General features: G+C 56.7%; 52 protein-coding genes and 3 tRNA genes (1 of these 55 only partly in view). 15 read left to right on the forward strand and 40 right to left on the reverse strand.

Annotated elements, in window-relative coordinates; genetic code table 11:
- Window positions 1-28: 28 nt before the first annotated feature.
- From B3041_RS16455 to pmbA, 7 genes are all read right to left on the reverse strand, one after another.
- Window positions 29-676 carry a DUF4310 family protein gene (locus B3041_RS16455; RefSeq protein WP_065648119.1) on the reverse strand — a complete coding sequence of 216 codons (648 nt, stop codon included), beginning with the start codon at window positions 674-676 and terminating at the stop codon, window positions 29-31.
- Window positions 677-686: 10 nt separating this feature from the next.
- Window positions 687-1,463 (reverse strand): DUF4311 domain-containing protein, encoded by a 777-nt coding sequence (locus B3041_RS16460; protein WP_292977290.1) that lies wholly within the window; start codon window positions 1,461-1,463, stop codon window positions 687-689.
- Between the two features lie 77 nt (window positions 1,464-1,540).
- Window positions 1,541-1,840: a DUF4312 family protein gene (locus tag B3041_RS16465; protein ID WP_065648117.1), complete on the reverse strand. Its 300-nt coding sequence runs from the start codon at window positions 1,838-1,840 to the stop codon at window positions 1,541-1,543.
- A 3-nt stretch (window positions 1,841-1,843) separates the two neighbouring features.
- Window positions 1,844-2,200, reverse strand: a complete 357-nt coding sequence (locus tag B3041_RS16470; RefSeq protein WP_039380562.1) for an SFCGS family glycine-rich protein — start codon at window positions 2,198-2,200, stop codon at window positions 1,844-1,846.
- A gap of 17 nt (window positions 2,201-2,217) precedes the next feature.
- Window positions 2,218-2,547 (reverse strand): glycine dehydrogenase, encoded by a 330-nt coding sequence (locus B3041_RS16475; RefSeq protein ID WP_065648116.1) that lies wholly within the window; start codon window positions 2,545-2,547, stop codon window positions 2,218-2,220.
- 254 nt (window positions 2,548-2,801) lie between these two features.
- Window positions 2,802-3,188, reverse strand: a complete 387-nt coding sequence (gene cybC, locus B3041_RS16480) for a cytochrome b562 (protein WP_065648115.1) — start codon at window positions 3,186-3,188, stop codon at window positions 2,802-2,804.
- Window positions 3,189-3,259: 71 nt separating this feature from the next.
- Window positions 3,260-4,600: a metalloprotease PmbA gene (pmbA, locus tag B3041_RS16485; RefSeq protein WP_292977295.1), complete on the reverse strand. Its 1,341-nt coding sequence runs from the start codon at window positions 4,598-4,600 to the stop codon at window positions 3,260-3,262.
- Between the two features lie 115 nt (window positions 4,601-4,715).
- On the opposite strand from pmbA, the gene yjgA reads away from it, so the two are divergent.
- Complete coding sequence (yjgA, locus tag B3041_RS16490; RefSeq protein ID WP_065648113.1) at window positions 4,716-5,258, forward strand: ribosome biogenesis factor YjgA; 543 nt, start codon at window positions 4,716-4,718, stop codon at window positions 5,256-5,258.
- 55 nt (window positions 5,259-5,313) lie between these two features.
- Here the strand turns inward: yjgA and mpl are convergent, their stop codons facing one another.
- Complete coding sequence (gene mpl / locus B3041_RS16495) at window positions 5,314-6,669, reverse strand: UDP-N-acetylmuramate:L-alanyl-gamma-D-glutamyl-meso-diaminopimelate ligase (protein ID WP_292977298.1); 1,356 nt, start codon at window positions 6,667-6,669, stop codon at window positions 5,314-5,316.
- A 168-nt stretch (window positions 6,670-6,837) separates the two neighbouring features.
- On the opposite strand from mpl, the gene fbp reads away from it, so the two are divergent.
- Complete coding sequence (gene fbp, locus B3041_RS16500) at window positions 6,838-7,845, forward strand: class 1 fructose-bisphosphatase (RefSeq protein ID WP_292977300.1); 1,008 nt, start codon at window positions 6,838-6,840, stop codon at window positions 7,843-7,845.
- Window positions 7,846-7,901: 56 nt separating this feature from the next.
- On the opposite strand, the gene B3041_RS16505 is transcribed toward fbp, so the two are convergent.
- A complete protein-coding gene (locus B3041_RS16505) occupies window positions 7,902-9,461 on the reverse strand; it encodes a methyl-accepting chemotaxis protein (RefSeq protein WP_292977490.1) in 1,560 nt (519 codons plus the stop codon).
- Window positions 9,462-9,720: 259 nt separating this feature from the next.
- Here B3041_RS16505 and B3041_RS16510 point away from each other — a divergent pair, with 259 nt between their 5' ends.
- Window positions 9,721-10,170, forward strand: coding sequence for a DUF441 domain-containing protein (locus tag B3041_RS16510; protein WP_292977302.1), 450 nt, complete (start codon window positions 9,721-9,723; stop codon window positions 10,168-10,170).
- Window positions 10,171-10,271: 101 nt separating this feature from the next.
- Entirely contained in the window at window positions 10,272-10,802 is a 531-nt protein-coding gene (gene ppa / locus B3041_RS16515; protein WP_065648110.1) for an inorganic diphosphatase, read from the forward strand.
- A 72-nt stretch (window positions 10,803-10,874) separates the two neighbouring features.
- Here the strand turns inward: ppa and B3041_RS16520 are convergent, their stop codons facing one another.
- From B3041_RS16520 to tamA, 3 genes are read right to left on the reverse strand one after another with little or no spacing between them, the layout of a single operon-like run.
- Entirely contained in the window at window positions 10,875-11,228 is a 354-nt protein-coding gene (locus B3041_RS16520; RefSeq protein WP_065648109.1) for a gamma-glutamylcyclotransferase family protein, read from the reverse strand.
- A 2-nt stretch (window positions 11,229-11,230) separates the two neighbouring features.
- On the reverse strand, window positions 11,231-14,998 hold the full coding sequence (tamB, locus tag B3041_RS16525) for an autotransporter assembly complex protein TamB (RefSeq protein ID WP_292977305.1): 3,768 nt from the start codon (window positions 14,996-14,998) through the stop codon (window positions 11,231-11,233).
- Window positions 14,995-16,734, reverse strand: coding sequence for an autotransporter assembly complex protein TamA (gene tamA, locus B3041_RS16530; protein ID WP_065648107.1), 1,740 nt, complete (start codon window positions 16,732-16,734; stop codon window positions 14,995-14,997). Before tamA ends, tamB begins: the two co-directional genes overlap by 4 nt.
- 451 nt (window positions 16,735-17,185) lie before the next feature.
- Between tamA and B3041_RS16535 the strand changes: the two genes are divergently transcribed.
- Complete coding sequence (locus tag B3041_RS16535) at window positions 17,186-18,526, forward strand: hemolysin family protein (RefSeq protein WP_065648105.1); 1,341 nt, start codon at window positions 17,186-17,188, stop codon at window positions 18,524-18,526.
- 96 nt (window positions 18,527-18,622) lie between these two features.
- On the opposite strand, the gene B3041_RS16540 is transcribed toward B3041_RS16535, so the two are convergent.
- Window positions 18,623-18,829: a DUF1107 domain-containing protein gene (locus tag B3041_RS16540; RefSeq protein ID WP_039380586.1), complete on the reverse strand. Its 207-nt coding sequence runs from the start codon at window positions 18,827-18,829 to the stop codon at window positions 18,623-18,625.
- 313 nt (window positions 18,830-19,142) lie between these two features.
- Here B3041_RS16540 and B3041_RS16545 point away from each other — a divergent pair, with 313 nt between their 5' ends.
- Window positions 19,143-19,700 (forward strand): YtfJ family protein, encoded by a 558-nt coding sequence (locus tag B3041_RS16545; RefSeq protein ID WP_292977308.1) that lies wholly within the window; start codon window positions 19,143-19,145, stop codon window positions 19,698-19,700.
- 29 nt (window positions 19,701-19,729) lie between these two features.
- Here the strand turns inward: B3041_RS16545 and cysQ are convergent, their stop codons facing one another.
- Window positions 19,730-20,476: a 3'(2'),5'-bisphosphate nucleotidase CysQ gene (gene cysQ / locus B3041_RS16550; RefSeq protein WP_065648103.1), complete on the reverse strand. Its 747-nt coding sequence runs from the start codon at window positions 20,474-20,476 to the stop codon at window positions 19,730-19,732.
- 294 nt (window positions 20,477-20,770) lie between these two features.
- Here cysQ and B3041_RS16555 point away from each other — a divergent pair, with 294 nt between their 5' ends.
- Entirely contained in the window at window positions 20,771-22,702 is a 1,932-nt protein-coding gene (locus B3041_RS16555; protein ID WP_412159099.1) for a bifunctional 2',3'-cyclic-nucleotide 2'-phosphodiesterase/3'-nucleotidase, read from the forward strand.
- Window positions 22,703-23,015: 313 nt separating this feature from the next.
- On the opposite strand, the gene fklB is transcribed toward B3041_RS16555, so the two are convergent.
- Window positions 23,016-23,636: an FKBP-type peptidyl-prolyl cis-trans isomerase gene (fklB, locus tag B3041_RS16560; protein ID WP_039380595.1), complete on the reverse strand. Its 621-nt coding sequence runs from the start codon at window positions 23,634-23,636 to the stop codon at window positions 23,016-23,018.
- Between the two features lie 185 nt (window positions 23,637-23,821).
- Here fklB and B3041_RS16565 point away from each other — a divergent pair, with 185 nt between their 5' ends.
- A complete protein-coding gene (locus B3041_RS16565; RefSeq protein WP_167350661.1) occupies window positions 23,822-24,487 on the forward strand; it encodes an OapA family protein in 666 nt (221 codons plus the stop codon).
- 56 nt (window positions 24,488-24,543) lie between these two features.
- Here B3041_RS16565 and rplI read toward each other — a convergent pair whose 3' ends face one another.
- From rplI to yjfP, 5 genes are all read right to left on the reverse strand, one after another.
- Window positions 24,544-24,993, reverse strand: a complete 450-nt coding sequence (gene rplI / locus B3041_RS16570) for a 50S ribosomal protein L9 (RefSeq protein WP_065648101.1) — start codon at window positions 24,991-24,993, stop codon at window positions 24,544-24,546.
- Between the two features lie 39 nt (window positions 24,994-25,032).
- Window positions 25,033-25,260, reverse strand: coding sequence for a 30S ribosomal protein S18 (rpsR, locus tag B3041_RS16575; protein ID WP_000135199.1), 228 nt, complete (start codon window positions 25,258-25,260; stop codon window positions 25,033-25,035).
- Between the two features lie 4 nt (window positions 25,261-25,264).
- Window positions 25,265-25,582, reverse strand: coding sequence for a primosomal replication protein N (gene priB, locus B3041_RS16580; protein ID WP_292977330.1), 318 nt, complete (start codon window positions 25,580-25,582; stop codon window positions 25,265-25,267).
- Window positions 25,583-25,588: 6 nt separating this feature from the next.
- A complete protein-coding gene (rpsF, locus tag B3041_RS16585; protein WP_039380603.1) occupies window positions 25,589-25,984 on the reverse strand; it encodes a 30S ribosomal protein S6 in 396 nt (131 codons plus the stop codon).
- Between the two features lie 282 nt (window positions 25,985-26,266).
- Entirely contained in the window at window positions 26,267-27,016 is a 750-nt protein-coding gene (yjfP, locus tag B3041_RS16590; RefSeq protein WP_292977333.1) for an esterase, read from the reverse strand.
- A 149-nt stretch (window positions 27,017-27,165) separates the two neighbouring features.
- Between yjfP and B3041_RS16595 the strand changes: the two genes are divergently transcribed.
- Window positions 27,166-29,097 (forward strand): methyl-accepting chemotaxis protein, encoded by a 1,932-nt coding sequence (locus B3041_RS16595; protein WP_292977335.1) that lies wholly within the window; start codon window positions 27,166-27,168, stop codon window positions 29,095-29,097.
- A 57-nt stretch (window positions 29,098-29,154) separates the two neighbouring features.
- The gene (bsmA, locus tag B3041_RS16600) at window positions 29,155-29,478 is read left to right on the forward strand and encodes a biofilm peroxide resistance protein BsmA (protein WP_414692387.1); all 324 of its coding nucleotides are present in this window, start codon (window positions 29,155-29,157) and stop codon (window positions 29,476-29,478) included.
- Here the strand turns inward: bsmA and B3041_RS16605 are convergent.
- The 15 genes from B3041_RS16605 to nnr all read right to left on the reverse strand — a co-directional run bounded on the left by B3041_RS16605 (window position 29,455) and on the right by nnr (window position 47,673).
- Window positions 29,455-31,083 carry an isovaleryl-CoA dehydrogenase gene (locus B3041_RS16605; protein WP_292977337.1) on the reverse strand — a complete coding sequence of 543 codons (1,629 nt, stop codon included), beginning with the start codon at window positions 31,081-31,083 and terminating at the stop codon, window positions 29,455-29,457. The two genes, bsmA and B3041_RS16605, sit on opposite strands and share 24 nt — an antisense overlap.
- Before the next feature lie 135 nt (window positions 31,084-31,218).
- Entirely contained in the window at window positions 31,219-31,953 is a 735-nt protein-coding gene (gene rlmB, locus B3041_RS16610; RefSeq protein ID WP_065648096.1) for a 23S rRNA (guanosine(2251)-2'-O)-methyltransferase RlmB, read from the reverse strand.
- A gap of 140 nt (window positions 31,954-32,093) precedes the next feature.
- Window positions 32,094-34,517: a ribonuclease R gene (gene rnr, locus B3041_RS16615; protein WP_292977340.1), complete on the reverse strand. Its 2,424-nt coding sequence runs from the start codon at window positions 34,515-34,517 to the stop codon at window positions 32,094-32,096.
- A gap of 15 nt (window positions 34,518-34,532) precedes the next feature.
- Complete coding sequence (gene nsrR, locus B3041_RS16620; RefSeq protein WP_292977342.1) at window positions 34,533-34,976, reverse strand: nitric oxide-sensing transcriptional repressor NsrR; 444 nt, start codon at window positions 34,974-34,976, stop codon at window positions 34,533-34,535.
- A gap of 194 nt (window positions 34,977-35,170) precedes the next feature.
- Window positions 35,171-36,469 carry an adenylosuccinate synthase gene (locus tag B3041_RS16625; protein WP_065648093.1) on the reverse strand — a complete coding sequence of 433 codons (1,299 nt, stop codon included), beginning with the start codon at window positions 36,467-36,469 and terminating at the stop codon, window positions 35,171-35,173.
- A 165-nt stretch (window positions 36,470-36,634) separates the two neighbouring features.
- Window positions 36,635-36,835 (reverse strand): DUF2065 domain-containing protein, encoded by a 201-nt coding sequence (locus B3041_RS16630; protein ID WP_065648092.1) that lies wholly within the window; start codon window positions 36,833-36,835, stop codon window positions 36,635-36,637.
- A 56-nt stretch (window positions 36,836-36,891) separates the two neighbouring features.
- Window positions 36,892-37,896: a protease modulator HflC gene (gene hflC / locus B3041_RS16635; RefSeq protein ID WP_039380630.1), complete on the reverse strand. Its 1,005-nt coding sequence runs from the start codon at window positions 37,894-37,896 to the stop codon at window positions 36,892-36,894.
- 3 nt (window positions 37,897-37,899) lie between these two features.
- Window positions 37,900-39,135: an FtsH protease activity modulator HflK gene (gene hflK / locus B3041_RS16640; protein WP_065648091.1), complete on the reverse strand. Its 1,236-nt coding sequence runs from the start codon at window positions 39,133-39,135 to the stop codon at window positions 37,900-37,902.
- A gap of 217 nt (window positions 39,136-39,352) precedes the next feature.
- The gene (gene hflX / locus B3041_RS16645; protein ID WP_065648090.1) at window positions 39,353-40,633 is read right to left on the reverse strand and encodes a ribosome rescue GTPase HflX; all 1,281 of its coding nucleotides are present in this window, start codon (window positions 40,631-40,633) and stop codon (window positions 39,353-39,355) included.
- Window positions 40,634-40,713: 80 nt separating this feature from the next.
- Complete coding sequence (hfq, locus tag B3041_RS16650) at window positions 40,714-41,028, reverse strand: RNA chaperone Hfq (RefSeq protein ID WP_039380637.1); 315 nt, start codon at window positions 41,026-41,028, stop codon at window positions 40,714-40,716.
- Window positions 41,029-41,128: 100 nt separating this feature from the next.
- Window positions 41,129-42,079: a tRNA (adenosine(37)-N6)-dimethylallyltransferase MiaA gene (miaA, locus tag B3041_RS16655; protein ID WP_292977347.1), complete on the reverse strand. Its 951-nt coding sequence runs from the start codon at window positions 42,077-42,079 to the stop codon at window positions 41,129-41,131.
- Window positions 42,072-43,976 carry a DNA mismatch repair endonuclease MutL gene (gene mutL, locus B3041_RS16660; RefSeq protein ID WP_292977349.1) on the reverse strand — a complete coding sequence of 635 codons (1,905 nt, stop codon included), beginning with the start codon at window positions 43,974-43,976 and terminating at the stop codon, window positions 42,072-42,074. Before mutL ends, miaA begins: the two co-directional genes overlap by 8 nt.
- A 44-nt stretch (window positions 43,977-44,020) precedes the next feature.
- Window positions 44,021-45,682 (reverse strand): N-acetylmuramoyl-L-alanine amidase AmiB, encoded by a 1,662-nt coding sequence (amiB, locus tag B3041_RS16665; RefSeq protein ID WP_292977351.1) that lies wholly within the window; start codon window positions 45,680-45,682, stop codon window positions 44,021-44,023.
- On the reverse strand, window positions 45,679-46,152 hold the full coding sequence (tsaE, locus tag B3041_RS16670) for a tRNA (adenosine(37)-N6)-threonylcarbamoyltransferase complex ATPase subunit type 1 TsaE (RefSeq protein WP_292977353.1): 474 nt from the start codon (window positions 46,150-46,152) through the stop codon (window positions 45,679-45,681). The genes amiB and tsaE overlap by 4 nt, the downstream gene beginning before the upstream one ends.
- 3 nt (window positions 46,153-46,155) lie before the next feature.
- On the reverse strand, window positions 46,156-47,673 hold the full coding sequence (nnr, locus tag B3041_RS16675; protein WP_292977355.1) for a bifunctional ADP-dependent NAD(P)H-hydrate dehydratase/NAD(P)H-hydrate epimerase: 1,518 nt from the start codon (window positions 47,671-47,673) through the stop codon (window positions 46,156-46,158).
- Between nnr and queG the strand changes: the two genes are divergently transcribed.
- Window positions 47,672-48,811 carry a tRNA epoxyqueuosine(34) reductase QueG gene (gene queG / locus B3041_RS16680; RefSeq protein WP_292977357.1) on the forward strand — a complete coding sequence of 380 codons (1,140 nt, stop codon included), beginning with the start codon at window positions 47,672-47,674 and terminating at the stop codon, window positions 48,809-48,811. The genes nnr and queG overlap by 2 nt on opposite strands.
- Before the next feature lie 425 nt (window positions 48,812-49,236).
- Here the strand turns inward: queG and B3041_RS16685 are convergent.
- From B3041_RS16685 to orn, 4 genes are all read right to left on the reverse strand, one after another.
- Window positions 49,237-49,312 (reverse strand) — tRNA-Gly (locus tag B3041_RS16685).
- 25 nt (window positions 49,313-49,337) lie between these two features.
- A tRNA-Gly gene (locus tag B3041_RS16690) sits at window positions 49,338-49,413 on the reverse strand.
- A gap of 78 nt (window positions 49,414-49,491) precedes the next feature.
- Window positions 49,492-49,567 (reverse strand) — tRNA-Gly (locus tag B3041_RS16695).
- A 217-nt stretch (window positions 49,568-49,784) separates the two neighbouring features.
- Window positions 49,785-50,333, reverse strand: coding sequence for an oligoribonuclease (gene orn, locus B3041_RS16700; RefSeq protein WP_065648084.1), 549 nt, complete (start codon window positions 50,331-50,333; stop codon window positions 49,785-49,787).
- Window positions 50,334-50,435: 102 nt separating this feature from the next.
- Between orn and rsgA the strand changes: the two genes are divergently transcribed.
- The 3 genes from rsgA (at window position 50,436) to mscM (ending at window position 55,835) form a co-directional block, all read left to right on the forward strand.
- Window positions 50,436-51,485: a small ribosomal subunit biogenesis GTPase RsgA gene (rsgA, locus tag B3041_RS16705; RefSeq protein ID WP_292977359.1), complete on the forward strand. Its 1,050-nt coding sequence runs from the start codon at window positions 50,436-50,438 to the stop codon at window positions 51,483-51,485.
- Between the two features lie 95 nt (window positions 51,486-51,580).
- Window positions 51,581-52,477 carry an archaetidylserine decarboxylase gene (asd, locus tag B3041_RS16710; RefSeq protein ID WP_292977361.1) on the forward strand — a complete coding sequence of 299 codons (897 nt, stop codon included), beginning with the start codon at window positions 51,581-51,583 and terminating at the stop codon, window positions 52,475-52,477.
- Between the two features lie 16 nt (window positions 52,478-52,493).
- Window positions 52,494-55,835, forward strand: a complete 3,342-nt coding sequence (gene mscM / locus B3041_RS16715; protein ID WP_292977363.1) for a miniconductance mechanosensitive channel MscM — start codon at window positions 52,494-52,496, stop codon at window positions 55,833-55,835.
- Between the two features lie 47 nt (window positions 55,836-55,882).
- On the opposite strand, the gene mdh is transcribed toward mscM, so the two are convergent.
- Window positions 55,883-56,821, reverse strand: a complete 939-nt coding sequence (gene mdh, locus B3041_RS16720; RefSeq protein ID WP_065648080.1) for a malate dehydrogenase — start codon at window positions 56,819-56,821, stop codon at window positions 55,883-55,885.
- Between the two features lie 419 nt (window positions 56,822-57,240).
- Here mdh and argR point away from each other — a divergent pair, with 419 nt between their 5' ends.
- Window positions 57,241-57,671, forward strand: partial view of a transcriptional regulator ArgR gene (argR, locus tag B3041_RS16725; protein WP_039380667.1) — the 5' portion only. 40 nt of this gene lie beyond the right edge of the window; only the first 431 of its 471 coding nucleotides appear in the window; its start codon is at window positions 57,241-57,243; its stop codon lies off the right edge, out of view.

Raw genomic sequence — 57,671 nt, forward strand, 5'->3', positions numbered from 1 at the left:
AGGGGCGCCATTCATGGCGCCCGCCCTGTTACAGCGAAATCGGGAACATTGCGCCCAGTATCATGGCGCCAAGGATCGCGCCGCCGGTAATCGGCTTGTTCCACAGATAGAACAGCAGAGCACCCGCCAGCGAACCCAGGCCAATCGGAATGGAAGCGGCCATCGCTGACAGGATAATCAGCGGACCAAGAAAGCGCCCGGAGGCGTTGCCTGCACCCATCATGACATCGGCGCCGTAGGTGGAGTCGCTCTGGTTGATGGTGAATTTACGCGCCAGAATAATGACGTAACCAATCGCCACCCCAATCACCAGACCCGTTACCAGCGAAGCTGCAAAGTTCGCCACTGGAAACACAATACCGGCACCCAGCAGCAGTGCCGGTACACCCAGCCCGACGCCGGTCTGAATCGCCCCGCCGATGTCCAGAATACCAACCAGCGAGCCTTCAATGATGCGGGCAAACAGAAAGCTGGCACCAAACGCGGCGACCGCACCATACACGCCGGTTTCCATGCCGGCCCGCAACATCGAGACAAATGCCACTTCGTTAAAGGCGCCGATACCGTAGAGGTAGTACATATGCGTACCGGCAAATACGCCGGATGAGAGCAGACCAACAAAAATCGGGAAGGACCAGTCGGCATACCAGAAGCCGCGGTTTTCATGTTCGTTCATGGATGGCTCCTTATTTGCCGCTCAGGCTGTTGTGGATCATGTCAAGCCAGCCTGGAACGCCGAGCTGGAACGATTGCAGCAGTTTCATATCAAACCCGCGGAAGAAACCGCTCAGCACAAACAGCAGTACAATGGCCGCCATCATGACTTTCGTCACCCGGTTCCAGCCGCTCTCCTCTACCCCTTTCCCGATCAGGATCCCCAGCACCAGCCCCGGCACGGCGTTACCCATAATCAGCTGCGCCAGGCCGCCAAAGATCGTGGCCCAGAAGCCCGACTTCCTGCCGGCATCGATGGCTGCCAGCCAGAAAATCACCGGCATGACGGTGTTAACCAGCAGGTTAGCTGCCGGTACCAGCACTTTAACTGCCGTCACCTGCAATGCAGCCGGTACGGCTGAGGCGGTGCTGTTCAGAAAGGACACGACGATCATGCCGATGATGCCGCAGGCTATCGCCATGCGTTTCGGGTTATGCAGCGTCTCTGCTACGTTGCGGTTTTTTACCATCAGCGCCGCAGCGCCCCAGTTCGGCAGAATGCGGTGATCCACATCCTGCGTGAAGGAGCCAGCGGCCACCGAAGAGGCCCAGGCGTTGAAAAAGAAGCCGAGACCAAAAGAGAAGTGGGAAGCGGGATCGCCTTCGCACGAGTTAAGCTCGCCCAGGGTACGAAACGCGCCCATGCCCTGCGTGACCGGCGCGTGGAACATGCGCGCCGCGCCGGCTCCCACGCCGACGCCGACCAGCCCGCCGATAATTAACGACTTAAACAAAATGATGAGAAACATAGTGTTGTACCCTTTATTGTCATTGTTGCACCGGGCCAGCCTGCTTCCCTGGCGGGATAACGCTCAGACCCGTGCGGTCAGGGTGTCGCCGTAAATGTCACGCTGTCCATATCGATAACGGTGACGCTGACGCTGATTTCCAGTTCAACGCTGTAGTGATGCCGCTCGCGCGCCAGGAAAAAAAACAGAAATTTTTCCCGCCGGGTGCGCACCCTGGCATGCAGCACCCGCACATCCAGCGGCTCAATGCGCAGCAGCAGTTTCTGGCTGTTGCGCAATACCTGCTGCTGCACGCTGCTGAGCGCATCGGCAAAGGCTTTTGCTTTGGTATCGCCTTTTCCCTGCACGATAACCTGCGTCTCATAGTGCTGTTTCATACGTCAGCTGCCGTGCTTCTTGTTCCAGGCCTGTACCAGCCGTTCGCCCAGCTCCTCTTTGTCCATAAAACCAAAGCCCAGCACGGTCGCCCCTTCATTGATTGCCGTTACGCCCTCATCCACCGAGCGCATACCATGTTTTGCCCGATAGCCATATTTGTTCTGCGCGGTAATGGCACCGGCGCCACCGCTGCCGCAGAAAGAGATGCCGAAGTCAGCGTTTTCCGCTTTCATCACATCACCCAGCTTCATATCGGCTGCCACGCCCGGCACCACCACCGCACGTCCGCCCGCTTTTTCAATTCCGGCAGCCACTTTCTGACCTTTACCCAGACGATCGCCAATCACTACTGTCACCATGTTCACTTCCTCTCTGTTTATGCGTCGTTACTTTTCGCGACTTCAATATGCACCGACAGCAGCCAGGCTTCTTCCACCGGCAGGTTGCCGAACAGATCGACAATCTGTTGCGCCAGCTGCAGGCTGTCAGGCGGAATATCATCAAACAGCTCCGCTTCTACCTCCGGCAGCGCCTCGCCGCTTAGCGAACGGCTGGCCATCGCCTGAACGTGCGAATTCAGCATCTGCTGCTGCACCGGTGTGGGACTAATCTGGTGCGCGGTATAGAGGATCGCGATTTGACCTAATATGCGATCCGCCAGCGCCTGAACGGTTTCCGCGTTCAGCGGGACAGCATCACTCCTCACCCTTCTACTCCTGTTTACGGCAGATAATTCGCGTTGAAAAACAAACTACGCGTTCCGCCCGGCCGTGTGGAGACGCACTTTTTCCACCCTGAAGCGGAAATGCGGCAACGCGCGGTGCGTGAGATCGCAGACAGCACATATCGCGCATGTCAGCGAGCGGTGTGCATCAGGCGTGAGGAAAAAGCGGCTGTTTACGGAGAAATGTGTACGTGAAAGGCAGCGAAGCGGGCCAGCACAGGGTCTGGCCCGGCGTATTAGCGGAATTTCTTATGGTTGGCGTTGCGGATCTCTTCCAGTTTTTTCGCTTCGGCTTTTGCCTCATCCAGCTTGCTGGCCTGAGCGAGCTTGTCGATCACATCAATCTGCGCAATCAGTGTGTCGAGACCGGCATGATAATCTTTGATCTGTGCACTGTCCGCTGGCTGCCCTTCCAGCTTATCTGGCGTGGACTTTTTGGCGTCCTGCGCAGCCTGGCGCATTTTCCCGAGCGCAGTATGCATCTCCTGCGCATCATCCGTTTTCTTCACTACGCTCAGGTTCGCTTTCAGCGTATCCATATCCTGCTCAAGATCTGCCGCCAGCACGCTGGCAGAGGAGAACAGTAACGACAGAGACAACATTGCAATCAAATGCTTACGCATGATGTGTTCCTTTTAATTATTCTCAGGCAAAAAAAAGCAGCCTTGCCGGCTGCTTTCTGGAAGCGATGTCGTTATTGTCCGGCGATTTTCATCTCCGGTAGCAGCACCGATCCGCATTGTATATTGCTGCGGGTTTCAATGTCGTTACCGACCGTAACCATATTGCGCCACATCTCTTTAAGGTTTCCTGCAATTGTGACTTCGCTCACAGGATACTGAATTTCGCCGTTTTCAACCCAGAAGCCCGCCGCGCCGCGCGAGTAGTCGCCGGTCATGGCGCTGACGCTCTGCCCCATCAGTTCAGTCACAATCAGGCCGCGTCCCATCTGTTTGACGAGGTCATCAAAGCTGTGGCCCTGACCGGCGATACGCCAGTTATGGATGCCGCCCGCGTGACCGGTGCTCTGCAGGCCAAGCTTGCGCGCTGAATAGCTGGTCAGCAGCCAGTTCTGCAGCACACCCTCTTTGACAATATCGCGCGCTTCGGTGCGCACGCCTTCACTGTCAAACGGCGTTGAGGCGAGCCCTTTCAGCAGATGCGGCTGCTCCTGAATCGTCAGCCAGGATGGCAAAATTTGCTGACCCAGCGAGTCGAGCAGAAACGTGGATTTGCGGTAGACGCTGCTGCCGCTGATCATGCCTACCAGGTGACCAAACAAGCCGGTGGCGACCTCAGGTGCAAACAGCACCGGCGCTTTCATGGTCGGCAGCTTGCGTGGTGCAAGGCGAGCCAGTACGCGGCGGGCGCACTCGTTACCGACCCACTCTGCGCTCTGCAGATCGTCTATCGAGCGGCCGATGGTGTAGGCGTAATCACGCTCCATATCGCCATCCTGCTCAGCAATCACACAGCTCGACAGCGAGTGGCGGCTGGAGCAGTAGCTCTGCAGCATACCGTGGCTGTTGCCAAACACTTTGATGCCAACGTGGCTGTTAAAGCTGCCACCTTCCGTATTGGTGATGCGCTTATCCGCCTGCAGCGACGCCTGTTCGGCACACGCAGCCAGCTCAATGGCGCGATCGGCATCGATCTCCCACGGATGGTAGAGATCAAGATCGGGCGCATCAAATGCCAGCAGTTCACGCTCTGCCGGTGCAGCGTAAGGATCGGGTGAGGTGTAGCGCGCAATATCGATCGCTGCCTGCACGGTGCTTTTAATGGCATCAGGACTGAGATCGGTCGATGAGGCGCTGCCTTTGCGGTTCTGATGATAGACGGTGATACCAAGCGCACCGTCGCTGTTGAATTCGACGTTTTCCACTTCGCCATAGCGCGTGCTAACGCCGATACCGGTGGTTTTTGTCACCGCCACTTCAGCACCATCGGTGTGAGCTTTAGCGAGTTCCAGCGCCTGGGCGACAGCCTGTTCCAGCGCTTTACGTTGTTCTGCAACCTGAGTAGATACGTTCATCGACCTGCCGTCTAATCTTAAGTATGAATCTGTTGAGTCTATCAGACTCAGAGAACAATTTCGCAGTCGCCCGATAAACTGGTAGGATTAGCCTCTTTTTTTAAGGAGCCAAGAGATGACCAGGCAGCCCGAAGACTGGCTCGATGATGTACCGGATAATCAGGAAGAAGAAGACGAAGAGATTATCTGGGTCAGCAAAAGTGAAATTAAACGTGACGCCGAAGAGTTAAAACGCCTCGGTGCCGAGCTGGTTGATCTGGGGAAAAACTCCCTGGATAAGATCCCGCTCGATGAGGATCTGCGCAATGCGATTGAGCTGGCGCAGCGTATTAAGAAAGAGGGTCGCCGTCGCCAGCTGCAGCTGATTGGTAAAATGCTGCGCCAGCGCGATGAAGATCCGATCCGTCAGGCGCTGGATAAGCTGAAAAACCGGCACAATCAGCAGGTGGCGCTGTTCCACAAGCTGGAGCATCTGCGCGATCGTCTGATCGATCAGGGTGACGACGCGATGACCGAGGTGATCACGCTCTATCCGCAGGCCGATCGGCAGCAGCTGCGTAGCATGATCCGCAACGCGCAGAAAGAGAAAGCGGCGAATAAAACGCCAAAAGCAGCCCGGCAGATCTTCCAGTATCTGCGCGAGCTGGCAGAAGCGTAAGAGGCGGCCTGCCGGCCGCACTCTCTCCGGAGGCGTCCTGCAGGACGCCACGGTCTTAGCGTCCCAGTCTCTCCAGCAGTTTTTGATGGATCCCGCCAAAACCACCGTTACTCATCACCAGAATTGAGTCGCCTTGCTGCGCCTCTTTCGCAATCATCTCCGTCAGCGTATCGACGTCTGCGCTCCACTGCGCAGGCGGAATACAGGCGTCTGCCACATCGGAGACCTGCCACGGAATATGATGCGGCTGCAACAGAAAGACCTTATCTGCCCGGCCCAGCGACGGTGCCAGATCGTTTTTACTGACGCCCATTTTCATGGTGTTAGAGCGAGGCTCCAGTACCGCGAGGATACGTGCCCTGCCGCCCACTTTACTGCGCAGCGCGGCCAGCGTGGCGTGTATGGCCGTGGGATGGTGAGCAAAATCGTCATAGACCTTGATGCCGTTGACCTCACCGCGCAGCTCCAGGCGGCGGCGCGCGTTGATAAAGCTGCTGAGCGCTTCGCCCGCATCCGCCGGTTTCACGCCCACATGACGCGCGGCAGCAATCGCCATCAGGCCGTTATGCATGTTGTGTTCGCCGACCAGCCCCCAGTTCACCTCTGCCACCTTTTCCCCTTCCAGCCAGACTTCCCAGCGGGCAGCGTCCGGCGTCAGCTTTTTTGCCTGCCAGTGACCCTGTTCGCCTGTTGTCTCCTGCTCGCTCCAGCAGCCCATGGCCATGACCTGCTTCAGATTATGATCGTGTTCCGGCAGCAGGATTTTGCCCTGGCCGGGTATGATGCGAATCAGGTGATGGAACTGCTTCTGGATAGCGCGCAGGTCGTCGAAAATGTCTGCATGATCAAACTCAAGGTTATTGAGGATCAGCGTACGCGGGCAGTAGTGTACAAACTTGGAGCGCTTATCGAAGAAGGCGCTGTCATATTCATCCGCTTCAATGACAAAGAATGGACTTTTTCCTAATTTTGCCGATACGTCGAAGTTACCCGGCACCCCACCAATAATAAAGCCTGGCTCCAGGCCACACGCCTCAAGGATCCACGCTGCCATGCCGGCCGTAGTGGTTTTACCGTGCGTTCCGGCTACGGCCAGCACCCAGCGATCGCGCAGGACAAAATCGTGCAGCCACTGAGGGCCGGAGAGGTAGGGAATGTTACGCTCCAGCACCGCTTCAACACAGGGATTACCGCGCGTCATGGCATTACCGATGATCACCATATCTGGCACCGGGTCGAGCTGCGAAGCGTCATAACCCTCAGTTAATTCAATGCCTTGCTGCTCAAGCAGCGTACTCATCGGCGGGTAAACATTTGCGTCCGAGCCGGTTACCTGATGTCCCAGCGAACGCGCCAGCATAGCCAGGCCGCCCATAAAAGTGCCACAAATGCCGAGGATGTGAATGCGCATAAATAGATCCATTAACTGAAAGTCCGGCGCACAGTGTAACCCCGAGTCTGAAGGGAAGAAACGGATTAGGACTATGGTTTTTAAAGTTCAATCGGCTAAACTGCGTACGCATACGTTGGCAGTTTGTTACAGCTGCTGCCACTCCATCGTAGATTCAGGGAATGTGTTATGAAAACGTTAGGCGAATTCATCGTCGAGAAGCAACACGACTTTCCTCACGCCACAGGTGAACTGACGGCGCTGATTTCCTCCATCAAACTGGGCGCTAAAATCATTCACCGCGATATCAACAAAGCGGGTCTGGTCGATATTCTGGGTGCCAGCGGCGTGGAAAACGTGCAGGGCGAACAGCAGATGAAGCTGGACCTCTTCGCGAATGAAAAACTGAAAGCTGCCCTGAAAGCGCGTGGTGTGGTTGCCGGTATTGCCTCGGAAGAAGAGGATGAGTTTGTTATTTTTGAAGGTTCAGAAGATGGCAAATATGTGGTGCTGATGGATCCGCTGGATGGCTCATCCAACATCGACGTAAACGTTTCTGTCGGAACCATTTTCTCTATCTACCACCGCATCAGTGAACCCGGTACGCCGATCACGGAAGCGGACTTTATGCAGCCGGGGAATCAGCAGGTGGCCGCCGGTTATGTGGTATATGGTTCCTCAACCATGATGGTTTATACCACCGGCGTCGGCGTACACGCCTTTACCTATGATCCGTCGCTCGGCGTATTCTGCCTGAGTCATGAGCGCATGACCTACCCGGCAAAGGGTTACACCTATTCCATTAACGAAGGTAACTACATTCGCTTCCCGCAGGGCGTGAAGAAATACCTGAAGTTCTGCCAGGAAGAGGATATCAATACGCATCGTCCTTATACCTCGCGCTATATCGGTTCACTGGTGGCTGACTTCCACCGTAACCTGCTGAAAGGCGGGATTTACCTCTATCCAAGCACCGCCAGCCATCCTAACGGCAAGCTGCGCCTGCTGTATGAGTGCAACCCGATGGCATTTCTCGCCGAACAGGCGGGCGGTAAAGCCAGCGACGGTAAAAACCGTATTCTTGACCTTCAGCCAGAGACGCTGCACCAGCGTTGCCCGTTCTTCTGTGGTAACGAAGCGATGGTTGATGATGTTGAGCGCTTTATCCGCGAATACCCGGATAACCACGGCGCCTGAGTCGCACTGATTAATAAAAAGACCCGCCGCTGAGCGGGTTTTTTTATTGTTTTCTCTTAGGCGGCTGTGATGCGGAACTGCGCCATTGAGGTCTGCAGCTGCTGCGACTGCGCTTCCAGCAGGCGGGTCGCGGCACCCGCCTGCTCCACCAGCGCCGCGTTCTGCTGCGCCGCTTCGTCCATCTGCGTCACCGCCATATTGACCTGCTCAATACCGCGGCTCTGCTCGTCAGACGCACCGGAAATCTCTTTCATCAGCGCCGTTACGCGTATCACTTCGCCAGCGATCTCATCCATGGTCGCCCCCGCGCGCGTCGCCATTTCACTGCCCTCTTTAACCCGCGTCTGCGACTCGCTGATTAACGTCCGGATCTCTTTGGCCGCGCTGGCGCTGCGTCCTGCCAGCGTGCGTACTTCACTGGCCACCACGGCAAAGCCCCGGCCCTGCTCGCCAGCACGCGCCGCTTCCACCGAGGCGTTAAGCGCCAGAATGTTAGTCTGGAATGCAATGCCGTCGATCACGCTGAGGATATCCGCGATGCGATTGGAACTCTGCGTGATCTCCTGCATTTTCTCCATCACGTAGCACACCACTTCAGCACCGCGGCTGGCGGTGTCAGAGACGCTGCTGGCAAGCTGATTCGCCTGCTGCGCATTAACGGCATTGAGCCGCACGGTGGCGGTAAGCTCTTCCATGCTGGCCGCCGTCTGCTCCAGTGAAGCGGCGGACTCTTCGGTACGCTGTGACAGGTGCACCGTACCGGCCGCCAGCTCCCGGCTGCCGGTATCAATCTGCAGGCTCGCTTCGCGCACCTGGCTTACCGAGTGGCGCAGCGCGCGCTGCATAACAGCCAGCGCCTGATTCAGACGGCCAATCTCATTGTGACCGGCAGCCGGCAGCTGCTGCGACAGATCGCCTGCAGCCACCTGCTCCAGATGCCGGACGGCGCTCTCCAGCGGACGCAGCAGCGCCTGGCGCAGCAGCAGCCAGGCAAGACCGGTCAGCAGCAGGGTCAGTGCGACCGCAACGCCAATCAACATTTTCATCTGCCACTCATTGTGTGCCGCCTGCGCCAGCCGAGCGGCAGAGACCTCACTGGCATAGAGGCTGAATGCGTTAACCGCTCCGGCATAACGGGCAGCGAGCTGCGATACATTGCCTTCCAGTACCTGGTAATACTCGTCGGTATACTGCTTTTCCAGCGCAGCCATCATCGGGACGACCGCACCCTGCTGATACGCTTTATAGGCGGCGGCGATCGCTTCAGCCAGCGTTTTGCCGTGAGCCGTTACGGTACCGGCATCAATAAACGCCTGCAGATGCCGCTGCGAGCTGGCGACGTCTGCGGCGGCCTGCTTCGTAACTGCAGCTCCCTCATCCAGCAGGCCAATCTCAATTTTGCGTACTGCCAGCGCGGCGCCGGCGCGCGCGCGCATCAGATCGGCATTGCTCTGGTAAAGGCTATTCAGTTCAATTCCCTGAATGCGGTTGATGGCATTAAGCGACTGATTGCCGGCATTAATGGCGTAAATGCCCATGCCGCTGACGGCCAGCAGCAGCAGTGTCATGCAGATAAGCAACGAAAGTAAGGCGGTGCGAAGCGAGAGCTGAGCAATCATGATAATTTCCGTGTGCAGTAAAAAGGGAGAATCCAGTGACCCTAAACGAAGAAATTATCGGCGGTGACGTGCTGAAACTTTACCGCTGCCTGACGATCAGGCGAATGATGATCACCCGTGCTGCAAATTTTCTTTACTGCAGCAGAGATAATTATGCATAAGCCGGTTGCGCCATTTTTTCTGATGGTTGATAAAGGAAAGCAGACAAACTGTTGCATGGCTCATTGTCAGCCTGCTGATTATTTATGGAGAAATCATGGCCCCCTACGCTTCCTCGCTGGTTCTTATCTGCCTCGCCATACTGAGCTATTTTGTTCATAACAGCGCCGTGACGATCTCAATCCTGATCCTGCTGGCCATCAAGCTCACGCCGCTGGCGCAGTTTTTCCCTTACGTGGAGAAGCAGGGAATTCAGATGGGGATTATCATTCTGACCGTTGCCGTCATGGCGCCGCTGGCGAGTGGTACCCTGCCGGTAAGCGCCCTGCTGAAATCATTTGCCAGCTGGCAATCCATTGTAGCGATTCTGGTCGGCGTGTTTGTCGCCTGGCTCGGCGGGCGCGGCGTCAGCTTTATGAGCATTCAGCCATCGGTGGTCGCCGGGTTGCTGATTGGCACTGTGATTGGCGTGGCGTTCTTTCGCGGCGTGCCGGTAGGACCGCTGATTGCGGCGGGCATTGTTTCGCTGTTTGTGTCGGCGAAGTAGCGGGCTTGGAGCATTCTGAAACGCCAAAAAGGGGGCATACTTTCAGAGTCAGTTGGCTATAATAGCCGTCACTCAACATACGACTAATGAAGGAAAGCCCGATGAGTCTGAACCAGGTGCCTGCAGGTAAAGATCTGCCAGAAGATATCTATGTAATTATTGAGATCCCGGCAAATGCCGATCCGATCAAATATGAAGTGGATAAAGAGTCTGGCGCCCTGTTTGTAGACCGCTTTATGTCTACCGCCATGTTCTATCCGTGCAACTACGGCTACATCAACAATACGCTGTCACTGGATGGTGACCCGGTTGACGTGCTGGTGCCAACCCCTTACCCGCTGGTGCCGGGTTCAGTGATCCGCTGCCGTCCGGTTGGCGTCCTGAAGATGACCGACGAGTCTGGCGAAGATGCTAAACTGGTTGCGGTACCGCATACCAAACTGAGCAAAGAGTACGATCACATCAACGATGTGAACGACCTGCCAGAGCTGCTGAAAGCGCAGATCACCCACTTCTTTGAGCACTACAAAGATCTGGAAAAAGGCAAATGGGTGAAGGTTGACGGCTGGGATAACGCAGAAGCGGCTAAAGCTGAAATCATCACCTCTTTCGAACGCGCGCAGCAGAAGTAATCTTAACCGGGTAAACCGGAAAAGATGCGCGTTACCGATAAAAAAACACCGCCATAAAGGCGGTGTTTTTATTTATGCATCTGCTGCGTCATCACGTTGCAGCCAGTCGCCGCTTGCAATGTGCGGTCGCCCCGCAACTGAACGCTGATACACGTACAGCCAGGCGCTGCCGTAAGGCGTCTGAATAAGCTGACGCTTATACTCACCATTCTTGCAGCGCAGCGCATCCAGCTCACCGAGCGTGCTGGCATCAATGCGGTATACCTCACCCAGGACGATTCCTTCGCCCTCTACCACACCCGGGTAAAGCCCCAGATTATAGAGGTCAAACCCCTTAATCTGGTGCTCACCGAGCCACTGCGCATTGGTCATCCAGTGACTATTTCCCTGCTTGCGCCGTAAACTGCCGTAGACAATTATTCGCATTGCTAGAACTCAAACTGATAGAGCAAATCCAGCGCCTGATCGAGACCAGACACGGCTTCCAGGTAGAGTTTGGGCATCAGGCGATAACGCAGGGTCAGGGTTGCCAGTGAGTCAAAGATACCTACGCCATATTTCACCTGCAGCCCCGGCAGCACATAGCCGCTGACCTGAACCTGCTGGCTGTCACCTACGCCGGTGGTATCAAGCGCAAGATTGCTGACGCCAAACGTCTCACCGATTTTACCCACAACCTGCCCACTTTGTGCAACCCCCAGACCCACCAGCGCAGAGGTTAATGCATTACTGTCGCCGTCGCTGTTCAGTCCCTGACCGCGTAACAGGTAAGAGAGCGCCTCCTGCTGCGACATCGCCGGATCGGAGAACACCTCCACTTTAGGCTCATCCGCCAGACCGGTGACGCGCAGACCCGCCGTGACATCATCTTCGGTGGCATCCGGGTTGCGGATCGCCTCCAGATTGACATACGGCTGATCCGGCGGGCCGGCAAACTGCAGCTCACCTTTGCGAACAATCAGATCCTGTCCATAGGCGTGGAAGCGGCCAGACGGAATATTGATCTGCCCGTTAAGGCCGAGCCCGGTTTTATCCTGCACCAGTTTCAGGTCACCACTGAGCCGCGCTTTCAGGCCAAATGCCGAGAGGCGCACATCATTGCCGACGTGGATCACCAGATTACTGTTAATCGGGATGGCCGCCGTTTTCGGCGCGATCGGCTTGAGATTCTCATCCAGCATCACTTCATCCGATGAGACGCCGGTGGCGCTCGCCGGCACCTCCTGCACGGTGATACGTGCCCACGGCACATCCACTTTACCGTCCAGGCTGAACGCAGCAGGGGTAGCCTCAAAGACCAGATCCGGTGAGACATCCATACGCACCATCGGCGGCACCGTAACGCGAATGCGGCTGCCCTGCGCCGTAACACGCGCACGCCAGTTATCCAGCTGGCTCCAGTCAGCGTTTCCGCCCAGAGTCAGGTTGCCCTGCTGCGTCTGTATCAGACCATTCAGCGTAGAGCTCATGCCGTTGAATATCATGTTCAGGTTTGCCGACGTCAGCGTCACCGGCATGAAGCTCGCCTGAGCGTTGACATCGCTCAGGCCGAGCTGGCCAAACACCTGCGGCCGCTGGAGCGTCCCCCCCAGCCGCAGGTTGCTGTTAAGCCTGCCCTGCACCTTCTCACCCTGCGACAGTGCCGGATTCAGCATCGCCAGAGAGATGTTGCTGATGCCGATATTGCCCGACAGCTGCCGCCGGTTCTGCGGATCGTTGATCTGCACGTTGCCGTTCAGCTGGCCATTGTTAGCAATCCGGATCAGCCAGTCGAGCTGCGCGCGTCCGTCACGCAGCGCCGCATTCAGGTTCAGCGTATCGAACGCTATCGGCAGCGCATTGCCCTGCACATCCTGCACCACTTTTACGCCGCTGCCTTTCAGCGCCACGGTGCCGGTTGGCAGCGCGCCGTCCGCGCTCCAGTTAACGCGCACATCTCCGCTGAACAGACCGCTGAGCCGGGTGGCATCGGTCAGAAAGGGTTTTACCATCGCCAGATCGAAGCGGTTCAGTACAACGTGCGCCCGGCCGCTTGCGCCGGCTTCAATCGGTTCCGGTACACAGAGCTGCGCGTTCGGGTTCTGCCAGCAGTGCGGACCAATGGTTGCGCTCTGCTTGCTGTTGAGATAGTCAATCGCCATAGCGCGCGTCAGGCGCCACTCCCCGACCGGCGTATCAAACCGGGTATTATTCAGCGTGCCCTGCCAGCGACCAGCCTGGCGATCAAAGCTGCCGTTCAGCGCCAGCTGACCTGAAACCGGCTCACCCTGAACGTTGAGCTTCAGCTGATGCTGCTTCTCACTGCCGTCAGCGTTCAGCGTCAGCAGGTTGATTTTCAGTGCCGCCTGCTGCAGCTGTTCCACGCGCAGCTGCAACTTACCGGCAACCTGCTCACCCGATTTGATGTCGCTCTTCAGCGTGGCGCGGCGGATTAACAGCTGCTGCCAGCGCAGGCCAGTGGCGGTAAGATCGGCCAGCAGCTGCGGCGCCTGGAGCGTGCCGCGCGCGTTGATTGCGCCTTTGACGACGCCGCCGAGGCCCGGCAATGCGTTGTCGAGATGCGGGGCATCCACAATCGCATCCAGATTCAGCGTGTCACCCAGTTCGCCTTTCACATCCAGATAGTTGCGGCCCAGCGCCACATTCAGGCCTGGAATGTTCCACTGGTTATAGCTGTTACCGCTCAGGGAGCCTTTTGCGCGTACCGCATTCTGTTTCACGTTACCGTTAAGCTCCAGCTGCGGTACGCGCAGCTGCCAGCTGCCGCCGTAAAGGCTGCCGCGCGTGGTGATTTTGCCGTCCAGCTTCGCAGGCCAGTCAGGATACTGCTTCGCGGTGTTAATACCGGCCAGCGTCAGCTCGCTGCGCCAGCTGATCGCTTTACGCCAGTCCACCAGCGCAGAGAGATCGATATTGCCCTGCAGCGCGGCGACACGCAGTTTATCCAGCGTAAACTGCTGCTCGTTGCCGTTGCCATCCAGCGTAATCGTTGCCGGCGGGATCGCCTCGCCTTTTACCGCCGTACGCAGCGACATCACATAGTCGGTGGCTTTTCCTTTAAACTGATAATCGAAATTATCTGCCTGGTACTGCACCGGTCCGGTCAGCGGCCAGCGCAGCTGCGGGCTGGTCAGCGTCAGCGACAGCGGCAGTTCAGCCACGGCAGGTTGTGCTGTCGCCGCAAGCTGTGCACGCACCGGTCCGGAGAGATTCAGCCCCAGCTGCAGCTCGTCGCGCATCGCGCCGCCCAGCGTCAGCTTCACTTTTTCACCCTTAACCGGATCGATATTCAGTGCGCCGTTCAGCGTGAAATTAACCGGCCAGTTGCCCGCCAGCTGTGCGTCACCGCGGGCGCTGACCTGGCCCTGCGGTGAATCAATATCAAACGTTTCCAGCTGCAGATGCGTCTCTGCCGTTTTGGCTTTCACCAGCAGGCGCGAGAGGGTGAGATCGGTATCTCCGGTAATGCGCAGCTGCTCGCCGAGCAGCGACTGAACGGTAATATCCAGCGGCAGACGGAAGTCAGGCAGCGCCGGCAGCAGCGGTTTGGCAAACAGCGCCTGCAGCGTTTCGCCCAGCGGTTTTTCATCCGGCTGCGGCTGCTGAACTTTCGGCTGAACAATCTCTTCATTCGCCACCTGAGCCGCTTTTGGCAGCGCAATCAGCAGGTTCTGGATACGGGTAGGATAGAGCGTCAGCGCCCGTTCCTGCCACTGCAGGCCGGTGCTGAAGTCGAGCAGTGAAATCGCCGTATCATCAACTTTAACGTTGATATTGTGCAGCGCGACGTTACGCAGCGTAATCGGGTACGGCGTACTGAGATTCGTACTGCCCGACTCCTCTGGCGGCGGTTCACTGGCCGGCGTCATTTTTTTGCTGTCGACCACGACACTGACATCCTGCAGCGCGAGGGCGTTAACGCAGACCGAGGAGTGCAGCAGGCAGTTCAGGTTCAGGGCGAGATGAAAGCGCCCTGCATCCACGCTGACGCCCGGCATCTCATACTTTACGTTGTTGAGTGTCAGATTGCGCCAGCCGCCATCGACCTTGCCAATTGACAGGCCGGGCACCCAGCGGTCAGCACCTTTCAGCAGCAGATGCAGACCCGGCGTGGTCCCCACCAGCAGCGCCACGCTGCCCAGCAGGATGACCAGAAAAATAATCAGGCCGATCAGGACCTTTTTCCACAGCTTCATAGTTCAGGCCCCAGTCCGACATAAAATTGCAATCCGTGCTCCTTGTCATCGCCAACAGGGCGGGCGATATCAAACTTAATGGGCCCGACCGGCGAAGACCAGCGCACGCCTACGCCTGCACCGGTCTTGAAGTTGCTCTGCTTAATATCATTAACCGCTTCACCGGAGTCGATAAATACCGCGCCCCACCACTTGCCGGAGACGTTGTACTGATACTCCAGCGATCCGGTGGCCAGTTTCGAGGCGCCGGTCAGCTTGCCCTCTTCGTCGCGCGGGGAAATGTTTTTGTATTTATAGCCGCGGATGCTGCGATCCCCGCCGGCAAAGAAGCGCAGGTCGGGCGGCACTTTTTCAAAATTATTGGTTTCAATCCAGCCCAGGTTGCCGCGTGCAACAAAGCGATGTTTATCCGCCAGCGTGCGGATCCAGACGTTTTGCGCCTGCAGGATCAGGAAGTCGACATCGGAGCCCCAGGTGGTATCAGAAACGTCAACCGAATAGCGCTGTGAGTCACCCCATGTGGGCATCAGTCCGCCGCGCGATCGCGTGCGGTTCAGGCTCACGCCCGGATAGAGCAGCATGGTGGTATTGGTCACGTTGCCCTGGGTAAAGTGATCGAGGCTCCAGCGCAGGTTAACGGCTTTCTGCCAGCCGGAGCTGCTGTCCCAGTTACGCGACATGGCCAGCGTTGTGGTATCTGATTTCGTATCGTTAAGATCGGTGCGCTTCAGGCCGCCGGAAAAGGTGTAGTACTGCTCCAGCGGGCTTTTCAGCAGCGGCACTTTATAGCTGAGATCGAGCTGCTGCTCCGGGGCAGAGACATAGGCGCTGGCCGCAAGACTGTGGCCGCGATCGTTAACCCAGGGCTTGCGCCAGGTGCCTTTCAGGCGCGGACCGACGTCAGTGGAGTAGCCTACGCCGGTTTCAATGGTATTTTCCACGCGCGGCGAGAGTGCGGCGCTGAGCGGCAGCACTTTGGTTTTACGCCCTTTATCAAACTCCGGTGCCACGACAACCGAGTTAAACCAGCCGGTGGCAGAAAGGCGGCGGTTCAACTCAGCCAGCTCGCGTGAGCTGTAGGGATCGCCTTTTTTAAACGGTACCAGATTATGGAGATAGGCCTCATCTATCTGCGAGCCTTCGAAGCTGACGTCGCCAAAGCGATAGCGCGGACCGCTGTCGTAATCAATGTCCCAGAAAGCCAGCCGCCGCTCAACGGAGACACCAAGCTGACTCTTTTTAAAATCGCCATCAAAATAGCCGTTACGCAGCGCCAGGTTAGAGAACCCGCTTTTGAATTTATCGTAGGTGCCGTGGTTCAGCTGCGATCCCACTTTTGGTCTGCCCTGCTTTACCCACGCCTGGTAGTCCGGATCCTCTTTCGCTTCACCCTCGATCACAATAGTGCTGCCGCCAATTTTTACCGGCTCGCCGGCTGTGACGTGAGCAATCAGAACCGGACGACCGCCCTGTGGCGGGGGCGGACGCGATTCAAAGTCAATCTGCGGTTCATAATAACCGAGCGCGTGCAGTCCCTCTTTAATGGCATTTGAGACCCGCGCCTGAAAGCGTCCGTCGCTGGAGACTTCATCGCTGCCAATGGTGGACAGGCGCGCCCTGACATTTTTTTCTAAATCCCCGGTCAGGCCCTCTACCTGCAGTCGCACTTTCGCTGCCTCAACGGCAGGCGCAGCAAGCAGCAGGCTGGCCAAACAATAAACATGAAATCGCGGCACGCGTACTCCTGTTATTAATGCCTGCCCCCCTTCCGCAGGGGCGTTAATCAGTCAGGCAGGGTTTCACTTCCCCCATTTACCCATCAGCATAGCCATCTTTTAGGGCAAACGGCTACGTTAAACCCACGACTAAGCCAAATTGGTGACTATTGTCGGTAATTGGTGGCGGTGATACAACCGGGATGCTGTGCTTCTGTGCGCCGCTGCGCTGCTGCCGGATAAATCTGATGTCACCGATCGTACCTCTGGCGGCATGACAGGCGCTGCTGCTATAATCACCGACCAGCAGGCCTCGCCTGCGTTCAATTCTGCCCCGACGTTACTCTCCATTGTCGAACTGGCGCAGACATTTTTGGCACGGATAGCCCTGTCAGACTGGTGTGTACCGGACGTACCCCTCTTCGCGCTGCCCAGGCCAAAAATGACAAGTGATTAACTCAACGGACCTTTTATGCTAGATAGCCTGCTTGTCATACTTTTACTGATCGTTATCAGTTCCTTTTTTTCTCTTTCAGAGATCTCGCTGGCGGCTGCCCGCAAGATCAAACTTAAACTGCTGGCTGACGAAGGCAACATCAACGCGCAGCGCGTGCTGAAGATGCAGGAACAGCCCGGTATGTTCTTCACCGTGGTGCAGATTGGCCTGAACGCAGTAGCGATTCTGGGCGGTATCGTGGGTGACGCCGCGTTTTCCCCTGCTTTCAGCAGCCTGTTCAACCGCTTTGTGGAGCCTGAACTGGCAGAAAAACTCAGTTTCATCTGCTCCTTTACCATCGTAACCAGTCTTTTTATCCTGTTTGCTGACCTGACGCCCAAACGTGTTGGCATGATCGCCCCGGAAGCGGTCGCGCTGCGCATCATTAATCCGATGCGCTTCTGCCTGCTGGTCATGCGGCCGCTGGTCTGGCTGTTCAACGGCCTCGCCAACGTCTTTTTCCGTATTTTCAAACTGCCAATGGTGCGCAAAGACGATATTACCTCTGACGATATTTATGCGGTGGTAGAGGCGGGTGCGCTGGCCGGTGTCCTGCGCAAGCAGGAGCATGAGCTGATTGAAAATGTGTTTGAACTGGAGTCACGCACCGTTCCCTCTTCAATGACCTCGCGCGAGAACATCGTCTGGTTCGATCTGCATGAAGATGAGCTAAGCCTGAAAACCAAAATCGCACAGCATCCGCACTCAAAGTTTCTGGTATGTGACGGAGATATCGATCATATCGTTGGCTACGTTGACTCCAAAGAGCTGCTGCTGCGCGTGCTGGGTAATCAGAGCATGGCGCTCAACAGCGGCGTTCAGATCCGCTCGGCGCTGATTGTGCCCGACACGCTGACGCTTTCTGAAGCGCTGGAGAGTTTTAAAACTGCCGGCGAAGACTTTGCCGTGATCATGAATGAGTATGCGCTGGTGGTGGGTATCATCACGCTGAATGACGTTATGACCACGCTGATGGGCGACCTGGTGGGCCAGGGGCTGGAAGAGCAGATTGTCGCACGCGACGAAAATTCCTGGCTGGTCGAGGGCGGCACGCCGATTGATGACGTCATGCGCGTGCTTGATATTGATGAATTCCCGCAGTCCGGCAATTATGAAACCATCGGCGGCTTTATGATGTACATGCTGCGCAAAATACCGAAACGTACCGACTTCGTGAAGTTTTCCGGCTATAAGTTTGAGGTGGTGGATATCGACAGTTACCGTATTGACCAGCTGCTGGTCACGCGTATTGATGAACGCCCGCCGGCGCTGAGCGTAAAAACCAGTGATGATGAAAATCCGTCACTGTCTTCATAAAGAGAGGTTCTGGTTCGGACAGAGCTGATTCAGAACGAAAGTAGCAGAAACATCAAGGGCGCCCGCGGCGCCCTTTTTACTGCCTGATTTTAACGCTTAGTTGTACTCAGCCTGCAGCCGCAGCACCTGGCGATTAATTTCTGACATCACGCTAAGGTGCTGTTTATCTTTAACGCGTGGCAAAATGACTTTGCCTTTATCAAACTCAAACGCGCCGACATCCTTGATATACAACCTTCCTTTAAATAGCGTTTTGACATATTTCGCAATTTGCAGCGGATTATATCGCTGGAAGATCTTCATGCTGTTTAACTCCTGAACAGATGTAATACGCTTCGCCGTTGCCAAATGGGTATACGAACTCATGAAGCGCAAATGAGGCCTAAATATAGAACAGGATTTTTGATCCGGGTTCCGGAAACATGAATTTTTTACTGAATTGACACATCATTACAGACAACTCTGTCATTCAGCTCACAAAATCCAGTATAAACCTTTGTTGGTTACAGATTTGTGGCACAGGTTGCAAAGCTGCCAGGTTTTTACGACAGGCGCATCATCCGCGCTTACCATGACAATAATATGACTCACTGGTCCGATCACTAAGGAGTATTCTATGCGTCTGGCCCCCTCTCTGCTTGCGATCGCGCTGCTAGTGCCTGGTCTGGCTGCCGCCCACGTCTTTAAAACCGGCGATCGCGTGCCGCCGGTGGGTATTCCCGATCGGGGCGAGCTGATGTATCAGCAGGATAAATTTAGCTATCAGCCGTGGAACAGCGCTCAGCTAAGCGGCAAAGTGCGGGTGATCCTGCATCTCGCCGGACGGCTTTCAGCCAAAGAGCAAAATGCAGCGCTGATTGAAGCGATTAAGGCGGCACAATTACCGCACGATCGCTATCAGACCACCACGCTGGTCGATACCGACGATGCCATTCCGGGAACCGGTATGTTTGTACGCAACAGCATTGAAAGTAATAAAGCGCAGTTCCCGTGGTCGCAGTTCATTATCGACAGTAACGGCAGCGCGCGAAAAGCGTGGCAGCTGGAAAAAGGAGGCTCGGCTGTGGTGGTGCTGGATAAAACGGCACATGTCCGTTTCGCGAAAGAGGGCGCACTGACGCAGGATGAGATTAAACAGGTGATGACGCTGCTTCACTCTCTGCTGCAGCCGTAAAGAACGGGAGGCGTATGCCTCCCGGTGCCTTAAAACAGCGAAACGCGGAAGCCGGGATTCAGAAAGGATTCGCGCGGTGTATAGTCAAGCGTACGTCCCTGCCAGTCATGCACATGGGCACCTGCCGCCAGGGCGACCGCATGGCCTGCACCGGTATCCCAGATATTGGTAGGCCCGAAGCGCGGATAGAGCTGTGCTTTACCTTCAGCCACCAGACAAAATTTCAGTGATGAGCCGATAGCCGTAGTCTGGTGTTCACCCAGATGCGCCAGGTACTCCTTCAGCTCCGGATCGTTATCAGCGTGTGAGCGGCTGACCACGACCAGCGGTGGCCGGGCATCCACCACGTGGATGCGGGTGGTCTGCCCCCCCTCCTCTTTCCACGCTTTACCCTCTGCCGCTGAATAGAGCACGCCCAGTGCCGGTGCATAAACGACCCCCATCACCGGCTTGCCCTGCTCGATCAGGGCAATGTTGACGGTAAATTCACCGTTACGCTTGATAAACTCTTTGGTGCCATCCAGCGGATCAACCAGCCAGTAACGCTGCCACTGCTGACGGATCGCCCACGCTGGCGGATCCTCTTCAGACAGCACCGGCAGATCGGGCGAGATCGTCTTCAGGCCCTGCATGATCACATCATGTGCGGCCAGATCCGCCGCGGTAACGGGTGAATCATCCGCTTTACTGGTCACGTTCATCGGCTGCGCGCCGTCGTAGACCTGCATAATTGCATCGCCTGCGTCACGCGCCAGCTGGCAAATTTTCTCTAACATGCTTCACCTCATTTTCGCAGAAATGCACGTTCCGACCCGGACTGTTGCTCTTCAAAGTCTGGCAGGTAAAGCCCCGCCTGTCTGTTGTCCGGCATCGCGTTCAATAATAGATCGTAATATCAATACCATAGATTGCAAAGGGTAACTATGGCGCATTGCTGAATCGCCTGCGGTAGCGGGAAAAAAGCAAAACCCCGATATCTATCACAAATTGAACTGATAATTTGTCATGGTTTTACATTATTTTGAGAGGCCTATTTGGTAAACAAGGAGAAAGCCGTGTTCAGACTGAACATGTCGTTACTGGCGCTGTGTCTGGCAGCCGCTACCGCCCAGGCGGCTACTGTGGATTTGCGTATTCTGGAAACCACCGATCTGCACAGCAACATGATGGATTTTGATTACTACAAAGATAAATCCACAGAGAAGTTTGGCCTGGTACGTACCGCCACGCTGATTCAGCAGGCGCGCGCCGAGCGCAAAAACAGCGTGCTGGTCGATAATGGCGATATCATTCAGGGCAGCCCGCTTGGCGACTATATGGCGGCAAAAGGGCTGCAGCCAGGCGAGGTGCATCCGGTTTATAAGGCGCTGAACACGCTGGATTACGCGGTCGGCAACCTGGGCAACCACGAGTTCAACTACGGCCTTCCTTATCTGCAGCGCGCGCTGGCAGGTGCACGCTTTCCCTATGTGAATGCCAATATCATTGATGAAGCCAGCGGTAAGCCGCTGTTTACGCCCTATCTGATTAAAGAGACCACGGTTACCGATCGCAGCGGCGCTCAGCACACATTGAAAATCGGCTATATCGGCTTTGTACCCCCGCAAATTATGGTATGGGACCGTAATAATCTGCAGGGCAAAGTACGGGTTGAGGACATTACTGAAACAGCAAAACGTTATGTACCGGAAATGCGCGCAAAAGGGGCTGACGTTATTGTTGCGATTCCCCACTCCGGCCTGAGCAGCGAGCCGTATCATGCGATGGCGGAAAACTCCGTGTGGTATCTGAGCCAGGTGCCGGGTATTAACGCAATCATGTTCGGTCATGCGCATGCGGTATTCCCCTCAAAAGAGTTTGCTGCGATCAAAGGCGCTGATATTGCTCAGGGGACGCTGAACGGCATACCCGCCGTGATGCCAGGAATGTGGGGCGATCATCTTGGCGTGGTCGATCTGGTGCTGAGCAACGATCGGGGATCGTGGCAGGTGACGCAGGGTACTGCCGCTGCGCGTCCGATTTATGACACAGCGGCGAAGCGATCGCTGGCGGCAGAGGATCCCGCGCTGGTTGCGGTACTGGCAGACGATCATCGCGCCACGCGCGAGTTTGTCGCTAAACCGATCGGCAAAGCAGCAGATGTGATGTACAGCTATCTGGCGCTGGTGCAGGACGATCCCACCGTGCAGATTGTGAATAACGCGCAGCGCGCCTATACCGAACGCTTTATTCAGGGCGATCCCGATCTGGGACGCCTGCCGGTGCTGTCGGCAGCAGCTCCGTTTAAAGCAGGCGGCCGCAAAAACGATCCTGCAAGCTACGTGGAGGTTGAGAAAGGTGAGCTGACGTTTCGCAACGCCGCCGATCTTTACCTCTATCCGAATACGCTGGTTGTGATGAAAGTGAGCGGCGCTCAGGTAAAAGAGTGGCTGGAGTGTTCAGCCGCGCAGTTCAATCAGATTGACCCGCACAGCAGCAAACCGCAGTCGCTGATTAACTGGGATTTTCGCACCTACAATTTTGATGTGATAGATGGCGTGAATTATCAGATTGATGTGACGCAGCCAGCCCGCTACGACAGCGAATGTGCCCTGATCAATCAAAATGCCTCGCGTATCCGTGAGCTCACCTGGCAGGGCAAGCCGGTTGATCCCGCAGCAACCTTTCTTGTGGCAACCAATAATTATCGCGCCTGGGGCGGTAAGTTTGCCGGCACCGGCGACCGGTTTGTCGCCTTTGCCTCGCCGGATGAGAATCGCGCCGTAGTAGCAGCCTATATCAGCAGCCAGAGTCAGCAACAGGGTGCCGTACAGCCGCAGGCGGACCATAACTGGCGCTTAGCGCCCATTAAGAGTGAGACGCCGCTGGATATCCGTTTTGAGACAGCGCCGGGCAGTAAAGCCACGCAATTTATAAATCAATACGCTGACTATCCGATGAAGCCGGTGGGCACAGACGAGACGGGCTTTGCCGTGTGGCAGGTGAACTTACAGCATCCCTGACCCTGCGCCCGCACGCAACCAGGGCGCCCCTACATCGGCCCGCCCACAGGGGGCGCATTAATGCGCCCCTGCCGTGTTTGTGCGTCCCTGGTTCCAGCCACCGCATGCAACCAGGGCACCATTAATGGCGCCCCTACCCCGGCCCGCCCGTAGGGGGCGCATTTATGCGCCCCGGGTTCCAGCCCCCGCACGCAACAAGGGCGCCATTAATGGCGCCCCTGCATTCAATCCCGCACGTAACCAGGGCGCCATTAATGGCGCCCCTGCATCGACTCGTAGGGGGCGCATTTATGCGCCCCTGGCGGCGAAGCTGTTACAAAATTTCCAGCAGCTCAACTTCAAAAACCAGGGTGCTGAATGGCGGAATTGAGGCGCCGGCACCGCGCTCACCGTAGGCGAGGTTGTGCGGGATGGTCAGCTCCCATTTTGAGCCAACCGGCATCAGCGTCAGTGCTTCGATCCAGCCTGCGATGACGCCGGTAACCGGAAACTCTGCTGGCTCGCCGCGGGCAACGGAGCTGTCGAACACGCTGCCGTCGATCAGCTTACCGGTATAGTGCACGCGCACGCGATCCTGACGTGACGGGATCGGGCCATCGCCCTGTTTGATCACGCTAAACTGCAGACCTGATTCCGTTGTGCTGACGCCTTCGCGCTGGGCATTCTGCTCAAGGAACTGCTGACCCTGGGCGGCCATCGCTTCGGTGCGCTCGCGGCGCACGCCTTCTGCACGCTCGTGGACTTCGCGCAGCGCACGGTGTACCACATCAACCGGAACCGCCGGTGAGTTCCCTTCCAGCGCGTCGCGCAGACCCGCCAGCAGCGCTTCAGGCTGCAGACCCTGCAGTCCAGACTCCTGCAGCTGCTGGCCAACCTGTAAACCGATACCGTAACTTGCTTGTGATTCGACGCTGTCAAATGAAGGGGTCGTCATCTTGATTCCTTAATCCCGGATAAAAGTGAACCGGCAGCATAGCAGCGCACGCGGCTGGCGTAAAATCTCACGCGGTGCGGGATGACATTTGGCGACGAAACAGAAACAATACGCAGGTCAAATTTTTCAATGCTGGCGGGCACTTCCTGCTGTCATTGCCCATACTGTAAAACAAGAGAGATAACATGGGCCAGATTGCCCCGCGACGTCGCCGGACGCGCACAACGCGAACGCTGAAACCCTGGCTGCAACGCTGGCTGCCAGCCAGACTGCATAAAACCGCTGGCGAGGAGGATCCACCTATGGCCACAGATACCCCGTCCCGCATGCCTGCTGCCCTGCAGCGCATCTGGCACCTGCTGGATGATGTACGCTGGATGGACCCCCTACCGCCGCTTCATCGCCGGGGCATCGTTATCGCCCTGCTGATTGTCCTGCTGGCGTTTCTCTGGCCAACCAGCAACGGAAAATATCCGGTAGAGCGTTCGGTTGAGAGCCAGCCGAAAGAGGTGCCCATGCAGGCGGAGCTTTCTGATAACCAGAACAGCGCTTCTGCGCCGCAAAACAGCCAGCCGGCTATTGATGCGCAGGGCACCTGGCGCAGCTACAGCGTAGCCTCGGGCCAGACGCTGGCACAGCTGTTCCGTGACAATAATCTGCCGGTTAATGATGTATTTGCGATGGCGCGTGTGGAGGGGGAAGGCTCGCCGCTGAGCTCGCTGCAGAGCGGTCAGCAGGTGAAAATTCGCCAGAATGGCGATGGTGTGATAACCGGGCTTACCGTTGACGGCAGCAATGGTCCGGTGCTGTTTACCCGTCAGCCCGACGGCAGCTTTATCCGCGCTCAGTAAACGCCGCAAACAAAAACGCCGGCACAAGGCCGGCGTTTTCGCATCACTGCATAAAATTATGCAGCAACTACATTCACAACCAGTTTAGCGAAAACTTCGCTATGAACCTGGAAGTCAACTTCATGCTCACCGGTGGTGCGCAGAACGCCGTTCGGCAGGCGAACTTCGCTCTTAGACACCTCAACACCTGCTGCAGAAACTGCATCAGCGATGTCGCGGGTACCGATAGAACCGAACAGTTTACCTTCGTCGCCTGCTTTAGACGCGATGGTAACGGTGCCCAGGCCGCTGATTTTCTCAGCACGTGCGTTGGCAGCTGCCAGAACGTCAGCCAGTTTGGCTTCCAGTTCAGCACGACGAGTTTCAAAGAACTCAACGTTTTTCTTGGTAGCAGGAACAGCTTTGCCCTGTGGTACCAGGAAGTTACGAGCGTAGCCCGCTTTAACGTTAACCTGATCACCCAGGCTGCCGAGGTTTGCTACTTTATCAAGCAGAATAACTTGCATTACCTTATCCTCTTAAAGTCGTTAATGGACAGTTGCCGATTACTGATGACGATCAGTGTACGGCAGCAGAGACAGGTAACGCGCGCGCTTGATAGCACGAGCCAGCTGACGCTGGTATTTAGCACGAGTACCGGTGATACGGCTTGGAACAATCTTGCCGCTTTCAGTGATGTAGTTTTTCAGCGTTGCGATATCTTTATAATCGATCTCTTGAACGCCTTCCGCGGTGAAACGGCAGAACTTGCGACGACGGAAATAACGTGCCATTTGGCTAGTCTCCAGAATCTATCAATTCAATCTGCTCGGCATGTAACACAAGTTTGCTCTGGCCATTGCGTGCCTGATGGCAGCTAATAAAACCTGTAAGCGTGAGTTGCGTGCCGACCGTTATATGTTGAGTAATCACCTGATGGGCGCTGCCGCTGATAATCACCGGCATCTGACACCAGGCCTGCCGGTGAAACCCGGCTTCCTCCTGCACAGAACGATGCTCAAGCATGAACTGGCAGTGTGGGATCCCTGACGGACTGACGTTTCGAACTGGCGTCTTGCACACCGTGCCAGACAGACGCAGCTGATTTGCCGTCATCGGGAATTACTCTTCAGAATCCCCAGCATCTGACTCTTCTGCCGATTCGTTAGCGAAATCTTCACGGCGCTCACGACGCTCGTCTTTCGCTTTAACCATCGGAGAAGCTTCAGTTACCGCGTGCTTAACGCGCATAACCATGCTGCGGATAACGGCGTCGTTGAAGCGGAAGTTAGTTTCCAGCTCGTCGATCACTTCCTGCGGCGCTTCTACGTTCAGCAGAACATAGTGAGCTTTGTGCAGTTTGTTGATCGGGTAAGCCAGCTGACGGCGGCCCCAGTCTTCCAGACGGTGGATCGTGCCCTGTGCACCAGTGATAGCACCAGTGTAACGCTCGATCATGCCCGGAACCTGTTCGCTCTGGTCAGGATGGACCATAAATACGATTTCGTAATGACGCATCGATAGCTCCTTACGGATTATTCAGCCTCCTGTCAGGGTCAGCTGCGGCCCATGGAAGCAAGGAACGTTATAGGTTGCATATCATTGTTAAATGACACACACCTCTGAATGCAGCTGAAAAATTGACGCGTAATCATACTGGCGTCAGGCACCAAACACAAGCAGGCATTTCGCCAATTTGCTGCAGCCGTGCCAGCTGAACCGCCCTTTTGTGCTACGCAGGCAATTTCAGCGCGCAACCCCGCTGTGTACAGCCTCACGAAGCATCAGCCGGGCAGCCGCTCAGAGATGACGCGTAAAAAAATTCACCACGGCGGTAAGCGCAGCGGGCGTGATTTTATGCCCGATCTGCGGCTCAGACAGGAACGTAAGCTGCCCATCCTGCTGCGCAGCGCGCAGCGCATCGGCCAGACGCTGCGTTTCAGCAAAGGGCACTACCTCATCCGCTTCGCCATGCCAGAGCAGCAGCGGCCGGCTGGCAAGCCGGTCCAGCTGCGTGGCAGGATCGTAAGCGGTCAGCGGTGCCAGACGCGCGGCAAGCCTCTGCTGCTGCGCAGGCGTCTGCGCCACCAGCGGCGGGAACAGCTGCTCGCTGAGTTGCCGGAAATAGCCGGATCCCATCAGGCAGCCGACGCTTTGAATGTGCGGATAGCGCGCCATGGCCCCCAGCGCCGTCATCCCCCCCATTGAGGCCCCCGCCACGGCAAAACGCTGCCCGGCGATCCAGCTGTTGCCACGCAGCGCAGCCTCCAGCTGCGGCAGCTCATCAATATTTTGTCGCAGAATCTCCCAGAAGCGCGTCATCCGCAGCGCGCTGTCACCCTGATAACGCGCTCCGTGCATGTCTGCATCGGGCATGATGACGCGAAATCCTGCCTGCGCCAGCGCCACAGCAAAGTAACTGTACACTTCCTTTGATGAGGTAAAGCCATGGTAAAACAGAACGACGGGCAGCGGGGTCTGCCGCTGACCAGCGGGTGCGGCATGAATACACTCAATTCCTGCCAGAGACTCTGTTGTCAGTTCAATCACGGTAACGCTCCTGAATAGCGTGCATCTGATAGCGAGTGTACCTGTTCTCTGCTGACACGTTAGCAGATTAACGTCGCTGCTTATTCGCCCTAAACCTTTGCCGGCTTCTGCCGTTGATCGTTCTCCCCCATTTTAAAAACAGGTATTTTATGAAGCGTCTTTCTCTCAGCGTCCTGAGTCTTGGCGTCAGGCTGTCTGTATTGACGTCTTTCAGCGTCGCCATTGTGCTGTTTGTCCTGACATTCACCCTGAGTCACAACGCCGCCCGTCAGCTGGAACAGCTCGCTACCGATGATATGACGAATCAGGTGCAGGGCATCCGTGAAATGGCCACACTGTTTAACGCTACGCTCTCTGAAGAGGTAGAAAACTACACCCGACTATTCCAGAGCTTTTTACCTAAACGTTTCAGCCGTGACGAAAGCACCCGCATTCAGACAGGCGAGCTGAGCACACCTGTGCTGCGTGCCGGTCTGAAAACACTCAATCTTGACCAGCTTGCCGTGGATGACTTCCTTGAGCGCACCGGCGCGGTGACTACCATCTTTGTGCGCGACGGTGATGATTACGTACGCATCGCGACATCACTGAAAAAAGAGGATGGCAGCCGCGCCATCGGCACCCGGCTGGATCGCAGCAGCGCTGCCTGGCGCAGCGTGCAGCAGGGCACCACATGGCGCGGGCTGGCTACGCTGTTCGGCCATCGCTATATCACCCAGTATGAGCCGGTGCGTGATGAGAGCGGCAGCGTCATTGCGATTTTATTTGTCGGCGTAAAAATCGATACACAGTATGCGCTGATGCGCGACAAAGTGCTGGCACGCCATCTCGGTGACAGCGGCAGTTTCTTTGTGCTGAACGGTACACCGGGCAGCAAACAGGGCACCTACCTGTTTGACCGCCACGCTGAGGGCCAGCAGCCACGCTGGAGCAAAACGGTACAGCAGCAGCTGCTGACCCAGCCCGCCGGGCTGCTCAGCTTTGAGGACGCCGGTGAAACCCGGCTGCTGGCGTGGCAGCAGCTGCCGGGCTGGGACTGGGTCATTGCCGGTGAGGTCAGCCGTGCCGCGTTGCTGGCTCCGGTTACGCAGAGTCGCAATCTGTTTATGGCTATCGGCCTGGCGCTGGTACTGCTGTTTGCTGCCGGCTTTGTGTTTTACTGTCGTCGCGCCCTTACCCGCCCGCTGCAGCAGGTGATCCATCTGGCTGAGGAGTATGCAGCCGGTAATCTGCAGGCGCATCTTGATTCAGCGCGACGCGATGAGGTCGGTCAGCTGGTTGCTGCCATTAACGGCATTGGCGACGGGCTGGAAAAAGTGGTGCGCCAGGTGCGGGGTGCGGCTCAGGAGATCAGTGACGGCACCGATACCATTGCAGCCGGCAGCGCCACCATCAGCGAGCAGATTGGCCGTCAGGCGAGCAGCGTGGAAGAGACCTCCGCCAGCATGGAGCAGTTTGGTGCCACGGTCGCGCAGACCGCCGCTAACGTACGCCAGGCGATGGCATTAATGAGTGAGGCTGCCGGTACCGTCAGTCAGGGCGGCGCCACTGTGGCGCGCTCAGCGGAAACCATGGCGGAAATCAGGGTCGCGTCGCAGAGCATTGCCGATATTACGCATGTGATTGAGTCCATCGCCTTCCAGACGAATATCCTGGCGCTGAACGCAGCCGTAGAAGCCGCGCGCGCGGGCGAACATGGCCGCGGATTTGCCGTCGTCGCCGCCGAAGTGCGGGCGCTGGCGCAGCGCAGCGCCAGCGCAGCAAAAGAGATCGATACGCTGATCGCCCGATCCATTGAGCGGGTTGCTGCGGGCCACGCGCTCTCTGAGCAGACGCGCGACAATATGAGCCATATCGTGACGCATTTTGAGCAGGTCAAAACGCTGATGAATGAGATCAATATTGCAGCCCAGGAACAGGCAGCGGGTATCGGTCAGGTTAACCTGGCCATGAACCATATTGGCCAGGCGACGCATCAGAGCAGCGATATGGTGATGCAGTCCGAGAGCACCGCCCGGCATCTGAGCGAAAAAGGACATCACCTTACGGCACTGGTCAGCCTGTTCCGGCTTAATAACTGATGATTGCGGGAAGATGGCTTACACTTTAGCTATCTTCCCTGCACGTCCGGAGCCATCATGCCCCGTTTGTTACTGCTGCTGTGTCTGGTGCTGTGTGGTTGTTCAACGCTGCAGTCGACCCCGCAGGCCCCCCCACCACCCGCCTCGCATCCTCAGGAGATTTCGCGTGCACAGAGCGCCGGGCTGCCGAAGCTGGGCAACATCAGCGCATCGACGCGTGGTTCACCGGATGATGCACAGCGCGCGATTGCCGCACGTGCCAGCCAGGCGGGGGCCGTCTATTATCAGATTGTGATGCTGGATGAAACCAGCTTCCCTGGCTTGTGGTATGCCACTGCCATTCTCTACGGCGCGCCTTCAGGCAGTGCCGGCACGCCGTAGCAGACGCGCGCTCAGCGTATCATCCGGATCACGCGCGCCGCGTCTGCCAGACGCAAGCGCGCACCACGCATCGGCCAGCGGCGGTTCTGCTACTTTCAGCAGTATCGCCGCACTCGCCAGCCAGAACAGTTCCTGCGCTATGTCCCGCGCCTGCGCTTCATGCGGATGACGCAGCTGCAGACGTAGCTGACGCCAGCGGCGGTCAACATGACGATTAGCGCCCTTCACCGCGTCAAACTCCTGCTGCAGCAGCGCATGGCTTGCAGGGTAGCGCTGCAGTACCCGCAGGATATCCAGACACATAACATTGCCCGACCCTTCCCAGATGCTGTTAACCGGCATCTCGCGATAGAGCCGCGGCAGTTCACTCTGTTCACAGTAGCCAATACCGCCCAGCACCTCCATGCACTCTGCCACAAACGGCATCCCGGCCCGGCAGATGGCAAACTTCGCCACCGGTGTAAACAGCCGGGCATAGAGCCGCTCCGTCTCACTGGCGGGCGCTGACCACGCGCGGGCCAGCCGCAGCAGTAACGCAGTCTGCGCCTCCAGCTGCAGCGCCTGACACGCCAGCTGAAGACGCATCAGCGGCTGTTCACTGAGCTGCTTGCCCATCACCTGCCGCTGCTGCGCATGATGCAGCGCCACCGACAGCGCGCGGCGCATCAGGCCGTGGCTGCCGAGCGCGCAGTCGAAGCGTGTCATGCCGCCCATGCGTAACAGCAGCCGGACGCCTTCGCCCTCTTCGCCCATCAGCCAGCCGGTGGCGTCCTGAAACTCCACTTCAGCGCTGGCATTCGAGCGGTTGCCCAGCTTCTCCTTCAGCTGCTCAATACGCAGCGCATTACGCGTGCCGTCGGGCAGCAGTCGCGGCAGAAAAAAACAGCTCAGGCCGCGTGAGGTGTGGGCCAGAATCAAATGCGCATCACTTTGCGGTACAGAGAAAAACCATTTGTGACCGGTAATGCGCCAGGGTTCGCCTGGCGCACGTATGCCGAGGGGTTCAGCGCGCGTGGTATTACTCAGCACGTCAGTACCGCCCTGTTTTTCAGTCATCCCCATGCCAATCAGCAGGCCGCGCTTCTGACCGCCGGGAAGATGATGGGCATCGTAGCGGTCGCTCAGCAGGCCAGCGCGCCAGTCGGCGTAGGGGGCAGGCAGATGCGCTTGCAGCAAAGGCAGCGCGGCGTGCGTCATGGTGACCGGACAGAGTGAGCCCGCCTCCGCCTGTGCGTGCAGGATAAAGCGTGCCGCGCGCGCTACCATGGCATGAGCGGGCGCATCGGGCTGCCAGCTGAGGTTATGTAAACGGCTGGCGCAGACGCCCTGCATCAGCAGATGCCAGGCGGGATGAAACCGCACCTCGTCAATACGTTCACCGCGCGCATCATAGCGCTGCAGTACCGGCGGTTCACTGTTGGCCAGCCGGCCCAGCTCCAGCGATTCAGCGCTGCCAAGCTGCAGACCAACCGACGCCAGCCACGCCTGGTCCCAGGCCGCGCCTTCGCGCATGACGGCCTCGCAGAGCGCGCTGTCGCGGGTGAACAAATTGCTGTTGCAGAGAGGATGAGGCTGGTTGAATACGTGATGTGTGGAATGGAACATGGCGCCTCCTGATGATAACGCATCACAGCGACGAGGCTGCCAGGCAGAGTAACCAGCTGGCAGCCTGCTCTGTCTGAATTATTCAGGAGAGCCGTACAGGAGGGGAAAGCGCTTGTTTATAATTTGCGGCGCCGATCACGCCAGGCGCTGGCGAACTGCCTCAAACAGGCAAACGCCGGTCGCCACAGAGACGTTCAGCGAAGAGACGCTGCCTGCCATCGGGATGCTAATCAGTTCATCGCAGTGCTCGCGGGTCAGGCGGCGCATACCTTCGCCCTCTGCTCCCATGACCAGCGCCAGCGGACCGGTCATTTTGCTCTGATAAACGGTATGATCGGCTTCACCGGCGGTGCCAACGATCCAGATGTTGTATTCCTGAAGCAGTCGCATGGTGCGCGCCAGGTTAGTGACACGAATCAGCGGAACGTTTTCCGCAGCGCCGCTGGCGACTTTTTTCGCCGTGGCGTTAAGCGGTGCGGCACGATCTTTCGGCACGATGACCGCGTGCACACCCGCCGCATCAGCACTGCGCAGGCAGGCGCCCAGGTTGTGTGGATCGGTTACGCCGTCGAGGATCAGCAGAAACGGTTTTTCCAGCGACTGCAGCAGATCGGGCAGATCGCCCTCCTGATAATTTTTACCCGGTTTGATGCGGGCCACGATGCCCTGGTGCACGCCGCCCTCTACCTGCGCATCGAGCCACTGACGGTTAGCCAGCTGGATCACAATACCCTGAGCTTCCAGTGCGGCAATCAGCGGCTGCAGGCGGCGATCGTCGCGCCCTTTGAGAATGAAAACTTCCTGAAAACGCTGGGGGTCGCGCTCCAGCAGCGCCTGCACGGCATGAATGCCAAAAACTATTTCGCTCATTATTTTGCTCAAGATTGGGTTAGAACAGCGATCGCTGAGATCCGGGTTCAGGATGCGCGCGGCGGCGCATCTGGTACAGCGTGCAAATCGTACCCGGATTGCCCGTCAGGACAATCCGGTGACAATCAGGCTGCGCTGCTTTATTTCTTTGATGCCCGCTTAGCCTTCGTGGCGGCGGCGATTTTACGGGTTTTTTCAGAGACTTTTTTGTCTTTTTTCTCACTTTTCTGCGCAGCAGCCGGTTTCTTTTCACCACGGAAAGCAGCATCCGGTTCAAAGTTACCTTTTTTACCCGCGTCGCGACGGCGCTTTGTGGCCGGCTTGCCGCCGCGCTTCTCGCGTTCCCGCGCGGTTTTGCCTTCGCCACGCGGCACGCGCTTGCTGGAGATCAGGGCAAAATCGATTTTACGCTCATCCATGTGCACCGCCTCCACGCGCACTTCCACCGCATCACCCAGACGATAGGTGCGTCCGCCTGATTCACCGATCAGACGCTGCCCGACGGCATCAAAGCGATAGTAGTCGTTATCCAGCGTAGAGACATGCACGAGGCCATCAATGAACAGGTCGCTCAGACGCACAAAGAAGCCGAAGCCGGTCACGCTGGAGATCACGCCGCTGAACACGTTGCCAACCTGATCCTGCATAAAGTCGCACTTCAGCCAGTCAGCAACATCGCGTGTCGCTTCATCAGCGCGGCGCTCGGCCAATGAGCAGTGCTGACCCAGCTGCAGCATCTGCTGCATATCATAGTGATAGCCGCCGGTTGCCGTAGTGATCCCGTTTTCCATGCCCTGCTCTTTTGCCAGCAGATATTTAATCGCGCGGTGCAGCAGCAGATCGGGGTAGCGGCGGATAGGCGATGTAAAGTGGGCGTAAGAAGCCAGTGCCAGACCAAAGTGCCCGCGGTTTTCCGGATCGTACACCGCCTGTTTCATGGAGCGCAGCAGCATGGTCTGCAGCATCTCAGCATCCGGACGATCGGCTATCTGATCCAGCAGTTCGGCGTAATCCACAGGCTGCGGTTTTGCGCCGCCCGGCAGGCTGAGTCCCAGCTCGCTCAGGACGGTACGGAAACTGGTGATGCTGTCTTCGCTCGGACGATCGTGATCGCGGAACAGCGCCGGCTCCTGGTGTTTCTCCACAAAGCGGGCAGACGCGATGTTAGCGAGGATCATGCACTCTTCAATCAGCTTATGTGCGTCGTTACGCACCGTGCGCTCAACGCGCTCGATACGGCGCTCAGCGTTGAAGATAAATTTCGCTTCTTCGGTTTCAAATGAGATGCCACCGCGCTGCTCGCGTGCGGTTTCCAGCACCTCATACATGCAGTACAGCTCTTCCAGATGTCTTACCTGCGCCGCATACTGCTCACGCAGCTCAGGATTGCCCTGCAGGATATTCCAGACTTTGTTATACGTCAGACGCGCGTGCGAGTTCATCACCGCTTCATAATGCTTATAGCCGGTCAGTTTACCGCTGGCAGAGATGGTCATCTCGCAGACCATGCAGAGGCGGTCCACCTGCGGATTCAGCGAGCAGAGGCCATTAGAGAGGATCTCCGGCAGCATCGGCACAACCTGAGACGGGAAGTAGACTGAAGTACCGCGCTGATGGGCTTCATCATCCAGCGCCGTACCCGGCCGCACGTAGTAGCTCACGTCAGCGATTGCCACCCAGAGGCGCCAGCCTCCGCCGCGTTTTTTCTCGCAGTAGACTGCATCATCAAAGTCGCGGGCGTCTTCACCATCAATGGTGACCAGCGGCAGCTGACGCAGGTCGACACGCCCCTGCTTCGCCGCTTCCGGCACGTCTTCTTTCAGCTTTGCGATCTCTTTTTCGACTTCTTCCGGCCAGGTGTGCGGAATTTCATGCGTGCGCAGCGCCATATCAACCGCCAGCCCGGTGCCCATATTGTCGCCGAGGATCTCGGTGATTTTACCGATAGCTTTGGTGCGGCGCGTGGCGCGCTGCACAATCTCTACCACGACAACGGAGCCCATCCGGGCATCAAGCGTGGCGTCCTGCGGAATAAGAATATCAAAGCTCAGACGGCTATCGTCCGGTACCACGAAGCCCGTGCCGGCATCGGTAAAATAGCGGCCGACAATCTGGCTGTTACGCGGTTCAAGGACCCGCACCACGCGTGCTTCGCGGCGACCTTTACGGTCTGCCCCGCCTGGCTGCGCCAGGATCACGTCGCCATGCAGGCAAAATTTCATCTGCTCAGCGGACAGATAGAAGTCATCTTTCTGCCCCTCAGCGCGTAAAAAGCCGTAGCCGTCACGGTGGCCGATGACTTTACCGCGCAGCAGGTCGAGGCGTTCCGGCAGCGCATAACACTGACGACGGGTAAAGACCAGCTGGCCGTCGCGTTCCATTGCACGCAGACGACGGCGCAGCGCCTCCAGCTGCTCTTCACTGGTGATATTTAATGCCCCCGCAATCTCTTCGCGGCTGGCTGGTTTTTCCCGCTGCTCCAGCAGCCCGAGAATAAATTCGCGGCTGGGGATCGGGTTATCGTATTTTTCAGCTTCTCTGTCCTGAAAAGGATCTTTTGACATTAGGTTCCTCCGATGTCATTTGGAGTGGATTGCCACCGGCGGTTCGGACAATAGGATGTGGTAGAGCGAATCGTTGTTTCTTACCAGATCGGCCAGCGTATAGTTATCCAGCTCCTGCAAAAATAACTGCACAGCGTCACTGAGCGCTTTACGTAAGCGACAGGCTGGCGTGATGGCGCAGGTTGCGCAATTGACTAACTGCAGCGGCTCCATCTTTCTGACAACATCGCCAATAATAATTATTTCCGGGTCCATACCTAAACGAATTCCGCCGTTTTTGCCGCGTGTAGCAGCTACAAAGCCGGCCCGGCTCAGTTGATTGATGATTTTTACCATATGGTTACGCGATACGCCGTAAGTATCGGTGACTTCAGTAATGTTAGTCTGCCTGCCCTCGGGCAGCGTAGCCATGTAAATCAGTGCGCGCAGACCATAATCGGTAAAACTTGTTAGCTGCACATATACCTCAGTAAACCATCAGATTTTTTAGTTTTAGCGCCAGTCGTGCGCTTCGATTAACAATGATGATAAACCAGTGCGGAAAAACCCGGAGCGCTTTTTTCATGCCCGTGTGGTCCTGAGCAGGAAAAAACAGAGTGAGCGGAAGCAAACAGCGGATAAACAGAGGCCGGAGCATGTCCGGCCTGAGAAGATTATGCGTCGAATGGATCGCGCAGAATCATGGTCTCACTACGGTCCGGGCCCGTTGAGATAATATCAACCGGCACACCGGTTACTTCTTCAACACGTTTGATGTAATCACGTGCAGCCTGTGGCAGACCCTCTACGGTTTTAACACCAAAAGTGGTTTCACTCCAGCCAGGCAGGGTTTCGTAAATCGGTTCGATACCTTCCCAGCCTTCGGCTGCCAGCGGCGTAGTCGTCATTTCACGCCCATCCGGCATACGGTAGCCCACACAGATTTTAACTTCTTTCAGGCCATCCAGCACGTCCAGTTTGGTCATGCAGAAGCCGGAAAGCGAGTTAATCTGTACGGCACGGCGGACGGCAACCGCATCAAGCCAGCCGGTACGACGGCGACGGCCGGTAGTCGCACCAAACTCATTGCCCTGCTTGCAGAGAAACTCACCGGTCTCATCAAACAGCTCGGTCGGGAACGGGCCAGCTCCGACACGGGTAGAGTAAGCTTTTACGATACCCAGCACGTAGTCGACATAGCGCGGACCGATACCGGAGCCGGTTGCCACGCCGCCTGCGGTGGTGTTAGAAGAGGTTACATAGGGATAAGTGCCGTGATCGATATCCAGCAGCGTACCCTGCGCACCTTCAAACATGATCAGATCGCCACGCTTACGCGCGCCGTCCAGCAGATCGGATACATCAACCACCATGCTGGTCAGGATGTCCGCTACGGCCATCACGTCGCTCAGCACTTTTTCGTAGTCAACGGCATCTGTTTTGTAGTAGTTCACCAGCTGGAAATTGTAGAAATCAACAATCTCTTTCAGCTTAACCGCAAAGGTTTCTTTGTTGAACAGGTCGCTGACCCGCAGACCGCGACGCGCGACTTTATCTTCATAGGCAGGTCCGATTCCGCGGCCCGTTGTACCGATCGCTTTGGCACCACGCGCTTTTTCACGCGCCAGATCCATTGCAACGTGGTATTGCAGAATCAGCGGACAGGCTTCAGAAATCAGCAGACGTTCACGTACCGGCACACCGCGCGCTTCCAGACCGTTCATCTCTTTCATCAGCGCTTCAGGTGACAATACCACCCCATTACCGATGATGCTGGTAACATTTTCACGCAGGATGCCAGAAGGAATTAAGTGGAGGACGGTTTTTTCACCGTTGATGACAAGTGTATGGCCTGCATTGTGGCCACCCTGGTAACGCACCACATAATTAGCGCGTTCAGTCAGAAGGTCTACGATTTTACCTTTACCTTCGTCACCCCATTGGGTGCCCAGTACGACGACGTTCTTACCCATTTCTAAAATCACCGATTGCTTAAAAATGGATTCTACCATCGGTTTTTCACAGTTTCAGCACTTTTAGCACACGTTTGCGCTGTTTTTTGTCTGCGTTTTGTTCAGCTCACAACATGTTGGGGAAGCGCAGCCTTACAGACACAATTTACCCGGCAAGCGGCATTCTTAGCCCTGCATGTGCTGGCTGAACAGGCAGTAAATCACCACGCCCGCCACCACCAGTCCACCGCCAAAACGATGCAGCAGGCGGTCAGGCAGCTGCGTCAGAGAAAGTATCATACGCCGCCAGAGTCGCGGCATTAACATCGGCCCCACGCCTTCCAGTATCAGCACCAGCGCAAGCGCCATCCAGATAGTTGAATTCATACGTTACCCAAAAAAAAGGGCCGACATCAGTGTCGGCCCCGGCTTTATAGCAACTTTTATCGTGAAACGTTAGTCGGTGCTTTCATATAGCGGAAGAAATCGCTATCCGGGCTCAGCACCATGACATCCTGATTATCAGCAAAGCTGTTTTCATACGCCCGCAGACTGCGAATGAATGCGTAGAAATCGGGATCTTGGCTGAAAGCATCGGCAAACAGCTTGGCGGCTTCACCATCCCCTTCACCGCGCGATATCAGCGCCTGACGCTGGGCTTCAGCCAGCGTACGGGTTACCTGATAATCAGCCTGTGCACGCAGTTTTTCTGCCTCTTCCTGACCCTGTGAACGCTGGCTACGGGCGACCGCTTCACGCTCGGCGCGCATGCGGTTGTAGATAGCGTCAGAGACTTCAGTTGGCAGGTTAATCTGCTTGATGCGCACATCGACAACCTGAATACCCAGCGCCGCCATACTGTTTGGATTTGGCGCAGGCTCGCTGCTGTTGGTTTCACGCTCAACGCGCGCGGCAGCACTGGCGATTGCATCATCCGCTGCCGGCGTCTGTACTTCATCATCGTTGCCCGCGCTGCCCGTGTTCAGCGCATCACGTACGTCAGTGGTCAGACGGCCACGCGAATCGGTCACAATATCTTTTACATCCAGGCGGCCCATTTCTGAACGCAGGCGGTCGCTGAACTTACGTTTTAGCAGTACTTCAGCCTGAGAAATATCGCCACCGCCTGTTGCCAGGTAGTAGCGGCTGAAGTCGCTGATACGCCACTTGATATAAGAGTCGACGATCAGATCTTTCTTCTCTTTGGTGACAAAGCGATCGGCCTGGTTATCCATGGTCTGGATGCGCGCATCCAGCGATTTCACGGTTTCAATAAATGGGATTTTAAAGTGCAGACCCGGCGAATAAACCTGTGGCTTATTCTCGTCGTCACGCAGGACTTTACCAAAACGCAGCACAATACCGCGCTGGCCTTCCTGCACAACAAACAGTGACGCGTACAGCACCACCAGCACTACGATAATTACGGCGATGATTGGCTTACGCATCGGTTACTCCCTCCCTTCACGCTGGCTATCGTTGCGCAGCGCATTTGCGCGACGCTGGTCCATGATGCTGTCCGGACTATAAGATGAGTTACCGTTACGATCGGCACTGTTGCCTGGCGATGAAGGCAATTTCATCAGGTTAGTGTTGTTCTGACCGCTCTGGCTGCCTGACTGGCCGTTGCGCAGCAGTTGATCCAGCGGCAGTACCATCAGGTTGTTGCCACGATCGTTAACCAGCACTTTACGCGTATGACTCAGCACGCGTTCCATGGTTTCGATATAGAGACGCTCTTTGGTAATTTGCGGGGCCGCCTTATACTCCGGCAGCAGACGCGCAAAACGGGCAACCTCACCCTGCGCTTCCAGTACGGTACGCTCTTTATACGCTCGCGCTTCTTCAAGAATACGCTGCGCCTGACCGTTGGCACGCGGCTGCACTTCGTTAGCGTAGGCTTCTGCCTCACGCACATACTGCTCACGGTTTTCACGTGCGGCAATCGCATCGTCAAACGCGGCTTTTACCTCTTCCGGTGGACGCGCCGCCTGGAAGTTTACGTCGAGCAGAGTGATCCCCATATTGTAGGGGCGAATCGTCTCGTCAATCTCACGCTGTGTATCGCTGCGCACCACGGTACGCCCTTCGGTCAGAATGCGATCCATGGTGGAGCGACCAATCACGCCACGCAGCGCGCTGTCAGTGGCCTGACGCAGACTGTCATCCGCGCTGGTCACTGCATAGAGATAGCGCTCCGGATCAGTTACGCGATACTGGACGTTCATCTCAACGCGTACCACGTTTTCATCTGATGTCAGCATGACGCCTGATGCAGCCAGCTCACGAACCGCTTCAACGTTAACGGCGCGTACGTTATCGATAAATGTCGGTTTCCAGTTGAGGCCAGGCTCAACCAGATGACTGAATTTGCCAAAGCGGGTAACAACGCCGCGCTCAGCTTCTTTGATCGTGTAGAACCCGCTGGCCGCCCAGATAATCACTACGGCTGCGCCTACAATGCCAACCAGTTTGCCACCGCTACCGCCGCTGCGCTGACCGTTATCGTTCTGTTTGCCACCGCCCAGTCCGCCGAGTTTTTTACTCAGTTTACGGAAGATATCATCCAGATCGGGAGGCCCCTGCTCGCGCCCTCCTTTATTCCCCCCAGAGTTGCCGCCTTGATTATTGCTGCTTCCCCACGGGTCGCGGTCCTGTCCGTTATTTCCGGGCTGATTCCACGCCATGTTTCTACTCCATTTATTGTATTTACGTGTTTTACCTTTCACGTCGCCTGCTGCCGTGCGGTAAACTGCCTGCCCGTCGCCGGACCGCTACAGAGGTAAGCATCCGGTCAGTCGCGCAGTGGTTGTTGCGCCCGCAAAACCGTGTTCCGGCGCTTACAACCTGCAATCATACTTACAGCATCATTCTCATGTGTCAGATAAAGGCGTTTGGGCAATATCAAACAATATAACTGGTTAGCAACGGCTCCTGTTTGCATAAGCGATGCCAGTCAACAATTGGCATACGCACCTGCAAACCCGTACTGCCATCTTCTTCATTCCACTCTTTCTCAATCGCCTGCAGCTGGTAAAAGCGGCTGCGCAGGCGTCCTGCTTCAGGCGGCAATCGCAGTTCATACTGCGCAATCTCACCTGCCAGTCGTTCTGAGAGCGCCTGCCACAACAGCTCCAGACCGACGCCGTTCTGCGCAGAGAGCCACACGCGCGTCGGGCGCTGCTCTTCATCGCGGTCGATACGCGGTTCAAACCCATCCAGCATATCGATTTTGTTCATGACCAGCAGCGACGGGATCTCATCCGCCTCAATCTCAGCCAGCACTTCATTCACAGCATCAATGTTGTCGGTGACGCGCAAATCAGCGGCATCGATCACGTGCAGCAGCAGTGTTGCCTGTCGGGTCTCCTGCAGCGTTGCTTTAAACGCCGCAACCAGATCGTGCGGAAGATGGCGAATAAACCCTACGGTGTCTGCCAGCACCACTTCGCCAACGTCGGCGACGTTGAGACGGCGCAGGGTCGGATCAAGCGTGGCAAACAGCTGATCCGCCGCATACACATTGGCAGACGTTATCGCGTTAAACAGGGTGGATTTTCCGGCGTTGGTGTAACCCACCAGCGAGACAGTTGGCACATCAGCTTTGGCACGCGCCTGACGTCCCTGTTCACGCTGCTTTTCAACGCGCTCAAGCCGCGACAGGATCTGACTGATGCGACCGCGCAGCAAGCGCCGGTCAGTTTCCAGCTGAGTTTCACCGGGTCCACGTAGTCCGATGCCGCCTTTCTGACGTTCAAGGTGTGTCCAGCCGCGCACCAGGCGGGTGGCCAGATGGCGTAGCTGCGCCAGCTCGACCTGTAATTTCCCTTCATGGGTACGGGCGCGCTGCGCAAAGATGTCGAGAATTAAGCCGGTGCGATCGATAACACGACATTCGCACAGACGCTCGAGATTACGTTCCTGAGCAGGAGATAAGGCATGATCGAATAATACGACCGATGCTCCACTCGCTTTTACCGCATCGGCAATTTCAACTGCCTTTCCTTCACCGACAAAATATTTGGGATGTGGCGCTTTACGACTGCCGGTAATGACCTGCAGTGCATCGACGCCCGCAGAAGAGACAAGAGTTTCAAACTCCTGCAAATCTTCCAGCTCTTTGTCTTGGGAGAACCAGATGTGTACCAGTACGGCCTGCTCACCGGCATCATAACGGTCAAACAAGCTATAACCTCGCTAAAATAAAATAACCAGGACGGGAAAACCTGATTGCTCCCCGGCCCTGGCTTTACGGCTACGCAAACTTACTCTGCGCTATCACCGTCTTGTTGTGGCTGCGATTGAGCGCTCTGATTGCTTCCGCCGTGGTGGTAGTTACTGCTACCGCCGCCGCCCGCATTATTACTGTGATGCGAAACCGGACGCGAAGGAACCACGGTAGAGATGGCGTGCTTATACACCATCTGGCTCACTGTGTTTTTCAGTAAAATAACGAACTGATCGAAAGACTCAATTTGTCCCTGCAGCTTAATGCCGTTCACCAGATAAATCGAAACCGGAACACGTTCACGACGCAGTGCGTTCAGAAACGGGTCTTGTAATGATTGCCCCTTAGCCATTCTATCTTTTCCTTATATGCTTGTTGTTTGTTACTTAAGAACCGTGGTTCAGAAAAACTACGTAAAAATTTGCGCACGCTAACCGATCAATTGTACACAATCAGCCCTGCTTAGCACTAACTACCTGAAGTACCGTGTCGCGGGCTGTTTCAGGCGCATCACTGTCTAACCAGTGCACACCCTCCCAGCCTCGTAACCAGGTCATCTGGCGCTTGGCTAACTGCCGGGTGGCGCAAATTCCCCGATAAACCATATCGTCGTAACTGATTTCACCTGAAAGATAAGACCACATCTGGCGATAACCGACACAACGAATGGAAGGCATGTCCGTATGCAAATCACCTCGCGCAAAAAGGGCGCGAGCCTCCGCCTCAAAGCCTGACGCTAACATCTGGTCGTAACGCAATGCAATGCGCTGGTGCAGCATTTCACGATGCGCCGGAGCGATCGCAAACTGGTGCACATCGTAGGGTAGCGCTTCACCGGACGTTTTTGTCAGTTCCGTTAAAGTTTTACCCGAAATAAAAAAAACTTCCAGTGCTCGCGAAAGTCTCTGCGGATCATTCGGATGAATACGACTGCCGGCGACCGGATCGATTTCACACAGCTGGCGGTGCAGGGTTTCCCACCCCTGTTCAGCCGCCGTTTGCTCTATTTGCTGACGTACTTGTGGATCGGCCGGGGGCAGCGGCGACAATCCTTCAAGCAACGCTTTAAAATAGAGCATGGTTCCACCAACAAGCAGCGGAATTTTACCTTCCCGGGTAATCTCCGCCATTTCAGCGAGCGCATCGCGACGAAATTCAGCGGCAGAATAACTCTCTGCCGGATCGCGTATGTCAAGCAGACGGTGAGGAGCCAGCGCCTGCTCTTCAGCCGAAGGTTTTGCCGTTCCTATATCCATCCCGCGATAGATCAGGGCGGAGTCAACGCTAATCAGCTCTACCGGCAGCTGCTGGCGCAATGCAATCGCCAGTGCAGTTTTGCCGGAGGCGGTTGGCCCCATCAAAAAAATCGCCTTTGGCCGGCCAGCCTGGTTTAGTTCACTCATGCTTCAACGCGTTAATCGCGCTCTCAATCTCTAACGTCTGTAACAGACCTGAAGGCGGCGATTTCAGCAGCTGCGGACAGAGCCGCTCCAGCTCCGCCAGTAGCGCAATCGCCTGCGAGTGATTCCAGTGTGGCTCCTCTGCATCCTCACGACGTGCCAGCCATTGGGCCAGTATGGACGCAGATACCTCTTGCTGCCGGGCCAGGTAGCCTAACAGTTCTGGAATCAAGATTTGTAAATTTTGTGTTCTTAACGGTAAAGGCACCGCGCGCAGGGTGACGTGCTGCCCATCCCGTTGTAAATCTATGCCCATCTGCTGCAGCAGCGCCGCCCGGGTGGTAATGACCTCCTGCTCGCTGGCGGCAATTTTCAGCCGTACCGGTATCAGCAGCGGTTGCGGCTTAAGACCTTCTTCTCCTGGCTGAAGCTGCGCCTGTTTTAGCCAGCGCGATGCGACAGGCAGCGAGAGCAGCTGCAGTGCCGGGCCGCGCTCCAGCAGCGCATAGCGTTCGCGTACGACGCTGAGCACGCGGCCAAAGCTCTGTGCATGTGCTGCCAGCGGTGTCTCGGGCGTGGCCTGATGCGTGGTCTGACGCGTCGTCTGTGGTGCAGCTGGTGCCGGTGCCGGTGCTGGTCCGGATGGCGTTTTCAGCAGCTGCTGATAGGCGGCCCCCTCACGGGCGCGGTACGCAGGCTCTTTATGCTGCCAGCCTGCGCCTGCGCCTGCGCTTCCGCTGCGGGCGGGAGCACTGTCGCGACGGCTGGCGGCGGCGTTATCATCAGGACGGTGCGGTGCAGCAGCGGGCTGAGCAAAATGGTTGCCGCCGGCAGCCTGCCGGTTCTCTGGCTGCCACTGTGCAGCGGGCTCTTTTGCAGCAACGTCCGGCAGCGCCGGACTGCGGCTCGCCTGCAGCACGCTCATCACGCCCTGCCAGATAAAGTCATGCACCAGCCGTGACTGGTGAAAACGCACTTCATGCTTGGCGGGATGAACGTTGACATCAACCTGATGCGGGTCGATCTCCAGGTAGAGTACATAGGCAGGCTGCTGATCGTCGCCACCCTGGGCCTGCCAGGCCTGTCGGATAGCATGATTGATCAGCTTGTCGCGCATCATACGGCCGTTAACATAGCAATATTGCAAATCGGGGATTTGCCGTGCGCCAGCCGGATCGGCTACCCAGCCGCGCAGCGCGAGATCGTCATGCTGCCAGTCAATGCGCAGCGCATGCTGCATAAATGCCGTACCGCAGATCGCCCCCAGACGTCTTTCCTGCTGCGACGTCTGCGACACGCCGCGGTACTGACGCACCAGTTTACCGTTGTGCGTCAGCGAAATGGCGACATCAAAACGCGCCAGCGCAATGCGACGGATCACCTCATCAATATGGGTAAACTCCGTTTTTTCCGTGCGCATAAATTTACGCCGGGCCGGCGTATTGTAGAACAGATCCAGCACCTCCAGCGAGGTGCCCACCGGATGGGCCGCCGGCTTAACGGTGACCTGCATGTCACGCCCTTCGGCGTAAGCCTGCCACGCTTCCTGCTGATCGGCCGTGCGTGAGGTCAGCGTCAGGCGAGAAACCGAGCTGATGCTGGCCAGCGCTTCGCCGCGAAAGCCAAGGCTGGCGATCGCTTCCAGATCGTCCAGCGACGCAATCTTACTGGTGGCGTGGCGTGCCAGCGCCATCGCCAGCTCAGCTTTGGGAATACCGCAGCCGTTATCGCGGATGCGAATAAGCCGGGCTCCGCCTTTTTCAATATCAATATCAATACGCGTTGCGCCGGCATCAAGGCTGTTCTCCACCAGCTCTTTTACAACCGATGCCGGACGCTCAACCACTTCGCCCGCGGCAATCTGGTTTGCCAGCTGCGGTGGTAAAATTTGTATAGGCATGGTGGTGATCCTTGTATGTCGCTTGCTGGCCCGGAGGCCAGCGATCAGGATTGAGGAATTTTTAAATTTTGCCCCAGCATCACATTGTCTGACTTCATATTATTGGCCTGCATGATCGCTTTCGGGCTTACGCCGTAACGCACGGCAATAGCCGTCAGTGAATCACCGCGTACCACCTTGTGGCGCGCCGGACGTGCAGCCGTGGTGCTGACGCGACTGCCGGCTGGTACTTTCAGGCGCTGCCCCACCCAGACCACGTCGCGCTTCAGCTTATTAAGCTCGCGCAGCGTTGCCATGCTGACCCCATACTTCGCGGCGATACCTGACAACGTTTCGCCGCGCGTTACCGTATGGCGCTGCGTCACGCCCGTATACTGTACGGTTCCGCTGGCCGGATTGCTGGCGACGCTAACCGCTGGCACGCTGTCCAGCGGCCGGTTTTCCTGCTTTGGGACGGACTGTAACGGATGTGCGAGGAAATAACTGCGCAGGCCTTTATGGATCGCCTGTGCAATTTTTTCCTGGTACGCACTGCTGCCAAGCAGCCGCTCCTCCCCGGCGTTACTGATAAAGCCGGTTTCAACCAGTAAAGATGGAATATCAGGTGAACGCAACACGCCAAGGCTGGCGTGCTCCGGCAGCCGTTTATGCAGCGGCGTAATGCCGCGTAACTGCTGCAGAACTTTGACCGCTACGTCATAGCCAACGCGCTGCGAATGCCCGAACTGCAGGTCCAGCACGGCCTGGCTGAGATAGGGATCGGCCTGACTGTTCGCCAGCAGATCGCCCGCCCCGCCCAGCAGCTCAGACTGTTTCTCTTTCTGCTCCAGCCAGTTTGCCATTTCGTTATTGGCACGCCGGTTCGACAAAACCCAGACAGAAGCGCCCGTTGCCGAATGGTTTGGCGCCGCATCGGCGTGGATCGACACCAGCAAATTGGCGTTCTCTTTACGGGCAACCTCTGAGCGCCCCATGACCGAGATAAAGTAATCACCGTTGCGCGTCAGCACCGGTTTAAACATCGGGTCCCGATCCAGTAGCGCTTTAAGCTTGCGTGCAATGGCGATAGTGACGTTTTTTTCCCGCAGGCCGCGCTGCCCCATCGCGCCCGGATCCTGTCCGCCATGGCCGGCGTCAATCGCCACAATCACCGCGTCGTTCAGGGTAACCGCTCCGCCCGGGCGTGTTGTGGTGTTGCTGTTGGTCACTGAAGTGACCGGATTCCCGTCAAACGGATTGCCCTGGCTGCTGGCGACGCTGGCGCTCTGGCGCGCAGCGGTAACCGGTGCGGCTGCGGCACTGCTGCGGTTCACCGGCTGCGTGCCGCGCAGCGTAAACACTACACGATAGTTATTCCCGTCACGCTGTGTCGCCGCGCGGGTTTTGGTCGTCTGGTTAAGATCAAATACCAGCCGGATGCTTTGAGCATCTTTGGGCTGGCTGTTGCGAATGCGCTGAACGATATTTTCACCGCTGAAGCTCAGCGGCAATCCTTTTATGGTGCCGCTCTGACGAATATCCAGCACTACACGGTTAGGGTTATGCAGCGGGAAAAAACCGTAGACCGGCTGGCCGTTGAAGCTGAGCGTCACTGTCGCCTGATTCGAGCCGTTCTCAACTTTGATATCTGAAAGCGTGGCGGCAAATGACGTAGCGGAAAACAGGCAGAGCACGGCCAGCACGATGCTTTTTATCCGTGCTCTCATGCCGGATCTCCCTGCTGCATCTGATCAAGCAGCGCGGCACCCCTGGCGGAAACCGCAGTGATTTCTGCTTCGCGGCCCGTTTCTGCGTAACGCAGCGTCAGCGACAGATCGGGCTCGGGCAGAAAGCCTGCGCCCTGCTGCGGCCATTCAATCAGACAGAGTGCCTCACCGCTGAAATAGTCGCGGATACCCATAAATTCCAGCTCTTCCGGATCGGCCAGGCGATAGAGATCAAAATGATAGAGGGTGCGTGTTCCTATCTCATAGGGTTCAACCAGCGTATAGGTCGGGCTTTTAACATTGCCCTGATGACCGAGCGCCTGCAGAAAGCCGCGGCTGAACGTCGTTTTACCTGCTCCCAGGTCACCGTACAGATAAATGACGGCCGCGCTGCTGCAAACGCGGGCCAGTTGCGCACCCAGTTTCAGGGTTGCCGCCTCATCGGGCAAAGAAATTACACAGGTTTTCATGCGTTATTGTTGCATCATCTCTGGATTAACAAACTGCCACAGTTGTTCAAACAAATCAGTGGCTAACATACCGCGCGTTCCGTGATGGCGGGCAACTGCATCTGCCGCTGCGCCGTGTACCACGCAGCCCGCACAGGCTGCTTCAAATAGCGAAAGCTGCTGGCCCAGCAGTGCTGCAATGATACCGCTCAGCGTATCGCCCATGCCGCCCGATGCCATACCGGCGTTACCCACATCAGCAATCGCGACGTCTCCTGCGGCACTGGCAATGACCGTCCCGGCGCCTTTCAGGACCACTACCCCGCCATAGCGCCGTGCCAGCGTCTGCGCGGCCTGCAGGCGATCGTGCTCAATTTCACTGGTTTTCACCCCCAGCAGCCGGGCCGCTTCGCCGGGATGCGGCGTAATGATGCGATTCTGACGGTTATCGGGATTGATTGCCAGCAGGTTAAGCGCATCTGCATCCCAAAGCATCGGCTTTTCACTGGCAGCAACCTGCTGCAGCGCCTGCTGTGCCCAGTCGCGCTGTCCCATGCCCGGTCCAATCGCCACGACATCCGCCCACGCCAGCGCGTTGTGCAGTTTTTCAGGCGTAAATGCATCAACCATCAGCTCAGGGCGCGCGGTAATAAGCGGCCCGATATTATCAGCCTGCGTCAGCACGCGTACCAGTCCGGCGCCGCTGCGTAGTGCCGCCTCACCGGTCATACGGATCGCGCCAGCGGTTCCGCTGTCGCCGCCAATAATCAGCAGCTGCCCGTGATCGCCTTTATGTGAGGTTGCTTTACGCGGTTTAAGCCAGTGCGTCAGATGCTCCGCTGCATAGCGCCGGACAGGCGCCTGTTGCCCGCTGAGCCAGGCATCAAGGCCCAGCGTATCGCAGTGCAGCTCACCAACATGATCGCGTGCTTTCCCCGTCAGCAGACCCGGCTTCAGCGCGATCATACTCAGTGTGCGACTGGCGACGACCGCCACACCCGGCGTGACACCGGTTGTCGCCAGCAAGCCGGATGGCGCATCAATAGCCAGTACCGGCGCGGTATGCTGATTGATCGCCTCAATCAATGTTGTATACGGTGCCGCAGGCGCACGGCTGAGGCCGGTGCCCAGCAGCGCGTCCACAATCAAATCGACCGGCTCCGGCCATACGCTGTCTGCAGCATGGATCTCGCCACCCGCCTCCAGCCAGGCTTCGCGCGCCTGTCGTGCTTCGTCAGGCAACGGCCTGCTGCCTTCACACGCCAGCAGCGTGACTGCAATGCCCGCTGCCTGAGCCAGTCGCGCAATGACGTAGCCATCACCGCCGTTGTTGCCATGGCCGCACAGGATCAGCCAGTGTTTTGCCTCAGGCCAGCTCTGACGCGCCAGCGTAAAGCTCGCCTGACCGGCGCGCTGCATCAGTTCATACAACGTCACTCCCAGGCTGTCAGCTGCCTCCTGCTCCAGCTGCGCCATGGCCTGCGCAGGCCAGACAGAGTGTGGTAAACTGCGTGCGTTTGCATCAACTGCCTGGTTTCTCATGTCATATCCTCTCGATCTTCAACAGCTTGCTCAACAGATTAAACAGTGGGGGCGCGATCTCGGCTTTCAGCAGGTTGGCATCTGTGATACCGATTTACGTGCCGAAGAGCCAAAGCTTCAGGCGTGGCTGGACAAGCAGTATCACGGTGAGATGGCATGGATGGCGCGCCACGGCATGATGCGTGCGCGTCCGCATGAACTGCTGCCCGGCACGCTGCGGGTGATCAGCGTCCGCATGAACTATCTGCCCGCAAAAGCGGCTTTTGCCCGGACCCTGAAAAATCCTCAGCTTGGCTACGTCAGCCGCTATGCGCTGGGTCGCGACTATCACAAAGTATTACGCAATCGCCTGAAAAAGCTCGGAGAAATGATCCAGTCACACTGCAGCGAACTCAATTTTCGCCCGTTTGTGGATTCTGCTCCCGTGATGGAGCGCCAGCTGGCAGCGAAAGCGGGACTTGGCTGGACCGGAAAACATTCGCTGATCCTGAATCGCGAAGCAGGCTCATGGTTTTTCCTCGGGGAACTGTTGATCGATCTGCCGCTGCCGGTTGATGTTCCCCAGGAGGAGCAGTGTGGCCGCTGCGTCGCCTGCCTGACAATCTGTCCGACCGGTGCCATTGTGGAACCTTATGTCGTGGATGCGCGGCGCTGTATCTCTTATCTCACCATTGAGCTGGAAGGTGCGATCCCTGAAGCGTTTCGTCCGCTGATCGGCAACCGTATTTATGGCTGTGATGACTGTCAGCTGATCTGTCCCTGGAATCGCTACAGTCAGCTGACGGATGAAGCGGACTTTTCACCGCGTGCGGTGCTGCATGCACCAGAGCTGACGGCGCTGTTTGGCTGGGATGAGGCGCGCTTTCTTCGCGTAACGGAAGGTTCAGCAATTCGGCGAATTGGTCATCTGCGCTGGCTGCGCAATATTGCCGTGGCGCTGGGTAATGCGCCCTGGTCAGCCGAATGCGTAGCAGCGCTGCAACAGCGGCGTGGCGAGCATCCGTTGCTGGATGAGCATATTGACTGGGCACTGGATCAGCAGCAGCAGAAGCGCGCAGCGGAGGTTATTGAGGTACAGCCTGCGAAAACGCTGCGTTTAGTACGCGCCGTGGAAAAGGGCCTGACGCGTGATGCATGATTGAGCGCTCCTGCTGCACACAGGTTTGTCCACACGCTGTGCATAAGATTTTTTCATAAAAACAGTGACGTGGGGGCGCCTGTGGTCTATAGCGCTCATTAACATAATGAAATACTAATTTAGCTATGTTAAACAAACACTTATACAGCATTTGTAAACTTATATTCACCAGATAACGCGCAGGGGTCGAGCCAGAGCTTGTGGATAACTCTGTTCAAAAGGGTTTTGCATAGTGGGTATAACGCCGCCTTTCAGGCGCGGGCAAATTGTGGATAACTTGCAGCGGTATGCAGCAAACCATCGGCAATATCGACGCTGACACAGCGTGTGTAATGATCAGAACAACGCAGGCTGCAAAAGGAACAAACGCAGTGCTTAATGTCTGATAGCGCCCGCAGGCAGGAAACAATCGTGAATAAGAAAACTGGAGCGGGAAACGAGACTCGAACTCGCGACCCCGACCTTGGCAAGGTCGTGCTCTACCAACTGAGCTATTCCCGCAAAGAGGTTACTACAAAACAGATTCTGGAGCGGGAAACGAGACTCGAACTCGCGACCCCGACCTTGGCAAGGTCGTGCTCTACCAACTGAGCTATTCCCGCATTATCGTTGATATTCACCCTGCTGCTACGCGGCAAAGCAAAACATCTGATATTGGTATCTGACTACATCTTTAAATCTGGAGCGGGAAACGAGACTCGAACTCGCGACCCCGACCTTGGCAAGGTCGTGCTCTACCAACTGAGCTATTCCCGCATCATTATTGCGATTATCTGAACCGGCGCAACCTGCACGCTGGGGATAAACGCTGATACTTTACTGCTGCGCACCACACGAAATTCTTCATCGGTACGGGGTGCGCATTATACGAGAATTCGTTTTTGCCGCAAGCCTCTTATCGCAAAATTTTGCGCTTTCAGCGCGTTTGCTGATTTAATCGACAAAATGATGCTTTACTGCGCATTTCAGGCCGTTACAGCTGTAAAAAGTGCTCGCGATAGTACGCCAGTTCCGCAATCGACTCGCGAATATCATCCAGCGCCTGGTGTGTACCCGCTTTTTTAAAGCCTGGCAGAATCTGTGGCTTCCAGCGCCGCGCCAGCTCTTTCAGGGTGCTGACATCCAGATAGCGGTAATGGAAGTAAGCTTCCAGCTCCGGCATATAATTAAACAGAAAGCGGCGATCCTGGCCGATGCTGTTGCCGCAAATAGGTGAGGTATTAGCAGGTACCCACTGCTGAAGAAACGCCAGCGTGGCCTGCTCAGCCGCGCGATCGTTATGCTGACTCGCTTTGACCCGCTCTACCAGACCGCTGCCGGTATGAGTACGCACATTCCACTCATCCATCAGGGCCAGCTGCTCATCAGACTGATGCACCGCCAGCACCGGCCCCTCTGCAAGAATGTTTAAGTTTGCGTCCGTGACGATAGTCGCGATCTCAATAATGCGATCGCGTACCGGATCGAGTCCGGTCATTTCAAGGTCGATCCAGATCAGGTTATTTTCGTTTCCAGCTGTCATCTATTTTCCATCCGTTACCAGTGTCGTCATTCGACCGCGTTAAGGTGTATCATAGACGTTTTGCCCAGCGGGGCGAAGCCTGGCGAAAGCGTGAGAGGATGCGTGAGCAAAAATAAACTGTCGAAGGGTCAACAACGTCGCGTAAGCGCAAACCATCAGCGTCGTCTGCAGCAACGGAGTGAAAAACCGGAGCCTGATGACAGCCTGTTTGGCGATGCGTCTGAGGGTGTGGTGATCAGCCGCTTTGGCATGCACGCAGATGTCGAAGACCAGGCGGGTGAAGTGCATCGCTGTAATATCCGCCGCACTATCCGCTCGCTGGTTACCGGCGATCGCGTGGTGTGGCGCGCAGCGAACGAAAATGGCGGTAAAGGGATCGTTGAAGCGGTACACGAGCGTAAAACCGTGCTGACCCGGCCAGATTTTTACGACGGCGTAAAGCCTATCGCGGCCAATATCGATCAGATCATGATCGTGTCAGCTATTCTGCCGGAGCTCTCTTTAAATATTATCGACCGTTATCTGGTCGCCAGCGAAACGCTGGGTATTGAGCCATTACTGGTCCTCAATAAGATCGATCTGCTGGATAGTGACGCGCGCGCGTTTGTTGATGAACAGATGGATATCTATCGCCATATTGGCTATCGCGTGCTGATGGTCTCCAGCTACGCACAGGATGGTCTGAAAGATCTGGAAGCGGCACTGACCGGGCGCGTCAGTATTTTTGCCGGCCAGTCAGGCGTGGGTAAGTCGAGCCTGCTGAACCGGCTGCTGGGGCTGGACGTCGCCGGCAGCGAGATTTTGACCAATGATGTCTCAGATGTGTCCGGCCTGGGACAGCACACCACGACCGCCTCCCGTCTTTATCACTGCCCGCACGGCGGCGATGTGATTGACTCGCCCGGCGTGCGTGAGTTTGGCCTGTGGCATCTTGAGCCGGAACAGGTTACCCGCGGGTTTGTGGAATTTCGTGAATTTCTCGGCAGCTGTAAGTTCCGCGACTGCAAGCACGATACCGATCCCGGCTGCGCAATCCGCGAAGCGGTAGAAAATGGCCTGATTAACGCATCGCGCTTTGATAATTACCACCGTATTCTGGAGAGTATGGCGCAGGTAAAAACGCGTAAAAACTTTTCTGCCGATGAAGATTGATCGGTAAAACGACATAGTCGCTAACTCACCGGGGCGCTGCTACAATCCGCCCCCCTTTTTTACGTAAACCACAGGTATTAAGCCAGGAGGCAACGGTGTTTGATCGTTTTAAACTCGGCCTGAATCATATTCTGCCCAAGAAGGCGCTGACCGAACTCGCCGGCTGGGGCGCCAGTCGCCGCGGTGGCTGGCTGACCAAAGCGGTCATTGATGCTTTCGTCTGGTTCTATAAAGTTGATATGGCGGAAGCCAGTAAGCCGCATACCGGCAGCTATCGCACATTCAACGACTTCTTTGTCCGCCCGCTGAAAGAGGGTGCCCGCCCTGTCGATCCCGACGCTTCGCTGCTGGCGCTGCCGTGTGATGGCGCGATCAGCCAGCTGGGCCGTATCACCGGCGATCAGATTTTTCAGGCGAAAGGACACTACTATACGCTGCAGGCGCTGCTGGCAGGCAACGACGCGCTGGCAGAGAAATTTATTGATGGTGAGTTTGTCACCACTTATCTTGCTCCGCGCGACTACCACCGGGTGCATATGCCCTGTAACGGTATCCTGCGTGAAATGATCTACGTGCCGGGCGATCTGTACTCCGTTAACCCGCTCACGGCGCGCAATATCCCTAATCTGTTTGCCCGTAATGAACGCGTTATCTGCGTATTTGATACCGATCACGGCCCGATGGTACAGATTCTGGTGGGCGCCACTATCGTCGGCAGTATTGAAACTGTCTGGGCAGGGACCGTAACGCCGCCGCGTGAAGGCGTGATCAAACGCTGGCGCTATCCGTCTGCTGAACATGATGGTGCGGTCGTGCTGCTAAAAGGTCAGGAGATGGGCCGTTTCAAACTTGGCTCAACCGTGATCAACCTGTTTGCGCCTGACCGGGTAAAACTGGCGGAAAGCCTGGAGGCGGAAAGCAAAACCCGTCTCGGCCAGCCGCTGGCTATTGCACTGCCGCAGTCTGGCGACAGCGCCCCGCTGACTCACTAATCAGAGACCTGCTCCCGTGCGCGCCTTTCTTGTCCTGCTGCTGAGCCTCGCGCTCAGCAGCCCTCTCTATGCCGCCTCCCTTCCCTCCACCACGCAGCTGCAGCAGGAACTGGATGAGGCGAAATCCGCTAAAAACAGTCCTGCGCAAACTGAACAGGTGCAGGCGCTGGAAGCGGCCATCAATTTTCTCTCTGAACGCAGCGATTCACTGGAGCGGGCGAAACAGTATCAGCAGGTGATCGACGATTTTCCCCGGCTGGCACGCGAACTGCGCCAGCAGATCGCCGCGCTGAATGAGACCAGCAAACCCGTACGCAGCAATATGAGCAATGCGGAACTGGATCAGGAGATACTCCAGGTCAGCAGCCAGCTGCTGGAAGAGGGACGGCAGGCGCAGCAGGAGCAGGACCGCGCGCGTGAAATCAGCGACTCACTGGCGCAGCTGCCGCAGCAGCAGACCGATGCGCGCCGTGCCATGACTGAAAATGAGCGCCGCGCGCAGGGGGTTTCCAACACCGTGTCAGCGTCACCCCTTGCCCAGGCGCAGATTTACGCCCGCCAGGCGGAAAGCGCAGCGAGTAAAGCCCGGGTGGATGAGCTGGAACTGGCGCAGCTCTCTGCCAATAACCGTCAGGAGCTGGCCCGCATGCGGGCAGAAGTGCATCAGCGGAAAGCCACGCAGCTCGATAACTATCTGCAGGCGCTGCGCAGCCAGCTGAATAACCAGCGTCAGCGTGAGGCGGAACTGGCGCTGGAGCGTACGGAACAGCTGGCGGAAAACAGCGGCGATCTGCCGCCTGCCATTAGCGAGCAGCTGCGTATCAATCGTCAGCTCTCTGCAGATCTGAATCAGCAGGCGCAGCGTATGGATCTGGTCGCCTCTCAGCAGCGTCTGGCGACTAATCAGACGCTGCAGGTGCGCCAGGCGCTGAGTACGCTGCGCGAGCAGTCACAGTGGCTGGGCGCCTCTAATTTGCTGGGTGAAGCCCTGCGCGCGCAGGTGGCCCGTCTGCCCGATATGCCAAAAGCGCAGCAGATCGATAGCGAAATGGGCGAGCTGCGGGTGCAGCGGCTGCACTATGAGTCACTGCTGGAGCGTCAGCAGGCTTTACGTAAAGAGAAGCAGGATGATGGCACGCCTTACACCAGTGAGCAGAACCGGATTCTGGACGCGCAGCTGCGCACGCAGCGTGAACTGCTTAATTCGCTGATCTCCGGCTGCGATACGCTGATTCTGGAGATCACCAAACTCAGGGTATCAAACACGCAGCTGCAGGATGCGCTCAGCGAAGTCAAAGAAGCGACGCATCGTTACCTCTTCTGGACAGCGGATGTCAGTCCGGTTGGCCTGAAATATCCACTGGAAGTTGCGAGCGCACTCACCCGTCTGCTGTCGCTGGATACGCTGGGCCAGATGGGTAAAGCGCTGGCCATGATGTTTACCAGTCGCGAAACGGTGCTGCCGATTATGGGCGCGGTGCTGCTGGTGGGTTTCAGCATCAGCTCACGCCGTCACTACAACGCGTTTATGGCGCGTGCTGCCAGCCGCGTGGGCAAAGTGACACAGGATCGCTTTAGCCTGACGCTGCGTACGGTATTCTGGTCCATTCTGGTGGCGCTGCCGTTGCCGGTGCTCTGGGCGGCACTGGGCTATGGCCTGCAGCATGCGTGGCCCTACCCGTTCGCCGTGGCAATAGGCGATGGCATCACCGCCACGCTGCCGCTGCTGTGGGCGTTTATGATCAGCGCCGCTTTTGCCCGTCACGACGGCCTGTTTGTCGTGCACTTTCGCTGGCCGCAGACGCGGGTGGCGCGCGCCATGCGCTACTATTCGCTGACCGTGGGGCTGATTGTACCGCTGATTATGCTGCTGATCGCCTTTGGCAATCTGGAAGATCCGCAGTTTTCCGCGACGCTGGGCCGGCTCTGCTTTGTTCTGATCTGCGGCGCGCTAAGCATTGTTACTGTCAGCCTGAAGCGCGCCGGCATTCCGCTGTATCTTGATAAAGAAGGCAACGGTGACAATTTTGTTAACCGCGTCCTGTGGAACCTGATGATCGCCATCCCGCTGGTGGCCGCCTTCGCCTCCTGCATTGGCTATCTGGCAACCGCCCAGGCGCTGCTGGCACGTCTGGAAACCTCAGTCTGTATCTGGTTCTTCCTGCTGGTGATTTATCATATTATTCGCCGCTGGATGCTGATTCAGCGCCGGCGCATTGCGTTTGATCGTGCCCGCCAGCGTCGTGCCGATATGCTGGCCAACCGCGCACGCAGTGAAGAGGAAAAAGAGCAGCAGAGCGCGACCAATACTGACACGATTGAAATTGATGAGCCGGTGATCGACCTTGATGCCATCAGTGCGCAGTCGCTGCGACTGGTGCGTTCCATCCTGACGCTGATTGCGCTGGTATCGGTGATCCTGCTCTGGTCGGAAATCCACTCTGCGTTTAGTTTTCTCGATAACATTCCGCTCTGGGATGCCAGTACCACCGTTCAGGGTGTTGAGAGCGTGCAGCCTATCACGCTGGGTGCGGTGCTCATCGCTATTCTGGTGCTGATTATCACCACGCAGCTGGTCCGCAATATGCCGGCGCTGCTGGAGCTGGCGCTGCTGCAGCATCTCAGCCTGGCTCCCGGTACCGGCTACGCCATTACAACGCTGACCAAATATGCGCTGATGCTGATGGGCGGCCTGATTGGCTTCTCGATGATTGGCGTGGAGTGGTCAAAGCTGCAGTGGCTGGTGGCTGCACTGGGTCTGGGACTGGGATTTGGCCTGCAGGAAATTTTTGCCAACTTTATCTCTGGCCTGATTATCCTGTTTGAAAAACCAATTCGTATTGGCGATACCGTAACCATCCGCGATCTCACCGGCAGCATTACGCGTATTAACACCCGTGCCACGACCATTACCGACTGGGACCGGAAAGAGATTATCGTGCCCAATAAAGCGTTTATCACCGAGCAGTTTGTGAACTGGTCGTTGTCCGATTCCGTTACGCGTGTGGTGCTGACCATCCCGGCACCGGCGCGCGTCAACAGTGAAGAAGCCACGACCATACTGAAACAGGCGGCTGAGCGCTGCACCTACGTGCTGGATATGCCGCCGCCGGAAGTCTACCTGGTGGATCTGCAGCAGGGTATTCAGCTGTTTGAGCTGCGCGTGCATGCGGCAGAGATGGGACATCGTATGCCGCTGCGACATGAGCTGCATCAGCTGATCCTGCGGGGCTTTGCAGAACATAACATTGAAATGCCCTTCCCGCCTTTCCAGGTGCGTATGGAAACGCTGGGACGCAAAACGCCTGCCGGCAATGGCACGGCGGCCACCCAGACCTTCAGGTCTGGCGGACTGTAACAAAAACGCCCGGCAGACGCCGGGCGTTTCGCACTGCGTCAAAGCATTTACTGCTTCACAAACTCTTCACCCTGCGCAATGTCTTTTTTCAGCGTCTCCAGCATACCGTTTAGCGCCTGCTGCTCAAACTCACTCAGCGTGCCCAGCGGGCGGCGTTCAGCAATCCCGTTTTTCCCTAACAGCAGCGGCTGAGAGAAGAAGCGCGCATATTCACCGTCGCCTTCGACATAGGCGCATTCAACCACGTTTGCTTCACCCTGCAGCGCACGGATCAGCGACAGACCAAAGCGTGCGGCGGCCTGTCCCATTGAGAGGGTAGCCGACCCGCCACCCGCTTTTGCTTCCACCACTTCGGTGCCGGCGTTCTGAATTCGCCTGGTAAGATCGGCAATCTCCTGCTCGCTGAAACTGACGCCTGGCACCTGCGACAGCAGTGGCAGAATGGTCACGCCGGAGTGGCCCCCCACCACCGGCACGTCGACTTCATCTGGCTGTTTACCTTTGAGCGCAGCGACAAAGGTATTAGCGCGAATGACATCCAGCGTGGAGACGCCAAACAGCCGGTTTTTATCGTAAACGCCGGCTTTTTTCAGCACCTCTGCGGCGATTGCCACCGTGGTATTAACCGGATTCGTGATCACACCAATCAGCGCGGTTGGTGCCGTGCTGGCTACCTGCGCAATCAGGTTGCGGACAATGCCCGCATTAACGTTAAACAGATCGGCGCGATCCATGCCGGGTTTACGCGCTACCCCGGCAGAAATCAGGACCACATCGGCCCCCTTTAAGGCAGGGGTAGCATCTTCACCGCTGAAACCCTCAACGGTTACAGCAGTAGGGATATGGCTGAGATCGACCGCTACGCCAGGCGTAACCGGTGCAATGTCATAGAGAGAGAGGGCGGAACCCGCGGGTAACTGCGTTTTGAGCAGCAGAGCCAGCGCCTGGCCAATACCGCCAGCGGCTCCGAGAACGGCAACTTTCATCCTGAACTCCTTATTAAGATGGGGCAAAGATATGCCAGAAATCCATCAGCTTACGAGTTTAGTCAACATCTCAGGCGATAGCGACATTGCCGCCGCGCACAGGCAGCATGTTACTATCCGCTTCCGATACCGCTCTGTTTCAGAAGCGCCTGAATGATCTTATCGCAGCCAGCAGAGATATACGGCTTTGATCGTCGATCTGGTTGTTACCACGTCAATAGTATAACAACTTTGCAACCTCTGCTTTGCGCGTCAGCGCGCGATTTTGGTGCTTAGCCAGTTTCTGCTAGAATGCCCGGCCCGCGCGGACGTATCGCGAAAGTCGCCGCTGACGCATTGCATAAAAATTCATCTAAATGCATAATAATTTATCAGCTGCAGGCTTGTTGCCTGCTGCGCCTCTCATTCATTGGTAGCTTATGCGTAATCCTTCAAAACAAGACGATCTTATCAAGGCATTTAAGGCCTTGCTTAAAGAAGAAAAATTCAGCTCTCAGGGCGAAATCGTGCAGGCTCTGCAGGAAGATGGCTTTGAGAATATCAATCAGTCAAAAGTTTCACGCATGCTGACAAAGTTTGGCGCGGTGCGCACGCGCAACGCAAAAATGGAGATGGTCTACTGTCTGCCCGCTGAACTGGGTGTGCCTACCGCGACCAGCCCGCTTAAAAATCTGGTACTGGATATCGATTACAACGAGGCGCTGGTGGTGATCCATACCAGCCCGGGTGCCGCGCAGCTGATTGCACGGCTGCTCGATTCACTTGGCAAAGCGGAAGGGATTCTGGGCACTATTGCCGGCGATGACACCATTTTCATTACGCCTGCGCGTGCTTTTACCGTTAAACAGCT

The sequence above is a fragment of the Pantoea sp. UBA4549 genome (assembly GCF_002387285.1).
GTDB classification, from domain to species: domain Bacteria; phylum Pseudomonadota; class Gammaproteobacteria; order Enterobacterales; family Enterobacteriaceae; genus Pantoea; species Pantoea borealis.

What these genes read in the sequence shown, in the direction of transcription:
- B3041_RS16455 (WP_065648119.1), bottom strand. Translation starts at nt 676, where the DNA reads ATGAACGAACATGAAAACCGCGGCTTCTGGTATGCCGACTGGTCCTTC.
- B3041_RS16460 (WP_292977290.1), bottom strand. Translation starts at nt 1,463, where the DNA reads ATGTTTCTCATCATTTTGTTTAAGTCGTTAATTATCGGCGGGCTGGTC.
- B3041_RS16465 (WP_065648117.1), bottom strand. Translation starts at nt 1,840, where the DNA reads ATGAAACAGCACTATGAGACGCAGGTTATCGTGCAGGGAAAAGGCGAT.
- B3041_RS16470 (WP_039380562.1), bottom strand. Translation starts at nt 2,200, where the DNA reads ATGGTGACAGTAGTGATTGGCGATCGTCTGGGTAAAGGTCAGAAAGTG.
- cybC (WP_065648115.1), bottom strand. Translation starts at nt 3,188, where the DNA reads ATGCGTAAGCATTTGATTGCAATGTTGTCTCTGTCGTTACTGTTCTCC.
- pmbA (WP_292977295.1), bottom strand. Translation starts at nt 4,600, where the DNA reads ATGAACGTATCTACTCAGGTTGCAGAACAACGTAAAGCGCTGGAACAG.
- yjgA (WP_065648113.1), top strand. Translation starts at nt 4,716, where the DNA reads ATGACCAGGCAGCCCGAAGACTGGCTCGATGATGTACCGGATAATCAG.
- mpl (WP_292977298.1), bottom strand. Translation starts at nt 6,669, where the DNA reads ATGCGCATTCACATCCTCGGCATTTGTGGCACTTTTATGGGCGGCCTG.
- fbp (WP_292977300.1), top strand. Translation starts at nt 6,838, where the DNA reads ATGAAAACGTTAGGCGAATTCATCGTCGAGAAGCAACACGACTTTCCT.
- B3041_RS16510 (WP_292977302.1), top strand. Translation starts at nt 9,721, where the DNA reads ATGGCCCCCTACGCTTCCTCGCTGGTTCTTATCTGCCTCGCCATACTG.
- ppa (WP_065648110.1), top strand. Translation starts at nt 10,272, where the DNA reads ATGAGTCTGAACCAGGTGCCTGCAGGTAAAGATCTGCCAGAAGATATC.
- B3041_RS16520 (WP_065648109.1), bottom strand. Translation starts at nt 11,228, where the DNA reads ATGCGAATAATTGTCTACGGCAGTTTACGGCGCAAGCAGGGAAATAGT.
- tamB (WP_292977305.1), bottom strand. Translation starts at nt 14,998, where the DNA reads ATGAAGCTGTGGAAAAAGGTCCTGATCGGCCTGATTATTTTTCTGGTC.
- B3041_RS16535 (WP_065648105.1), top strand. Translation starts at nt 17,186, where the DNA reads ATGCTAGATAGCCTGCTTGTCATACTTTTACTGATCGTTATCAGTTCC.
- B3041_RS16540 (WP_039380586.1), bottom strand. Translation starts at nt 18,829, where the DNA reads ATGAAGATCTTCCAGCGATATAATCCGCTGCAAATTGCGAAATATGTC.
- B3041_RS16545 (WP_292977308.1), top strand. Translation starts at nt 19,143, where the DNA reads ATGCGTCTGGCCCCCTCTCTGCTTGCGATCGCGCTGCTAGTGCCTGGT.
- cysQ (WP_065648103.1), bottom strand. Translation starts at nt 20,476, where the DNA reads ATGTTAGAGAAAATTTGCCAGCTGGCGCGTGACGCAGGCGATGCAATT.
- B3041_RS16555 (WP_412159099.1), top strand. Translation starts at nt 20,771, where the DNA reads ATGTCGTTACTGGCGCTGTGTCTGGCAGCCGCTACCGCCCAGGCGGCT.
- fklB (WP_039380595.1), bottom strand. Translation starts at nt 23,636, where the DNA reads ATGACGACCCCTTCATTTGACAGCGTCGAATCACAAGCAAGTTACGGT.
- B3041_RS16565 (WP_167350661.1), top strand. Translation starts at nt 23,822, where the DNA reads ATGGGCCAGATTGCCCCGCGACGTCGCCGGACGCGCACAACGCGAACG.
- rplI (WP_065648101.1), bottom strand. Translation starts at nt 24,993, where the DNA reads ATGCAAGTTATTCTGCTTGATAAAGTAGCAAACCTCGGCAGCCTGGGT.
- rpsR (WP_000135199.1), bottom strand. Translation starts at nt 25,260, where the DNA reads ATGGCACGTTATTTCCGTCGTCGCAAGTTCTGCCGTTTCACCGCGGAA.
- priB (WP_292977330.1), bottom strand. Translation starts at nt 25,582, where the DNA reads ATGACGGCAAATCAGCTGCGTCTGTCTGGCACGGTGTGCAAGACGCCA.
- rpsF (WP_039380603.1), bottom strand. Translation starts at nt 25,984, where the DNA reads ATGCGTCATTACGAAATCGTATTTATGGTCCATCCTGACCAGAGCGAA.
- B3041_RS16595 (WP_292977335.1), top strand. Translation starts at nt 27,166, where the DNA reads ATGAAGCGTCTTTCTCTCAGCGTCCTGAGTCTTGGCGTCAGGCTGTCT.
- bsmA (WP_414692387.1), top strand. Translation starts at nt 29,155, where the DNA reads ATGCCCCGTTTGTTACTGCTGCTGTGTCTGGTGCTGTGTGGTTGTTCA.
- B3041_RS16605 (WP_292977337.1), bottom strand. Translation starts at nt 31,083, where the DNA reads ATGTTCCATTCCACACATCACGTATTCAACCAGCCTCATCCTCTCTGC.
- rlmB (WP_065648096.1), bottom strand. Translation starts at nt 31,953, where the DNA reads ATGAGCGAAATAGTTTTTGGCATTCATGCCGTGCAGGCGCTGCTGGAG.
- rnr (WP_292977340.1), bottom strand. Translation starts at nt 34,517, where the DNA reads ATGTCAAAAGATCCTTTTCAGGACAGAGAAGCTGAAAAATACGATAAC.
- B3041_RS16625 (WP_065648093.1), bottom strand. Translation starts at nt 36,469, where the DNA reads ATGGGTAAGAACGTCGTCGTACTGGGCACCCAATGGGGTGACGAAGGT.
- B3041_RS16630 (WP_065648092.1), bottom strand. Translation starts at nt 36,835, where the DNA reads ATGAATTCAACTATCTGGATGGCGCTTGCGCTGGTGCTGATACTGGAA.
- hflC (WP_039380630.1), bottom strand. Translation starts at nt 37,896, where the DNA reads ATGCGTAAGCCAATCATCGCCGTAATTATCGTAGTGCTGGTGGTGCTG.
- hflK (WP_065648091.1), bottom strand. Translation starts at nt 39,135, where the DNA reads ATGGCGTGGAATCAGCCCGGAAATAACGGACAGGACCGCGACCCGTGG.
- hfq (WP_039380637.1), bottom strand. Translation starts at nt 41,028, where the DNA reads ATGGCTAAGGGGCAATCATTACAAGACCCGTTTCTGAACGCACTGCGT.
- miaA (WP_292977347.1), bottom strand. Translation starts at nt 42,079, where the DNA reads ATGAGTGAACTAAACCAGGCTGGCCGGCCAAAGGCGATTTTTTTGATG.
- mutL (WP_292977349.1), bottom strand. Translation starts at nt 43,976, where the DNA reads ATGCCTATACAAATTTTACCACCGCAGCTGGCAAACCAGATTGCCGCG.
- amiB (WP_292977351.1), bottom strand. Translation starts at nt 45,682, where the DNA reads ATGAGAGCACGGATAAAAAGCATCGTGCTGGCCGTGCTCTGCCTGTTT.
- tsaE (WP_292977353.1), bottom strand. Translation starts at nt 46,152, where the DNA reads ATGAAAACCTGTGTAATTTCTTTGCCCGATGAGGCGGCAACCCTGAAA.
- queG (WP_292977357.1), top strand. Translation starts at nt 47,672, where the DNA reads ATGTCATATCCTCTCGATCTTCAACAGCTTGCTCAACAGATTAAACAG.
- nnr (WP_292977355.1), bottom strand. Translation starts at nt 47,673, where the DNA reads ATGAGAAACCAGGCAGTTGATGCAAACGCACGCAGTTTACCACACTCT.
- orn (WP_065648084.1), bottom strand. Translation starts at nt 50,333, where the DNA reads ATGACAGCTGGAAACGAAAATAACCTGATCTGGATCGACCTTGAAATG.
- mdh (WP_065648080.1), bottom strand. Translation starts at nt 56,821, where the DNA reads ATGAAAGTTGCCGTTCTCGGAGCCGCTGGCGGTATTGGCCAGGCGCTG.